This is a genomic window from Collinsella sp. TF07-1 (assembly GCF_003437235.1).
In the GTDB taxonomy this organism is placed as follows: domain Bacteria; phylum Actinomycetota; class Coriobacteriia; order Coriobacteriales; family Coriobacteriaceae; genus Collinsella.
Map to the genome: position 1 here is coordinate 61,219 of NZ_QSRV01000005.1, position 57,671 is coordinate 118,889.

The window sequence follows — 57,671 nt, forward strand, 5'->3', positions numbered from 1 at the left end:
ATTTCCAGCAGGACTGAAGGAAGAAGCCAACCTCTATGTTCTCCCCGACGGGCGCTACCTCCCCTGCGGGGCCTACCGAACCGAAGATGGCGGCTCACTCATTTATGAGCCATCCGGGCTCATAAATGAGTGAGCCATCCGGGCTCAGCTTCTTCGGGCAGATGCTTGCTCAATTCAAAGAGTGCTAGAGGTTTGATTGCCCGTTAGATCGACACTGTTCCAAACCATGGGGTGGGTAGGATGTCTCCCACCGCGGCCTGTGAGGTAAAATCTTGACTGCCGCGGAATCCGCCTGCGGGCAACGCTCCGATCTCCGATTGGGGTGAAGCCTATGAACTTGTTTCTTGAAATCCTGCGCCTCTCGATGTATGTGACCAGCATTGCCCGGAACCTCTACTCGATCTGGCGGGAATATAAGCAGTAACGGATAGCGAAGGGAGTCATAAAAAAGGGCCGGTTGCAGCCGGCCCTTTAGACGAAAATACCTGCGTTGCCCGCGCTTCCAAAGTTGACCGACTGAGGAGCGGGTTCCGCGGCACATCCTGATTTTACCCAGTGGCAAGACTCTTTTACAGCCGTTCCACCGTTTATTTACATCTGCCATCACGGGCATCGCCCGTGCGGGCTCGAGTCCCGCCGCCCCGACCAAAACGGGATCATCCCCGCGCGTGCGGGGAACAGGATTGTTTGCGCTCCACATGTCTTGACGGATTGGTAGGGCGCTTTTCTATGGGCAGAAGATCTGGTTATCGCTACATGATTGAGTTAAGAACCCTCACGAATTCCTCTGCCTGGGAGCGACTGCTCAGCCTATAGCCGTAGCCCGTCCGCAGCCTGTTGTTCAGAATCACCTGCTTGCCCTTGATCCTATAGACACCGGTGACGTCATTCAGGTAGGTCACCTCTATATGCTTGCCGAAGAAGCGGTTCTTCTTGAGCGTGGTAATTCGATTCGGGTAGATACAGATCTCCTTGAATACACCGGCACCCTTATCTCTGAACAGCAGCGTGTCGTTGTCCATTTCTATTCCTCCTTGTTGACGTTGGTTAGATTGCGGTCCGAACTGTCATATTGTTTGATTACCAGTTAGATCGACACTGCTCCAAAACCAACCTCGCGACGCTCCTTATCGGCAATCAGTTTGATTACCAGTTAGATCGACACTGCTCCAAAATGCTCTAGGTCGGTAGTACAGTCCTTAGTAAGTTTGATTACCAGTTAGATCGACACTGCTCCAAAACCAACAGTCCGCATTGCATCAGCGGACTAAAGTTTGATTACCAGTTAGATCGACACTGCTCCAAAACCGACAACAGATATTCAGCATTCATCTTGCCGTTTGATTACCAGTTAGATCGACACTGCTCCAAAACCAGGTCAAACGGGGTATTTCCAAAACTAACGTTTGATTACCAGTTAAATCGACACTGCTCCAAAACAGTGCAATATACCTAATTTTTTTTGCACTGGTTTGATTACCAGTTAAATCGACACTGCTCCAAAACGCTTGGGCACGCTCGCCACGGTGCGGCCGGTTTGATTACCAGTTAAATCGACACTGCTCCAAAACGGAGGCAACAATGGCAATCACTCAGCGCGAGTTTGATTGCCAGTTAAATCGACACTGCTCCAAAACGGGCTTGCGAGAGGTCTTTTTCTTTAGGGGTTTGATTACCAGTTAAATCGACACTGCTCCAAAACTGTTCCCACTTACACCACTCACGCATACCCGTTTGATTACCAGTTAAATCGACACTGCTCCAAAACTCAATGTAGATAAAGCCGACTAAATGCGTTAGTTTGATTACCAGTTAAATCGACACTGCTCCAAAACATTTTGTCGAGCCTAACCGAGCCATGTTGGTTTGATTACCAGTTAAATCGACACTGCTCCAAAACTCTAGACAATGCGTGAGCACTGTCCTATACGTTTGATTACCAGTTAAATCGACACTGCTCCAAAACTGTTGACTCCAAACTGGTTAGGCAGGCGGGGTTTGATTACCAGTTAAATCGACACTGCTCCAAAACATGAGGTCAATTTGATAGAACGTATCAGTAGTTTGATTACCAGTTAAATCGACACTGCTCCAAAACCGGCCTCTGGACGCCATGTGCGCATGAGCGTTTGATTACCAGTTAAATCGACACTGCTCCAAAACGCGAGCTGGGTATATCACTACCAGAGGTAGTTTGATTACCAGTTAAATCGACACTGCTCCAAAACGAGGTATCAGGCAGGCGGTCGGCAACTGTGGTTTGATTACCAGTTAAATCGACACTGCTCCAAAACGGTATACCTATAGGCGCAACCCCCGAAACCGTTTGATTACCAGTTAAATCGACACTGCTCCAAAACAGATTGCCAAGCCTAACCACGCCGACATGGTTTGATTACCAGTTAAATCGACACTGCTCCAAAACCCGTGTAAATGGCTGGTTGCCTATGTTGCGTTTGATTACCAGTTAAATCGACACTGCTCCAAAACCTGCTTCTTATTACGACGCTCCTCTTCCATGTTTGATTACCAGTTAAATCGACACTGCTCCAAAACGTATCTCCTGTTCTATCGATTGACGGATAGTTTGATTACCAGTTAAATCGACACTGCTCCAAAACCAATAGCTACGAATTAGTTAGCTATCGCACGTTTGATTACCAGTTAAATCGACACTGCTCCAAAACTTTGACGATGAAAGCGGCAACGTACACGCGTTTGATTACCAGTTAAATCGACACTGCTCCAAAACCGTTGCATCGCATGAGACAAAAGCAGGGCGGTTTGATTACCAGTTAAATCGACACTGCTCCAAAACGAGACACCTAAACGGGAGGTATATATGGGAGTTTGATTACCAGTTAAATCGACACTGCTCCAAAACCCATGTTCCAGAACGACCTGATCGAGCTCGGTTTGATTACCAGTTAAATCGACACTGCTCCAAAACCAGTCATACCAGGGGACGAGACAGGTGCATGTTTGATTACCAGTTAAATCGACACTGCTCCAAAACTGACAAACGCAAAGAAGGAGCGCGGTCGAAGTTTGATTACCAGTTAAATCGACACTGCTCCAAAACGTACCGTGTTGCATCCACTTAGGATGTCTGGTTTGATTACCAGTTAAATCGACACTGCTCCAAAACAGCACCGTATCACGCCTATACTCGTTGCAAGTTTGATTACCAGTTAAATCGACACTGCTCCAAAACGCAGGCCACAGCCGAGAACCTGACGCTAGCGTTTGATTACCAGTTAAATCGACACTGCTCCAAAACGACAATCGAGGGCCGTACGTACAGCTACGGGTTTGATTACCAGTTAAATCGACACTGCTCCAAAACTCCACCGCCTGAACACCCAGCGCACTATGTGTTTGATTACCAGTTAAATCGACACTGCTCCAAAACAGCATCATCCAGCACGACCTCCTGCTCGAGTTTGATTACCAGTTAAATCGACACTGCTCCAAAACGTGCCACCTATACCGGCAACATGGTCGAGCGTTTGATTACCAGTTAAATCGACACTGCTCCAAAACCGCATTGTCGCGTCCCCTTCCGGCGTGTCGGTTTGATTACCAGTTAAATCGACACTGCTCCAAAACGATTCGACCGCTTGTCGTGTGAAATTCGAGTTTGATTACCAGTTAAATCGACACTGCTCCAAAACAGCACCCTAACCGTGCTATTTTGATAAGGGTTTGATTACCAGTTAAATCGACACTGCTCCAAAACTCTCTTGCTTGGTCTAGTTTCCCGTGATGCGTTTGATTACCAGTTAAATCGACACTGCTCCAAAACTATAGTAGGTGAGTGGACACGTGATCGGCGGTTTGATTACCAGTTAAATCGACACTGCTCCAAAACTTGCGCTTGAGCGTCGCGGCAAGACCGTGGTTTGATTACCAGTTAAATCGACACTGCTCCAAAACCTATTTCTGGTTTTGCTTGTTACAAGTAGTTTGATTACCAGTTAAATCGACACTGCTCCAAAACTCGCACTCGTGGTCGGACGCTGCGAATTCCGTTTGATTACCAGTTAAATCGACACTGCTCCAAAACTTCGAGCCTGAACTTCGCGAGGCGGGAGCTGTTTGATTACCAGTTAAATCGACACTGCTCCAAAACCAATTATCACGCGCATCCACAGCGGAGCGGGTTTGATTACCAGTTAAATCGACACTGCTCCAAAACGCCATCTGTGCTGCTGCTCATGGGGACGTGTTTGATTACCAGTTAAATCGACACTGCTCCAAAACGGACGTGCCGCACGCGAGAAAAAAGAAAAGTTTGATTACCAGTTAAATCGACACTGCTCCAAAACCATTGGAACAAATTCCCTACTGCGACGGGACGTTCAATCTAACCGGTCAGTTCTTTCAATGCTCTAAAAACTGCAGGTCAACCGTTAGTTTATGTTCATGTCCGTAAGCCATGGTATCTTTTTTATTCTCCAGGAGCAACAGGCTCAACTTAAGAAAAAACACGTGGTCATAGAGCGTTTGCAGCTCATTTTCCGTCAAAAACGTTTTGAGATTTACAAATACGATTGTCTTTCTGCAGCCAGCGTCAAGAGCAAATGAAAGGAAATTCAGCAGATTATCAAGGAACGATTTATCTTCTTGAGGCGCTGCACCAAATCCTAAAAACTTGAGGTAGCGCTTCATATCCCATTCTAAACCAAACCCCAAATCGGCATTAAAGCCAAGGTTCAATCCGCCCAAACGCAGCCTTATTGCTCGTTCAGCCTCTTCCACTTGCATGCGCAGGTCTTCGTCTTCTAGAAACTCACGCTCAACCTTCTTGGTGATTGCGGTCATAAATGCGCGGTCATCCCATGGAAGATTCAGCGCATCAGGCACCACCATTAGAGCGCTGCCGGGCTTAATCTCCTCATCGTCTTTCCAAAGGGAGTAAGGTTCCATCGCCTGGCGCCCCAACCCGTTTTGCAAAGAAGTCACAATCCGCGCGAACAGAGCAGAGTTTTCGACTTGCAAAACCGATGTCTCCCCTGCTGTTAGTTCCAGCGAGTTCTCAAGTCCCGAAAACACAAGCCTCATAAAACCAGGAGCTCCTCCATTGTGTCTATCTCCTCATGAGCCTCGCGGTTACCCGCAATGTACTCCATGGTCGAAAACTGAGATTCGGTCACGCGCAAAACCTGTACAAGGCCAGCTGGCGGGCGATGCTTCCTGAGTCTTTGCACCGCGCTTCCTGCCGCCCCATCGTTAACAACAAGCTTTGCATACACGGATTCCTGGAGCATAAGATAGCCATCTTTAAGAAGGAATTTGCGGAACACCCGGTAGTCTTTTCTCTGCGCAGGAGTATCGACGGGCAAATCAAAGAAGACGACAAGCCTCATATATCTGATCCTTTCCCCGACACTCATACGACTTCAAACGACTCGATTTCGTCCACCGACAGCTTCCGGTCAAGAGCCTTGAAACAGTCAGCAACATACAGAGAGATTACGGAGCCCACGCGATACGTGCCGCCTCGATACGCGATTCCCTGATTGAGCATGTCGACCAAAAGCAGCTTTGTCTCCTTAGAGAACTCGCCGTCAAAGTTGTCAAACACGATACGGTCTACAAGAGGCCTAAACGGCTCCATAAAATCACAGCTCAAGTTGAACTGGTTAAACTCATTTCTGTGACAAATCCCCGCCTGCGTAAGGTATCCGCGCGCCGCAATCTCGCGATTGACACTCGATAGCAGAATCGCATACCCGTAATTGAGAGCGGCGTTCAAAGGCGTATCGTCATCCCTCGAGAAGGACGAACCAAACAGAGAGCTGAAATACAATCGGGCTGCATGTCCTTCGCGATTCGTCGTATCACCCGAGCGCACCTCGGGAACAAGGCTCTTAAGCTTCTCACCCTGCTCCTCACGCGCACGAGCGTGGAGAACATCGGATTGATGCTTGATTTTGTCGCGCACGATTCGTTGCCATACGCGCTTTTTGATTGGTTCGCCCCACTCAAGCTGCTCCGCAATACGCTTGCTGGTGTTATGGGCCCCGTATAGCGGCAAATACTGCCCAATGGGGTCGCGCTTCTCGTCAGAGACGACAAACGCGACCTTTGCCTTGGCAAGCTCCGAGAGCAGATAAGCGCTTATGAACACTTGGTTGGTCTGAAGGACGACCGACGAAATCTCCGAAAGGTGGACTTTCGCCGTGTCGTCCTCGCGGCGGACAACCATGTAGCCGCCCTTGTACTGCAATTTGCAGGGGCTTGAAATGACAATGTTCCTAAAGCCCGACACGGGTCCTTCTCTCGAACATACCCGTTACGGACTGGTCAATGATAAAGAACGGGGCCGCTGGTTCGTTGATTAGTTTTGACATATCCGTCACCATAGCGCCCGCTTTTGCAGGCCCGCCAATTCCAGAGAGATCAACGACTCGATCTGCGCCGTTTTCAATACGAATTAGGCCAAATGCAAGCTCACGCTGCTGCAACTCATCGAGCACAGAAACGGAAGACAGCCGAGAGAGCTTAAGCTGCCTGGACAACTTTCCACAAGTTGCATTAGCAGCGTGGTCAATCTTGTGCACCAATCCCTCAAGCAAAGGAAGGACGCTTAGTCTTTCATCCTTTTTAGACATATTTAACAGCAACATCTCATCCTGTGAAAACGCCAGTTGAGAACCCGACCTGACCTCCTTTGCGCCGGTAATAATCAGGCGGTCACCATCCACCTCAATCAACTGTTTCTTGTAGATCTTCGACCTCGTGATACCGACGTATTCCAGACCTTCCTTCTCCGCAAGCTCACGCGCGTACTCGCCGAGCGCCGCCGAGTCGCCCTCAATGCGCGCCGCAAGCCACACGGGAACCTGAGAGAACCGGAACACCGGCTTACCCTTCTTTTTGGCCTCATAGATAAAGAAGTACGCAAACTGCTGGCTCGAAAAACCACCGTATTGCTTAGCATCAAGCCCCTGCTTGGTCGACAACTCAAGCTTTGCGCCCATCTTGGGATCACGCGGCGAGTAAATCGTTGCCTTCCAGAATGCACCCGTATCCTCCTGAGGCATCCTCGAGATGTAGCACTGGCGATAGTTGAGCGCACGGCGAATGCTCTCGACCTCTGCCGCTGCATTCCAGCCGTCCGGAAGATACTTTCCCCTATAGCGCTTGACCTCGTCGTCCTCGGTCCAGGCATCGTCAAAGACCTCGCCCGTCTCGGGGTCAAAACCCGCAGTCATAAAACTATTGACGACAAATCCGGCAGATCCAGGCATGCGATGGGTTTTCTTAAACAGCTCAGACTGCTCGCGCACGTATTTCTTAATCACGTGCGAGTAGCCAATGGGGTTCTCATACATTCCCGGGTGGCGCATCTGAATAAACAGGCCCAAGCGGCATGCCAGATAGGCATCATGCGCATGATGAAAATCGTTGGCTTCGCGGCATTTGACCAAGCCGGCCGCCTCACGAAGGTTGTGCGATACGCTCGCCTTAACGGGAACGATCTTCGTTCCCTCGTCGGCATAACGCGCCTCAAGCAAAGCCTGCGCCATCTTGACCATCTGGCTCGTCTCCACGAGCTGGCGCGCGACGAAGCCCTTCATGGCATTCTCGTTTATGGAAGACCTCAGCAGGTTGCGATACTTTTTATCGCCAATAAGCTTAGCCTGATGCAGCTGCTTCCACGTTTCGCCCATCTTCCAGCGAATGCTCTTATCAATCAAAAGCTGGTCGGTCTTGTGCTGGTTCTCCTCGCGGTACACCAGCGCCTTGTTTTCGAGGCTGTCGTCCTTAATGTAGGCGCGCGGGATGATATGGTCGACCTCATACTCGCCCGAGCCCGCCATAAGCTTATTAAGGTCGATAGCGCGACCAGAATACAAGCACTTTCCGTTCTGCATCAAATAGAGGGTCAAGCGCTCGTCAAGGTCCACATTGGCTGCCTTGAGCTCCTTGAAATCGTCCATAACGACCAGGTCACCGCCCTCGGCCTTAAACGCCTTGAGCGCGTCCTCGATGGCATCCCAGCGCTTCGTGGTCCGCTTACCCTTTTTCTTTTCGTCCTCGTCGCGAGTCACCTCAACAAAAACGTTGGCCGGCGCGTGCCCCGCAATCTTTGCAATTTCGTCAACAATGCGAATCGCTTGATTCAGGCTGCGACGAATCGCCGGAGATCCGGGGAGCTCATTAACGCCTAGTGACTTCTCGTTTTCGGCGTAGTATTTGCGATTGTGTTCATCCACTTTTTCCTGGAAGCCCAGCGTATTGTCGTGGAGAATCTCCATCATCACCATAGTCTCGCCCAAGCGGCGCTCTGAGCTGGGGTTTCCTTCTCGCAGCACGTCCATGATGCTCATAGATCGACCGGCTTGTGTATCAATCCTGATACCCGTCAGGAACTTCTCCGACAGACGTCCCCAACCGGTCAGGCGCTTTTTGCAAATCTTTTTAATCTGCTCGGCATCGAGCATTCCGTTGCCACTGGGGCCAAACTCATCCTGCAGTTTTTCCTTAAGGATCGAACGGTCCTCAAACAACGTGTTCCAAAGAATGATCTTCTCGATAACCGGATACTCGGCACGGCTCAACTCGTCCACACCAAAGATGTCTTTGGCAAAGAAGATGTACGAGCCCATCTTCGATTCAAGACCGCTCTCACCCTGGCCGCCGCGGACAACCGGATTTGTCGCGTCGCCCTCTTTTACAAGCCAGTCGGCAATCATCTTGTAGGTAACGCGACGCTTTTTATGGAAAAGCTCGTGAACAATGCCCTCGCGCTGCGCAGCATCTAAGCGTTGCCAATCGTCACCATCTTCGGACCAGCGAACGCCATTGAGTTCGTTCAGAACGCAGAACTCCTCATAGAGCAGAGACTGCTTGGGAAGCACCTTCTCGCCAGCAAGATACGTGCAGTCACCCGTCATGCGCATGATAAAGTTCTCGGCGCTCTTGTTCTTATCGATCACGGTATCCCAGTTCCAAGGCGTGATCGTCGCATCTTCCATGCCGGGCTTGCGCTCGGACCACTGGAATCGATGGTTGCCATGTTTGTCCTGAGCCGCATTTTTAGGCGTCAGCGGTCCCACATGGTACGGAATACGGAACGTGACCAGACTCTCAATCTTTGCAGCCTCGTCCTTAAGGAACGGATAGAAGCGACCCTGGTTTTTGAGAATGGCCTGCAGCTCCTCAAGATGCAGCTGATAGTAGATGGCACCGTTATCACTCGTCTTAAGACGACGCAAAAAGCGCTGCTTGTCGAATGCGTCCATCATGGCGATATAGCGCTCGTCCGTCTCCGCGCCCGTTCCCGCAAAGAGCTTCTTTACGGATTTAGCGAGGTCATCATAAGACAGTTTATGCAGGTCATATGCGGTGTAACCCTGCGCCTTAGAGGCATCGTAGTCGCGCGAGGGGTCATCGCTATTCGAATCATGATAGGTTGCGCCGCGGAAGAAAGACTCATATGAGCCGGGAGCATATTCGCGGACCAAAGTCTTGAGTCGATCAAGATCATTCGCGTAACAATTATATTTTTCGATCATGTTGACCGAGATAGTCTGGCCCTCAGCATAGGACAAAAGCCCCTGCAGCACGTAAGCAGAGTAAACACCGCAAACGGACTCAAGAAGCTCCACGCAGTCATCGGGGCATGCGGCCTGCAGCGCTTCTAGCTTCTCGTCATCCGAAAGCGCGAGCTTAGTTGCCTCGCATTCAAAATCGCCAAACACGTCTTTGAACTCACACTGAAGGCCAACGACAGCGTTCGACAAAGCCTTTGCCAGCTTTTTGTTCGCAGCCGCATCCGCAGTGCCCACTTTTACAAGCGCCTGAATGTCTTTTGCCTTTTGCGAACGAGAAGATCGCTCGTCAGCGAGAATCTTTGCGACAGCGCTTTTATTGATTTTTGTAACATCGTATTCCCTAGACTCGCACCAAGCCTGCAGGGAATCATTGAGGCGCTCGAGGGCATCGGATGTCTTTGCCGTCTTTGCCGTCAGCTTCTCTCCCTGGCGCAAGAAGTTACCGCGATGCTTAACGATGTTATGGATTGCGAGATACACCAATCGAAGATCGACCTGCTCATCGGTGTCCATAAGGTAAGCACGCAGATGATAGATGGTCGGGAAACGATCGTAGTAATCGGCCTTCGTGAAGTCCTTGGTAAAAATCGGATCGCCCTCAATGGTCCGCGACTGGTTGAGTCGCATGAAAAAGCCCGGATCGACCTCACTCATCGCAGGCTCGAACAGCTTTTGCAGCAAGTCAAGGCGCCAGCGGCGGCGCACGTAACGGCGACGCTGCCCACGATGAACGCGCGCCTCGGACGCCAGCTGCGCACTATCGAACAAACGACTGCCCCACGTCGGTTGCTTCTTAAAATGCAGAAGCTTGCCCTGGTCATCGGTCACCGCCCAACCAACGGAGCCGGTTCCCATGTCGAGGCCGATATTGTAGTCGCCAGAGCAGTTTCTTAAATTCATGTCGACCAGCCCTTCCGCGCTGTGTTACAGTTGCCTTGTCGATTACCAGTTACATCGACACTGCGAGTCAAAATACGGCTTTGCCAAAAATGCCTTCCTTGGAAGGCGTCCCGTAGGGGACAATTTGACTTGCCAGAGGGGTTCCATTTGGGACCCCTCTTTTTTTGATACTACTACCGTGGGCGGACATTTTTTAATAGCTATCGGCAAACGTAATGTTGCTCAACGTTCGCGCTGTGAGCATGTGTGTTTAATGGAGTGCCTACGGGTCCTGCCGCCGCATAAAAACGGGGCAGTCCACATTCCCGTGAGCCGCCCCGTGCCTCTGGCTATCACGCCGTCATGTCAACCGGAGCCACTCCCCTACTTACCAAAGATCGCAGCGAGCAAGCCCTTGCGTTTGGGCTTTTCTTCTCGGTAGGAACCCTCAACGGCGGCTGCAACCTGGCGCGGTTGCTCGCCGCCTCCACGGCGCACGATCTGGTACAGAAACGGCGACTTAACGTATTTGACCTCGATGGGCGTGGCGTGCACGGTGCTCTCGCCGGACAGATGCAGGCTCGGGTTGAGCGACGCCACCACATGCGTCTCGCGCTTGTCGCTAAACACCACCGCTGCCGCGCGGCTCGTCTGGCCGTTTACGGCAATGCGCACCTGCTCGCCATCGCGGCTGTCCGTCGCCGGACGATCGACAAAGTACACCGGCACCATCACCAGGCCGTCCTTATGCTTGCGGGCCTTGCGCGCCCAAGTGCGGATGCTCTTTTTATTGAGCCCCAGCACCGCCTCGGCATCGTTGCCGGCAATGTCGAGCGCCAACTTATCAATGACCACCTGGTCCTTGGTAGACGCATCGACGGAGACAACGCGAAAGTCACCTTCCTGCATGGCCGGGTCAAACGGCCCAACCTTGGCAAAGTCCCACGGCTCCAAAATGCCCATAAGGCGAACATCCAGATAGTTTGCCCGCGGATACGCCCAGTCGAGCACCTCGTAGTACACCAGGGTTTCCTTGCTCAGGCCCTTGCCCGGGAAGCTCGCCATCATACGCAGGTCCGCCAGCGCCATGGGGAAATAGAAGAGCATCATGTCGTTTTGGATCGAGTCTTCCACGTCGTGCCCGGCAAAGGCATCCGGGTACTGGCGCACCAGCTGCAGCGCGTTGGCACGTGCCTGCTGCGGCGAAATTTCGCAGGGAATACCCTGCTCCGGCACATACTCCGCACCCACGCCCATGGTCAGACGTTTGCTAAACGTACCGGGCTTGAGCAAGTCGGCAATGCCGATCTTGTTGCCGCAGGACGGGCACTCAAACACACGCTGCGTTGACTCGCCCTCAAAGGACGCTCCGCAGAAGGGGCAAGGAATGCTCACATGCGTGGCCTCTTGGAACTCCTGCGCCGTGCCGCGATCCTCCCACAGCAGATGTTCCTGGACCGACTGGTTGCGCCAGTGCGAATTGAAGAAATACCAGTCCGGGTCCTCCGGGCGCTCGAGTTGCGACACATGCGTGAGCTTGAGCAGTCCATCCACCACCGTCAACGGCGTATGGCGAATGCCCAAAGCGCTCTTGGGCTCTCCGGCGTCCGCCTGCCACGGAATGACCGTGCCGCAATAGGCGCACTCAAAGCTGCGCTTAGCCTGGTGCGAGTACATAGGGCCGCCGCAGTTTTGACATTTAATGGCAAACATCTCGTCCATGGAAACGTCCTCCTTTGCACAGGGGCTATCGACGTTAAGTATGTCGAGCAAACAGGCACATGCCCATACCCATGTGGCCCAAAATGGACCACCCAGGCAGACGAGAAGGCTCGCTCGTTAGCACCGGCAGACCATTACTGCATTTTCTGAGCATCGGTGCACAGCGCCTCCGCGCGAGCTACACTATCCCCTTAAACATGATTGTGAGGACGACCGCTATGCTATTTGTAAATCGGCTGGTACATACGCTTGTTCCCGGCAGCGAGGGCGAGCCGGTCGATGTATCTTGCCGCACCAACGCGGGCTTTGCCGCAAGCCTCATCTGCATTGGCCTCAACATCACCCTGTGCCTGGCCAAGGGCATCGCAGGCCTGCTCGCCGGCTCCGTCTCGCTTGTCGCCGACGCCTTCAACAACCTCTCCGACGCCTCGAGCAACATCGTGAGCCTGCTCGGGTTCCGCCTTGCCAGCCGCCCGGCAGACGAAGGCCACCCCTATGGCCACGGTCGCTACGAGTACCTAGCCGGTCTGTTCGTCGCCGTCCTGGTTTGCGCCGTCGGCATCAACCTGATCCTCGAGTCGGTCACTAAGATCATCAAGCCTTCCCCCACTGCATATTCGGTGCTCTCCTTAGCCGCCCTCGTCTTGTCCATGCTCGTTAAGCTCTGGATGGCCGCGTTCAACCGCACGTTGGGCGACCGCATCGACTCAGAGACGCTCATCGCCACAGCACAGGACTCCAAAAACGACGTCATCACCTCGGGCTCGGTCCTGGTGGCGGCGCTTATTTCGCAGACGACCGGCTTTGACCTCGATGGCTGGGCAGGCCTGGGTGTGGGCATCTTCATCTGCATCAGCGGCCTGGGCCTGGTGCGCGACGCCATCAGCCCGCTGTTAGGACAAGCGCCCGACCCCAAGCTCGTCCAGGAAATCCGCGACAGGATTATGTCGTACCCCCAGGTCTTGGGCACACACGACCTCATGGTGCACGACTACGGCCCCGGTCGTCAGTTTGCCAGCGCCCACGTGGAGATGCCCGGCGAGGGCGACGCATTTGAGCACCACGAGATTTTGGACACCATCGAGCACGATATCAAACGGCAGATGGGCATCGGTATCACGCTGCACTGCGACCCCATCGCCACCACCGGCGACGACCTACGCGGCTGGGTCAAGCGCGGCGTCATGCAGATCGACCCCGCGCTCTCCATCCACGACCTGCACGAGCACGACGGGTTCGTTTCGTTTGACCTGGTGCGTCCCGACGGCTTTGACATATCCGACGAGGAGCTGCTGGAACGCGTGACACGCATCGTGCACGAGCGCCGACCCAATGCCTCATGCGTCGTTACGTTTGACTCGGGCTTTAGCTCGCCCGACCGTCCGGCCGAGCAGTTGTAGCCCCGCTCCGCTCGTCCGCTAGTTTCCCTGCGCGCCCGAGATGCCGTTTTGTAGGGCGTTCCAGGCATCCGTCGCCATGTCGCCCAAGTTCTGAGCGGTGTCGCCCAGGTTCTGAGCCGTATCACCCAGCTCTTGGGCCTTATCCCCAAGCTCCTGTGCCTTGTTGCTCAAGTCCTCCAGCGTATTGGAGCTCGAGCCGTCGGTACCGCTTTGGCCGTCGGACGAGTTGCCCGAGCTGTTCTTGTGCGTGAGCTGAATTTCGAGGTTGCCGCTGTCGTTATAGTAAGCAGAAGTAACGATCCAGTTGGCATCGACGACGGGCGTTGAGCCATCATCAGTCAGGACCACGGCATTCGAAAGATCGGCGCCGCGCGACTTAAGGAGCTTCTTGGCGTTGGACCAGTACTGCCCCGGGATATCGCTCAGATCGACGGTGCTAGACGAGGCGGACTCGGTTTGCTCAACAGTGGCATCGGCCGTTGAACTCCCTCGCTTGTTAAGCATGCCCGACACGATGGCAAACACAACCGACAGCGCAAAGAAGATCGCCAGTACGATGAGGATCTTCTTGATCACGCTCGACGAACGCGACGGCTTCTTCTCCTCGTCCTCGCCATATTGCGGAATCGACTTGGAGTACTCGCGATACGGCTCGCGCGACTCGTAGCGAGGCTGCGCCGTGCGAGGCATATACGTCGTCTGCTGAGGCTGCGGAATGGGATTCTGCGGCAGGTTGTCATAGGGATTCGGCGTCGAGGCAGCATAAGAATCCTGCGGCGCGTAATCAAACGGATCCGGAGCTGCGTTGCCATAGGGGCCTTGCGAAGATGTAGCGTAAGAATCCTGCGCCGTGTCGCCATAGCCCATAACCCGGGTGGGCTCGGCAGAAGGCTGCGTCGCGGCGGGGTCGGTATAACCGAGGTTGGGAACAACGCGGGTCGCATCGGCGCTATCGCCAGCCTGCGCGGAACCGTAGCCGCCCATCACGGTTGTCTTGTCCTGATCCATGCAACGATTCCTTTCCGTCGCGCGTGAGCATCAAGTTATCCATGCATTCTACCCGCGCAAAAGCCTATGATGGGCAGAGCCCGTCGGTATCTACAAGACATGCGCGGGCCTAAGGATAAAAAAGCCCCGCCGGGCCTTGGGGGCACGGCGGGGCGGGCAGGCAGCTAGGGGCAACAGGCTTAGAACAGGCCGGTGATGTTGCCGTCGCTGTCGACGTCGATGTTCTCAGCCGCGGGGACCTTGGGCAAGCCCGGCATGGTCAGAACACTGCCAGTCAATGCGACCACAAAGTGGGCACCGGCGGAAACCTTGAGCTCGCGCACCGTGATGCGGAAGTTCTCGGGAGCGCCCAGGGCCTTGGCGTTGTCGCTAAAGCTGTACTGCGTCTTGGCCACGCACACCGGCAGGTTGCCAAAGCCGTTCTCGCGCAGCTCGGCGAGCTGGCGCTTGGCGGCCGGCGTAAAGTCGACGCCGTCGGCGCGGTAGACCTTGGTGGCAATGGCCTCAAGAGCGTCGGCCACATCGGCGCCGTCCTCATAGGCAAACTTGAGCTCGCTCGGCTGCTCAATCAGACGCATGACCTCATCGGCAAGCTCGAGCGCGCCCTCGCCGCCCTTGGCCCAGACCTCGGAAAGCTTAACGTTGACGCCGAGCTTCTGGCACTCGGACTCGATGAGCGCAAGCTCGGCCTCGGTGTCCGTCGGGAAGCGGTTGATGGCGACTACGCAGGGCAGACCATAAACGTTCTGGATGTTGTCGACGTGACGCAGCAGGTTGGGCATGCCGGCCTTGAGTGCCTCGAGGTTCTCCTCGTTGAGGTCGGCCTTGGCGACGCCACCGTTGTACTTCAGCGCACGAGCGGTCGCGACGACCACGACGGCGCTGGGGCGAACGCCCGTCATGCGGCACTTGATGTCGAGGAACTTCTCGGCACCCAGATCGGCACCGAAGCCGGCCTCGGTAATGGCGACATCGCCAAAGCGCATCGCCATACGCGTGGCCATGATAGAGTTGCAGCCGTGGGCAATGTTGGCGAAGGGACCGCCGTGGACAAACGCGGGCGTGCCCTCGAGCGTTTGCACCAAGTTGGGCTTGAGCGCGTCCTTAAGCAACGCGGCCATGGCACCCTGGGCCTTAAGGTCGCGGGCACGGACGGGCTCGCCGGCAAAGCTGTAGCCGACGACGATCTCGCCCAGGCGCTCCTTGAGGTCGTTAATGCTCGTAGACAGGCACAGGATTGCCATGACCTCGGAGGCGACGGTGATATCGAAGCCGTCCTCGCGCGGCACGCCCTGGGCCTTACCGCCAATGCCGTCGATGACGTGGCGCAGCTGACGGTCGTTCATATCGACGACGCGCTTCCAAGTGATGCGCTTAACGTCAATACCGAGCTGGTTGCCCTGCTGAATGTGGTTGTCGAGCATGGCGGCCAGCAGGTTGTTGGCAGCACCGATGGCATGGAAGTCACCGGTAAAGTGCAGGTTGATATCCTCCATGGGGATGACCTGAGCCCAGCCGCCGCCGGCAGCACCGCCCTTAACGCCAAAGACGGGGCCAAGCGAAGGCTCGCGCAGGGCCACGGCGCTCTTGACGCCGCGACGGCGCAGGCCGTCGGCCAGACCGATGGTCGTGGTGGTCTTGCCCTCGCCCGCAGGCGTTGGGTTGATAGCGGTCACGAGGACGAGCTTGGCCTGGTGATCAGTCGGCTCGTTGAGCAGGGAATAATCGACCTTAGCCTTGTCGAAGCCGTACGGAATCAGGTGCTTAACGTCGACGCCGGCGTTCTTGGCCACCTCGGTAATAGGCAGCGGCGTGACAGAACGTGCGATTTCGATGTCAGTAGGCATGGGCGGTCCTTTCGTTACCGAATGAGAAAAAGACCAATTCAGCATAGCACGGGCGCGCAATAGTAAAACACCCGTAACCGATGAATGGCGATATGTTTATCCAATGCTCAGCGATAGCTTAACAACCCGCCAAAACAAAGCGCCCTAAACGGTAGGTTCAATCCCCAAGTGCTCAAAGGTGCGAAGCGTTGCCTGGCGGCCCTGGGGCGTGCGAATCATCAACCCGCACTGCAGCAGATACGGCTCATGGACATCCTCGAGCGTGCCCGGGTCCTCGCCCACCGCGCTGGCAAGGGTCGTAAGTCCCACGGCACGACCGGAGAACGTCTTAGCGAGCGTCTCCAAAATGCGAATATCCATCCAGTCCAGACCGAGCTCGTCGATCTCGAAGAACTCGAGCGCCTGGCGACAGATATCGAGCTCGATGGGGCCGTTGCCGCGCACCTGTGCGTAATCGCGCACGCGCTTGAGCAGGCGGTTGGCAAGACGTGGCGTGCCGCGCGAACGCGAGCCGATCTCGAGTGCACTGGGATGGTCGATCGTCACGCTCAGGATAGTCGCCGAGCGCGTCACAATCTGCGCGAGTTCCTCGACCGTGTAGTAATCCAGGCGATATGAAATGCCAAAGCGGTCGCGCAACGGGCCGGTCAACATGCCTGAGCGGGTCGTTGCTGCTACCAGCGTAAACTTGGGGATATCCAGGCGAATCGAGCGCGCCGCCGGACCCTTGCCAATCACGATATCGAGGGCAAAGTCCTCCATCGCGGGGTACAGGACTTCCTCGACCGAACGGTTGAGGCGGTGGATCTCGTCGATAAACAGCACATCACCCGGCTGCAAGTTAGTAAGGATGGCCGCCAGGTCGCCCGTGCGCGCGATGGCGGGGCCACTCGTGGTCTTGATCTGAGCGCCCAGCTCGTTGGCGATAACCGTAGCCAGCGTGGTCTTGCCCAGACCCGGAGGGCCCGAGAAGATCACGTGGTCGAGCGTCTCGCCACGGCTCTGCGCCGCTTCGATCAACACGCGCAGGCTCTGCTTGATATGCTCCTGGCCGCAGTAATCGTCCAGGCGCTGGGGGCGCAAAGTGCGATCGACATCGAGGTCCTCGGCCGTCAGCTCCGAGCCCACCATGCGCTCGCCGTGCGCCATGGATGCCGCCGGCGAGTTGCCGGGCGTCGCCCACAGGTCCTGAGAGTCATCGGCTTCCCACATCACGCATCCATTCCGAGTCGCTTAAGCGCCGCGCCGAGCAAATCCTCGACACGCATATCCTGCCCATCATACCCGCTCAGGGCAACATCGGTCTCCTGCGGGCTAAAGCCCATGGAAAGGAGCGCCGCACGGGCGTCATCGATGGCCGAGGGAGCGGCAGCGGGCACGGGCATCGCAACCTGACCGGGGATCGCATCGACCGGCACAAAGCCCTTGTCCTTGGCAAAGGTGCTCTTGAGCTCCAAGATGAGGCGCTGGGCGGTCTTTTTGCCCACGCCGGGCACCTTGGCCATGCCCTTGTCGTCCTCGGCCATCACCAGGGAATACAGCTGTCCCACGGTATAGGTGGAGAGCACGGCAAGCGCCAGGCGCGGACCGACACCCGAGACGGACACGAGCCGATCGAACATCGTGCGCTCATCCTTTGAGGAAAAACCGAAAAGTGTCATGGCGTCCTCGCGCACCTGCATACGCGTGTAGAGGCGGACCTCGCCGCCGGGCGTCGGCAACGTGGCCGCAGTGCTGCCCGAGATGCCGAGTTCAAAGCCAACGCCCGACACGTCGACGACGGCCGAGCTCATCGTGGCCTCGACAAGCGTTCCATGGAGCTGGGAAATCATCAGTATCCGGTTCCTCTCTGTTGATAGAACTCGCCGCCGGTGAGGGCGCGGGTGCGGCTGAGGTTAACGTGGCAGATGGCGCAGGCCAGGGCATCGGCGGCATGGTCGGGATGCGGGTCGTGATCGAGCTGCGTGAGCATACGAACCATATACGCGACCTGCCGTTTGTCCGCAGCGCCGGTGCCCACAACAGCCTGCTTAATCTGCATAGGCGTATACTCGCCAATCTCGAGCGCGCATTCCGAAAGCGCCACGAGCGCGGCGCCGCGGGCATGCGCCGTAGGGATGGCCGAGCGAACGTTGGCGCCAAAGTAAATGCTCTCGATAGCAGCGGTATCGGGTCGATAGCGCTCCACGACACCCTTGAGGTCGCGGGCGATATGCGACAGGCGCACCGCGAGCGGACTACCCGCGCTGGTCTCGATGCAGCCATAGGCACGGCAGCGAACCTCGCCACGCCGCTCCTCGATAATCCCCCAACCCGTATGAGCCAAACCGGGGTCAATGCCTAAAATAACCAAGCCAACCTCCCCTCGTCTTTTACCAAGCGCAAGGCAAGGCCCCGCGCACTACTCACGAACGTCTGTTCTAGAATAACACAACGGGGTCAAGATGCTTAGTTGAAGTATCGGGGTTGAGAGCGAATCCCATCCCCAGTTTAGTTCTGCGAGAAGAATGGGAACTGTCGGGGATCAACCGGCGGATGCGGCATCGGGCCACCCTGGGGCCCACCCTGCGGGCCACCCTGGCCGCCCATCATCTTATCGATGGCGTCCTGAACCTCGCCCTCGAACTTTTTCATTCCCTCGTGTAAACGACGCTGACCGTCTTCAGAGCGCAACTCCTCCATTTGTTCGGGCGAAATACCCAGTAGCTCGCCCAGCACGCCCATCATCTCGTTTCGCACGCGCTCACTAGTATCCTCGTCAGCAAAACGGCGCACCTCGGCGCGCGCCAGCGAATCGACCGTCATACGCTCCTTGCCGTTAAGCCCCAGGTCGGACCACGCGAGCATGTACGGCCAGGAGCGCTCGGCAAACGAACGGGACGAAACGATCGGCGCCGTCGGCAACATGCGGCGGGCAGCCTCACCCTGTCGAACGAGCATCAGCAGCAGCGAGCAGGCCTCAGGCTTGCCAGCGGCCATCGGGATGTCGTCGAAAGATCGATTGCGGTCCACGTGCGCCTCAAGCGCGCCATCGATCTCACCCGGCTCGACCCCGCCGAGCAGCTGTGCCGCGCGGTCGAGCATATCGACCGGACCGTCGAGCGTCGAGAGCGCCTGCGCCAGCACTCGCTCCATACAATCTTCCACCGCGTTGAGCGTCACGAGCTCTTGGGGCACCACGGCAGACGTGCGGTTGCGCACGCGCGCCACAAACTCAAGCGTCGACAGATACACATCGCCAAAGGGCGCATAATCGCCCTGGTAGCCGCCGCAAAGCGCCGGCGCCGCCAGTGCGTACTCGGTTTTGGACAGCGGGCTCAGCGCCATCGCACCCAACTCGAGCGCCGTGTCCTCCAGCATGAGGCCCAGCGTGCGAGAGCGCAGGCGCTCGGCGTCGCCCGCCGACACATCGCGGTCGAGCACGCGCGCGGCATCCGGCGCATCGCGCTCAACCGTGCGAATATGCAGGCGCTCGGCAATGGCGCGAACGGCGGCACAGCGAGCAGCCTCGGCCTCCTCCTGCGCCGGCGTAAAGATGCGGTTGCGCCCCAGCACCAGGCCAATCACATTACGTGGGCCCAGAGCGTCGACGGCCAGCGCCGCCAGCAGGGACGACGGCAAGTCGCCCTCGAGTGCCACCACGGCGCGCGACGCACCGTGGGCCCGGGCGTTGTCGCGCACGGCGAGCACCAGCGCCTGCCACAGCCACTCCTCGGAACGGAACTCGGGCAGTTCGTGATCTTCCAGGGCATCGAGCATCACGCCGCGCTGAATCTCCTGAACCAGCAGGCTCTCCTCAAAACACGGCGCTTGGGCCACCACGCGACCGCAGTCGTCGAGCACAAACGAACCGCCGGTATACACCGACTCGTCATAGGCACCGACCGGCGCCATACAGGCAAACCACACACTGCGCTTGGATGCGATCTTGCGGTAGGCGCCGCTGCGAACGGCGGCAATGGCGGCAGTCTCGCGGTCGGTCATGTCAAACGCATTGAATTGGAAATACGCAATGAGGTCAACACCGGTCGGCAACATCTCGAGTTCGCGGTCCAAGTCAAAAATCACGGCGATGCGCACGCCGTCCACGTCGAACACCGGCGGCGCCCAACGCGTGTCGTTGTTCTCGCCACGCTGCAGGGCAATGCTCGAACGCGCCGGCACCACATGACCGTCCTTGAGCATCATGTAGTCGAGCAGCGGCTGGCCCTCAAACGAAACCGCCGCGGGCACGATGCAGATCATGTCAAGCTCCTGGATACGCTCGGCGACACCAGTCAAGCCGGCAAGCATGTCGTGCTCAAAGTCGGCAGTGCCCACCAGGCCCCCGGGCATGGCGCCCATAAAGAGCGGAGCCGGAACGCACAGCACGCGCGCCCCGCGCTCGTGGGCCAGACGAGCCTGGTCCTCGATGCGGCCGCAAATGCCCTCAATATCACCCAGGCGCATATCGATCTGTGCAAGCGCGAGCTTCATGGCTCAGCCCTTTCCGTCGTAAACCATCGTTGTCGTAGTAAAAGCGCCGGCCGCATAATGCAGCCGGCGCTCGCATGTGCATATGCTAGCTATGATACCCCGAGCGGGGGCGCGCTCCTAGAACGTCGCGGACCACAGCCCGTGCAGGTTGCAATAGGCATAGACGGTACCGGTCTTGGAGCCGCCCGCGAAAAACGTCGCGGGCTTCATGCCGGGCTCAAGGTAATGGACCTCTAAGCGGCCCTCGGCCTCAAGGGCGATCCACTCAATATAGTGCTCGGGCAGGCTGGGGTGCTCGACCGAGCCAACGCGTGCGCGAATCACGTGACCGTCGCGCTCGGTCTCGACAACAGGCACGTGCTTCTCGTGCGCCGCGTCCTCAGTGTTTGCGGTCAGTTCCGTGCAACCGGCAGGGGTTGCAACGTCGTTGCCAAGGGCGGCAATGAGCTTACCGTCGGGGTCCTTAAAGAATTTCGCCATGATGTTCTCCTTTGCTGACGTGCCAATGTTCTTGATGGTTCTTATGCCCAAAGGCAGACAAACCATCCACGGCATTGCAAATGAACACATAACGGGCGGGGACGATGGGGCAGCGTGCGCTATCCGCCCTGGCGGCCCCACCCGAGCGGGTTAGCGCCCGTCGCCGCCCAGCAGCGCCAGAACATCTTCGCGGGTAAACAGCGCCGACGAGATGCCGTCGCCGCCGAGCACGCTGTTGACCAGGTCGCGCTTGGACTCCTGCATCTGCATGATGCGCTCCTCGATCGTGTCCTTGGCGATGAGCTTGTACACGGTCACGGTATGTTGCTGGCCAATACGATGCGCGCGGTCGGTCGCTTGGTCCTGCGCCGCCACGTTCCACCACGGGTCGTAGTGGATGACCACGTCGGCCGCCGTCAGGTTAAGGCCCACGCCGCCCGCCTTGAGCGAAATCAAAAAGACCGGGACCTCGCCCGCTTGGAACTGCGCGACCATCTTGGCGCGGCTCTCCTTGGACGAAGCGCCCGTGAGCTTAAGGAAGGCGATGTCCTCCTTGGCCAAGCGCTTACCGATGATATCGAGCATACCCGTAAACTGGCTGAACAACAGGATGCGATGCCCGCCGTCGAGTGCGCCGTGCACGAGCTCCATACACGTATCGAGCTTTGCGCTCCCCGCCTTGTAATCCTCGTAGTGTAGACGTGGGTCGCAGCAGATCTGGCGCAGCTTGGTGAGCTCGGCGAGCACCTTGAGCTTGTCCTTCTTAAACTCCCCAGCCTCGCGGTGCTGCACCTGCTGGGCGATGCGGTCCTGGTTGGCCAGGTAGAGCTTGCGTTGTTCGCCGGTAAGCTGTGCCATGACGGTGTCCTCGATCTTCTCGGGCAGGTCGGCCACCACGTCTTCCTTAACACGGCGCAGCACAAACGGCGACACGAGCGCCTGCAGGCGAGCGGCGCTATCGCCCTCGGCATGCTCGACGGAGCTCTCAAAGCGCTTGGCAAACGACTCGCGCGTCCCCAAAAGGCCCGGCATCAAAAAGTCGAAGATGCTCCAGAGCTCGGACAGGCGGTTTTCGATGGGCGTGCCCGTCAGGGCAAAGCGCACGCCGGCAGGCAGGCGCTTGGCAGCGCGCGCCACCTGCGTGAGCGGATTTTTAATGTACTGTGCCTCATCGAGCACCACGCGGGCAAAATCCTGCTCGACGTACTCGTCGATATCGCGCCGCATAAGGTCATACGACGTTACGACCACGTTATGCTCGGCCACGCCGGCAATCTGTACACGACGTTGAGCCTTGGCGCCCACAATGGCGCACACATCGAGCGACGGGGCAAAGCGCTCCAGCTCGGCAGTCCAGTTGTACACGAGTGAGGCCGGGCATACCACGAGCGTGGGCTTGGTGTCCCCCGCCTCCACGCGCGCCAGGATATGCGCGATCATCTGGAGCGTTTTGCCCAGGCCCATGTCGTCGGCCAAGATGCCGCCAAGGCCCAGGTGTTCGAGCGAGCCGAGCCACTGGTATCCGTCGACCTGGTAGCCGCGCATCGTTGCCTTGAGCGATGCCGGCACCGTAAAGTCCATCTTGCCGAGCGTGTCCAGGCGCTCGACGGTGCGGCGGAACGCAGCGTCGCGATCGGCCTCGAGCGCCGGCGTGCGTGCGAGCATGCTATCGACAAAAAGGGTACTCGACGCGGGAAGCGACACGCCGTCGAGCAGGTCGACGGCATCGACGCCTAGGTCCTCGGCAAGACCAAACGCGGCACGCGCTCCCTCATCCAGGCGCACGATGTCGCCGGACGTCAGGCGCGCGAACGTCTGGTGGCGCTTGTACGAATCGAGATAGACGGCAAGGTCCGCGGCCGAAAGCCCGCTCGCGCCCAGCTCGACATCGAGCAAGTTACTCTTGACGGTCGCGCGCACCGAGAGCTTGGGCGCAGGGCGGACCGAAATCTGGCGCAGACGGTCGCTGAGCATGACCTCGCCCAGCTCGGACAGGGCAGACAGGCCCTCGGTCAGCAAGTGGAACAGGCTCTCGTCATCGCGCTCCTCAAACGCCAGGCCGCCCTCGTAGAAATCGAAGTACATGGCAGCCGTGTCCATAACGCGAAACTCCGCCAGCGTATCGCGGGGCGGAACGCCGGGGCGTTGCTCTTCGAAAGGACTGCCCGGAGCACCAAGACTAAAGAGATCAGCCGACCAATCGCCGTAGGTAACCGTAATTTTGCAGGTCACGAGACCATCGTCGACGCCGATTGCCATGGCAAAGCTCGCCTCGGGTGCCACAGTATCGAGCGCGGCGGGCGCGGTGAGGTCGGTATAGTCGCGCAAAATGGGCAGCGCCATACGGCAGAACTCACCCACCTGCTCGGCGGCAATATGGGCGGGCGTGCGGCACGGCAGCAAGCGCGACAAAAAAGGTGCGGCATGCTGAGCAAATGCAGCGTCGGTACGGCGCGCGCGGCGCGTGTCAACCAAGTAGGCGGCATCGCCCGACGCAAAGCAGTACATATCGGCGGGCAGGCGCAGGTCATAGCTACCACCAGCCGCCGGCGCGATTTTGGCGGCAAGAAGTGGTGGGCGCTTAGCGGACGCCTCGTCCTCCCCTTTCGGAGACAGCTCAACCGCCACGTCGTAGGTGCGACGCGTCGTCGTCCCCCGCGACCAGGCGGGCTCAAAGGAGATGGTCTGGCCGCGCAGCAGGTCCAGCACATATACGATGCTATGCTCGGACAGCGGCAACTGACGCTCGGCAACAAAACCGCTGCGGGCAAAGTCGTACGACGCCGAACGCGAGCTTGTGATGTCATCGAGATAGGCAACTGTCGTCACAACAAGGTTGAGCAGCTTTGTCGATGTTTCGTCAAAGGCCTCAGGTGAATGGACAAACGTGAGCTTCTTGCCATAGGAGAACGTGCCGCCGCGCACGTAGGCATCGGCCATGCCGTCGATGTCCTTGACCACGTAGGAGACCGATCCACAGCGAATGCGGAACTCGAGCGCCCAGCTAAAGCGGTCAGCGAACAGCGGATTGTAGTACGGCACCAACGAGGGCTCCAACGCCGCTTTGGGGGCGTCGGGATCAACGGCACCGGCAAGTTTGCGGCGCATGCTCGCCAGCTCATCCATGCGCGCGTCCGAAAGATCGGAAAGCGCCGCCACAAGGCTCGGGCTCGTGGGGACGGGCGCCGGGAAGGGAAAGTTGGGGTTGACGGCCGGCGCGGCGGACGCGGCGCGCGCGGGCTGTTTCGGCTGCGCCGTAAACGTGCGAACCGGCATGCGCAGCCCCTCAACAGGCTCAATGCCGCTGGTGTCCAGGTACGCCAGCGCTGTGGCGATGGCGTGCTTGCACATACCGGGATAGCGGTATGCGGCGGGGCAGTCGCAGTCGTAGTCGATAACCTCGTGCTCGTCCATATCGAGCGCCACGTGCGTCTTGTACAGGTCGCCGCGCGAACCGCGCACCGAGCCCTCAACCGTCACGTTTTTGGAGAAGCGCGAGCCGCTGTCCTCAATCGACAGCACGGCGCCGTTGAGCATGAGCGAGCGGCCCTTCATAAAGGTGCCGCTCAACGCCGCCTCTTTGCGAAGCGCCTGCACAAACGTCCCCTGCGCCATCACTTCCTCCAATCTCACCCGGGGTAGCTTAGATAACCGTCACGCGACCCTGGTTACCCACAATCGCCTTTGCCTCGGCCAGCAGCGGAATCGAGCGCGCGTTGACCTTGGCCGGCACCTCGGCACGTAGCACGCGCCCGTCCACCTGCTCGATAAAGATCTCCACGCGGTCGCCGCCCGGGTTGGCGGTAAGCACCGTGGCAAGACGCGCCATATTGCCCTGGCTAAAGCGGCTGTTGGGCACCATGACCTCAAACACCTTGGGCTTGTTGTTCTCCTCGTTAAGCTCGAGCGGCACGATCTCCTGCGCGATGATCTGGTCGCCGCGGTCCGAGCGCTCGAGCTTGCCCTTAATGCGCACAAAGGCATCGGACAGCTGCGCGCCGGTCTCGGGATCGACCTCGCCGTACAGGTACCCCTCGGCCTCCTTGTAGGTCTTGGGGAACACGACGACGGTGGCCTCGCCTTCCATGTCCTCGAGCTGCACGATGCCCATGGGGTCACCGTTTTTGGTCACGCGCTTGGACACGCTCGAGACCATGCCGGCCCACCACAGCGCCTTGCCCTCGGGAATTTCCTGGTTGATGGTGCCGCCCGTAGGATTCTGAACTTCGTAGCCGGTGTCGATCTGCGAGAACGAGAAGTCACGCGCCTTGGCTAGTGCATACTCAAACGGGCGCAGCGGGTGGTCCGAGACATAGATGCCCAGAACCTCCTTCTCCTGACTCAACTTGAGGTGGCGGTCCCATTCCTGGCCATCCGGATCGGGCACGCTCACCTCAAAGCCCGAGCCCTCAACGTCGCCAAACATATCGAAGAACGACGTCTGCCCGCTCGCGCGATCCTTCTGGCGCTTTACCGCGGCATCGATGATGTTCTCGGGGTTGTTCTTGTCCACAAAGTGCATCATCTGGCGACGCGGATACCCCGTGGAGTCGAAGGCGCCTGCCTTGATGAGCGATTCGATCACGCGGCGGTTGGCCTGGCTCGAGTCCACGCGCTCGACAAAGTCGTGCAGCGTCTTAAACGGGCCGCCCGCCTCGCGCTCGGCGATAATCGCCTGCGCCACGCCGGTGCCCACGCCGCGGATGCCGGCCAGACCAAAGCGCACGCCCTCCTTGGTAGCCGTGAACTCGGTACCGGACTCGTTGACATCTGGCGACAGCACGGGGATGCCGTCGTGACGGCATGCCGAGACGTAGTGCACGATCTTGTCGGTCTTGCCCGTATAGGACGTCAGAACGGCCGCCATGTACTCGTGCGGATAGTGCGCCTTGAGCCACGCCGTCTGCATAACCAGAATGGCGTAGCCGGCGGAGTGCGACTTGTTGAAGGCGTAGGACGCGAACTCGAGAACATCGTCCCAAATCTTCTGGGCGACCTCGCGCGTATAGTTGTTCTTGATGGCGCCGTTCATCCAGTGGTCGTAGGTGGTCTCGTCGGAGCCATCCTCCCAGTGGAGCACCGTCGACGTGAGCAGCTTGATTTTCTTCTTAGCCACGGGCTTACGGATACGCGAGTCCGATTCGCCCTTGGAGAAGCCGCACATCTCGACGGAGATGAGCATAACCTGCTCCTGGTAGACCATGGTGCCGTAGGTTTCGCCCAGGATGTCGTCCAGGCGGTCGTCGTAGGAGACCGCCGGCTCCTTGCCGTTCATACGGTTGATGTAGGACGAAACCATGCCGGCGCCCAGCGGGCCCGGGCGGTACAGGGCGATCAATGCTACGACGTGCTTGTACTCGGTGGGCTTCATGTTCTTGATCGTGGCCGTCATGCCTGCGGACTCGACCTGGAAGACGCCGGCGGTGTGGCCGGAACCCATGAGCTTAAAGATCTCGGGGTCGTCAAAAGGAATCTCTTCCTCTTTGATGTCGATGCCGAAGTTCTTTTTGATGTTTGCCTTGGCCTTGGAGATAACAGTCAGCGTGCGCAGGCCCAAGAAGTCCATCTTGAGCAGGCCCATGTCGGCAACGGTATGGCCCTCGTACTGGGTAATCTCGACGCCGCCCTTGGTGTCGAGCTTGGTGGGCACGTGCTCGTTGACGGGGTCGCGGCAGATCAGAACGGCGCACGCGTGCACGCCCTCGCCACGGGTGAGGCCCTCGATTGAGAGCGCCGTGTCGATGATGCGGCGGGCGTCGTCGTCCTTTTTATATGCCTCGGCAAAATCGGGGTTAAACAGGTCCTCTTTGCCGGGTTGCTTTTCGAGCACCTGCTTGAGCTTGACCTTGGGGTCGCTCGAGACCATCTTGGACAGACGCTGGCCCATGTAGACCGGGTAGTCCAGGACGCGAGCGGCGTCGTTGATGGCCTGCTTGGCCTTAATGGTCGAGTAGGTGATGACGTGGGTGACCTTCTCGGGGCCGTAGAGCTGGCGAACGTGCTCCACGACCTCGAGGCGCCGCTCATCGTCGAAGTCCATATCGATATCGGGCATCTCGGTACGCTGCGGGGACAGGAACCTCTCGAACATCAGGCCGTTCTCGAGCGGATCGAACGCGGTGATGTTCATGGCGTAGGCGACGATAGCGCCGGCAGCCGAGCCACGGCCGGGGCCGACGCCAATGCCGTTGTCCTTGGCCCATTGCACGTACTCAGCGACGATCAAAAAGTAGGCGGCAAAGCCCTTGTCGCAGATGACCTTGTATTCGTACTCAAAGCGCTCTTTGATGTTGACGCCACCGATCTCGCGCGTGGCCCAGTCGTCGCCATAGTGTTGGCGCAGGCCCTTCTCGCACTCGCGGCGGAACTGGCTCTCGTGCGTCTCGCCGGGATCGAGCAACGGGAAGCGCGGCAGGATGATGGAGTCCCAGTCCAGCTCCACGTAGCACTTGTCGGCGATCTCGAGCGTGTTGTCGCAGGCCTCGGGGCAATACGGAAACATCGCCCGCATTTCCTCCTCGGTCTTCATGTAAAACTCCGAGCCGGTCATGCGCATGCGGTTGGGATCGTCGACCTTGGCGTTCATGCCAATGCACATGATGACGTCCTGCACGGGAGCGTCCTCGCGGCGCAGGTAGTGGAAGTCGTTGGTGGCGATGACCTTGACGCCTACCTGCTTGGCGATGTCGATGAGCGTGCGGTCCATCTGCTCATCGGTCAGGCCGTTGTCGGTGGTGATGCCGTGTTCCTGGATCTCGATATAAAAGTCGCCGGGGTCAAAGGTATCACGGAAGGTCTCGGCCCACTTGATGGCGCCCTCCATGTCACCGCGGTCGATGTATTTGGGAATGATGCCCGCGATGCAGGCGCTGGTGCAGATCATGCCCTTGGCGTGGCGGCGCAGGTTGTCGAGCGTCACGCGGGGCTTGTAGTAAAAGCCCTGCACGGCTGCCTCGGAGACCGTCTGCATCAGGTTGACGTAGCCCTCCTGGTCCTTGGCCAGAAGGATCATGTGGTAGAGCTCGGGCTTATGGTCGCGAGCAAGGGTCTCGTCCGGCGTAAAGTAGACCTCGCAGCCAAAGATGGGCTTGATGACCAGAGGCGGCTTGAGCTCGTCGATGTTGCCCTTCTCGTCCCACATGGCCATGTCCTTCACATACTGGGCATGCTCGCGCGGGTTTTCCTCGGGATCGGGCTCCACCAGCTCGTCGCGGCGATCCTTTTCCAAAAAGGCCTTGTCGTGACTCCAGGTTTTGTACTCAGGCGTGTTGTGGTTGACGGCGTCGCAGGCCAGCGCCAGGTCGGGCACGCCATACATGTAGCCGTGGTCGGTAATGGCGACGGCGGGCATGCCCAGCTCTACGGCGCGATTGACCATATCCTGGATACGGGTTGCGCCGTCGAGCATGGAGAAAACGGTGTGGTTGTGCAGATGGACGAATGCCATGTGATGAGCTCCGATGCGGGTTCGTGTTCTGACTGAACGATTTTACCGCACGGCGCGGATAGCACCCGAACCTAGCCAAACCAACACGGGTAGTCAATTTGGGACCTTCAAAAAGGGGAATGAGGGCATCCAGATATATCGAGTATTACTGGAACCCCGGCGATACGCTGAATGATTTGTGACGAATAGTCATGTCCATCAAGAAGGCTCGACGCTTCGGGCAGCTCGTCAATCGATATATCAATTCTTGGAGACATGTATTCCTACCATTTTTAAAGAAACAACGGCGGTAATTGCTATCGCGATTGCGCCAATAACACCGAGCGCTATCTGAATGGGATATAACCCCAACACATATCCAAATATGGAGAAAAACATTGCAGAAAAGAGAGCCCTTACCAGAGACGCGACGGAAAGGATCGTCGCACGGAGATCGTCCGCTATCGCGTCTTGGATTAAGTTTTCCGAAGTGATGTACACCACTTCTGGGAGAAAGCAAAGCGCCATGCTAAGGCCAAACAAACACAGCGGATTTGAAGCGAACCACGGAAGAATCATGAAAAGACCGGCCTCGATTAGCATCGAGCCGAGCATGGTATTTCTTTTCCCGAAACGCGATGAGAAGAAATCTGCTGCAATGTAGGCCGTCGCATTTACTGCATAGGATGCACCGAAAAAGATTCCTATTATGGAGACGGGAGCATCAAATGCGTCGAATACCAACTGATTCAAGTTGTAATAACTCCCATAGAATCCATCGAGCATGCTTGTGCCGATTAGAAGAAGCAACACCGCAAAAGCGGATTCTCCAATGCACCAGGTTTCGCGTCTGAAGATCTTGGCTACGTCAAACCTTTCCTCCCCAGAGTTTTTGGAATGGGTCGTTTCCATCCTCTCAATGGGATACAGAAGGAGAAGCTGCAGGAGATAGAAAACGGAAACGCATACGTAGAGGGCACTCCAAGATACTTGGGCAATGAATGATCCAAGTACGATTGCCGTTCCCGTAGCGATTGATTGCGCGGCAAGCAGCCGAGCGTTGATGGTGAGGAAGCGTTCTCCTTGGTCGGCATTTCGAACAATTTCATATAAAAGTGCTTGTTCGGATCCCGATTGAAGGGAGTAGGCGAGGGCCTCAACAAGGGAAAGCACGACAAGAAAGGGGCCTGAGAGCAACAGCATGCCAGCCGTATGGAAGAAAAGCAGCAGCACGCCCACTTGAATCGAAAACTTCTTTCCAAAGAAATCGCCTACCAGCCCTGTTGGCAGCTCGAGGACGACCGTGGCAATGTTGAATAGGGCTTGATAAAGCGCGATTTCCGTGACAGACATTCCTTTATCCGCAAGGAAAAGTAGAAACACTCCCCGATTTAAAACAAATCCCGCGAGAACGAAAAAGGCGGAATAGATGTGCAGCTGCGCAGTGGCATTCTTATTCATTTGGCACTTCCATCAACTACTTTTGTCGGGCCGCTCGCTACTGACTCGAAGCCTGAAGTGTTCACAGTTGATGTGAAGAGCGGTAAAGCTTTTGCACAGGGTATCAATGGAATACATCCGAAGCGTTTTCGGCAGTATCATCGGCGAAGGCGGGATTAGCCTTTACGCGGCGCTCGCCCTCGATGTATTTGACGATTTGATCAATCGTCTGGTTGGCGTGGCTCTTGAGCTTGCGCTCATAGAAGAAGAGGCCGAGCTTGCCGCGCGTGCCAGACGTGTTGCCACCCACACCCTGAAAATCCTCGGTATAGGTGAGCTCGCAGGCACCATCGCCAGCAGGTGCAGCCTCATAGCGCATAGTATTGATGCCCGCCGCATACTGAAAACGGACCTCATAGAGACACGGGTAGTCAAAGTGCTTGATTTTAACCTTGATCGCCATGCCCTTGGCCTTGCCTTTTGCGGACTGGGCGCGCTTCTCGTACTTATAGCCGTTGAGCTTGTTGCGGCTGGGACGCTTGCCCGTGGCGTTCTCGATATCCTGCATGATGGACCCCGCCAGAGCGTCAAAAAGCTCCTCCGGCGTCACCTTAAGCGTTTTGGCGAGCTGCATGATGGCTCCTTATTCGTTTGAACCGTTCGAGCCATTGTACCGCCCCAGGCTCTCCCATGCGTTGCGGTGAAATGCGGACTGTTTGGCGGCTTTTTTGGCCAAAACAGTCCGTATTCCACCGCAAGTTATTGAGGGCTAGAGGCTGTAGGTGACCACCTGAGGCTCGCACGGGTTGGCGGGGTCGACTTGCTCCACGCGGACGAACTTGACGGTCACGGCCTCAAAGCCCGCCTTGTGCAGAACATCAGCGTAAACGCGCGCCTGCAGGGCGTGCTTCTCCTGCAGCTGTTCCGGCGTCTCGTCCGGTGTGCCGCCCGTCTTGTAGTCGATGACCAGCGCACGTGACGAATCCGCCGGGCTCGTCGCCAAAGCGTCGATGGCGCCCTCGGCATAGGCACCGTAGCGGGCGATGTCCTCATCCTCGCAGCCCAGCGAAAAGAACGGCACCTCGGCACGGATGCACGGCCACGCGAGCAGCTCGGCACGAACCGACGACTTGAGCCAGCGATTCAGAGCGGCATCGAGGCGCTCGCGCTGTTCTGGCGTCAGGTGCCACAGGCGAGCCAGGGCGTCGGCACGCTCAGCGGGCAATGCATCGGCACCCATCTCGATGAGCCACTGGCAGGCGGCGTGGAAGGCCGAACCCAAGGCCATGGGATTGCCGGCAGGCTCGACAGCAGCCACGTCTGCATCGGCCATCTCCGAGCCATCCGACTCTGCATCATCGCCGGACTCGTCCATGGGAACATGTGCCTCGGCGGCACGGTCTTCCGCCTCGGCATGGAGCGCCGCGGCGATTGACGAGTAGCTATACGAATCACGCATCGGATACGGGCAGATGCCCATGCGCACGCCCACTGCCTGGGGATACACGAGCTCAAACGAATCGGGCTCGGGGTCGGCAGGACCGGGCACAGTTGAGTGCGCAACATTATCAGCGACATCGACATCGCCGCGAACAAGCCTGCCCTCGGCATCCAGCGAAGCGTTGGCCTCAAACGCCTGCTCGCCAAACGTAAAGTCCGCCAGCGAGATAAGCTCGTAGTCGCCCGACTGGGAGTTGTCGAACACCAAACGGTCGCTATCGAGCTGCGGCATGTCCAGACTGTCGGTCGGCAGGATGCGGCGCAGCACGTCGTAGGTCAGATCGGTCTCGACGTCGAAGGTCGGCGCACACACCTTGCCGCGGCTCACGCCGGCATCCATCGCCAGAATGACCAACTCGCGCGCTCGCGTCATGGCGACATAGAGCAGACGAGCCCGCTCCTCGAGCGAAAGCTGCAGGTCGTCGTTGCGCAGGCGGGCAAACGCCTCGGCGGGAGAGCCCGTCGCGCAGACGTCCTCCATGAGCTCTGGCGGCAACCACAGTGACGTGCCCTTGCCCTTAAACGCGTGTTCAAACTGCTTTTTGACGTCGTCGCCCTTCACGAAGGTACCGTCGGCGAGCTTAACGCCGTCGAAGCGCGCCGGCAGTGCCACGACCTGCGCTCCGCCATCGACGCGACCCATCTGTGCCGCACCCGAGGACTTACGCACGCCAAAGCACTCCGCAACCGCCACGACCGGATATTCCAGACCCTTGGAGGCGTGCACCGTCATGATGCGTACCGCGCCGTCGCCCTCCTCGTTGAGGGCACCCGGGGCTTCCTTGCCCGCCAGGAAGAGATCGAAGGCAAGCGCGATGGAGCGCGGCGAGTTACCGAACTCGGCCTCCGCCTCGGCCACGGCGTCGAGCGCCTTGAGCACGTTGGCGGCAATGGCCTTGCCCTCGGGGCCGCGCTGCGCCAGACGCACAAACCAGCCCGAAGCGTTGACCACGTCGCGCGCGATCGCCGCGAACGAATCACGTCCCACGCGGCGCAGCGCATAGCGCAGCACCTCGCGGGCGCGCGTCACGAGCGGCAAGCCCTGCAAGCCGGGCACATCGAAATCGCTCATGATGCCCGCATCGATGTTGCGGCGCGACGTCTCCCCCGTCTGCTCGTCCAGCTTGGTCGCCAGCGCCAAGAATTCCTGAGCGCCGAGCGCAAACATCGGTGAGGCCAGCAGCGGCATAAGACCCTGCGCCGTATCGGCCGGGTTAGCAAGCGCGCACACCAGGGCACGCACCGTTTGGACCTCGGCAGCCTGGGCAAAGACCGAGCCGCCTGCGATCACGCAGTCGAGCCCCTGGTCGCGGAAGGCCTGGGCGTAGACATCGGCATTGGTCATGCGGCCCAGTAGCAGCACCATGCCGCCCTGGGGCTGGCCCGCTTTAACGAGCGCTTGGAACCGCTCCGCAATCGCACGAGCTTTCGCCTGCGTTCGCTCCTGGGTGCTGCCGCCGGCAACGAGTAGCGCCTGGCGGCGCGAAGCCTTTGCCTTGAGCTTGTCCTCGCGATCGTCACTCGGCTCAAGATCCAAGAACCCCTGCATCAAACCACCGGTATCGCCGTCAAAGACGCGTGCCACATAGCGCAGCACCTCGTCGTGGCTGCGGAAGTTGCGCACGAGCTTGACGAGCTCGCCGGCAGGGGCATCGGATGCGACGGAGGTCTCGGGCGCAGCAGAAGAGCCCACCTTGCGCTCCTGGCGACGGAACACCTCGACCTCTGCCCCACGAAAGCGATAGATGGACTGCTGCGCATCGCCCACGGTGCACAGCGCGCGCTCCCCCGCACCCGTCAGATAGCGAATCAAATCGACCTGCATCTGGTCGATATCCTGAAACTCATCGATCATGACCATCTTAAAGCGGCCTTCATAGGCCGCTCGAATAGCCGGGTAGTCGCGCAGCGCCTCATACGCCATGCGCAGCAGGTCGTTATTATCGAGGGCGGACTGGGCAGCCTTCAGCGCGCGATACTCTGCCTCCACGGAACGGGCCAGGCCCACCAGCGCATCGAGCGCCGGACCACCGCAGGCGAGCACGATATTGATAAACGCATCGGCGGCCTCGGCCTTGAGCAGCTCAATCTGCTCCTTAGGGAATGCCTTGCTCGCGCGCGGCATGGTACACGACATCATGAGTCGCGCCGCATCAACCATGGTCTTGCCGCTCGCCTCGAACGCGTCGATGGCATCGAGCGCCGTCTGCGCCTTCTCGGTCGCGGCCTTGCTCGCACCCAACGCCGCGCGATAGGCATCGGCGAGTGCCGAGGTGTCGGCCTGGCCACGTGCCACGCGCACATCGTCCATGCCGCCCGGCAGCTGGCTCGATAGCTCCAACAGATCGCGCACCAGGCCTTTGACGGTCGTGCCGGCGCCAAAGGGACCGCCCTCGCCCGCCATGGGATACCAGGCGTAGAGGGCCTTGAGCGATGCCGCGAGCTCGGGGGCGGCATCGGGCGCCGTCGCGCGGGCCAGCACATGCTCAACAGCCTGGTCCATAAGCTCGTCGGTATCGGTGAGCACCGTGAACTCGGGGTCGATGCCCAGCTCCAACGCATGCGCGCGCAGGATGCGCGAACACATGCCGTGAATGGTCGAGATCCAAGCGTCGTCGACGGTCAGGGCCTCCTCGTCCATACCCTCTTCGATAAGCGCGCGACGCACGCGGTCGCGAATCTCGGCCGCGGCATCTTTGGTAAAGGTAATGGCGAGCACCTGATCCAGATGCTCGACAAACGGACCGGATTCGGGCGAGAGCGCATAGACGATGCGGCGCGTGAGGGTAAAGGTCTTGCCCGAGCCGGCACCTGCCGAGACAAACAGCGGGCGGTCGAGCGTTTTGACGACTTGCAGTTGTTGCGGCATCAAAGTCGAAAGATCCATGGTCTACACGTCCCTCCTTACAAACGTTCCTTCGTGGTTATACGAGCAGCGCGCATGCGCGGCCTGAGCCGACGTCGGGTCGACGGCGGCAACGTTGCCTGCCTCGAGCTCGCGCAGACGCTCGGCAATGCCGGTCTCCACGCGATCGAGCAGTGCATCGAAGTCCATGTTGCCGCCCTCGCCGGGAAAGCCCTTCTTAAGGCCTGGGATGCGGCCGTCGCCGCGCTCTTCCTCAAGCAACTCGGCGCTCGCCGCACCGCGCAGCGCGGGCTTGCCGCCCTTGGTCGAAAAATAGAGCGCGGCGCGGGTATCCAGATCCAGCGCCCGACGCATGGCCTGCGCGTAGATGAGTGTCTGGGTATGGGGCGGCAGCCAGCGCGGGTCGTCGATGGGGGCCTCGCCCGACTCCTCGTCGCGCACCGTGGGGTCGGCGAGCTTAAACTCCTCGACACCCGAACGATGCTTATAGTCGATTACCACGGCGCGATTCTCGACATCCACATCAACGCGGTCGATGCGCCCGCCAAGCGGCCAACCGGCATACTCGACCTGGAGCTCGTTGAACGCAAACTCCAGGTAGCGCGGCGCGAAGGGCGCGAGCGCCTCGGACTCGTAGGCAAGCACGCCCTCCAGCTGCGGCAAAATCTCGGCCACCTGGCGCTCCTCCACCGGGGAGAGCGGCACGAGCAGGCCCTCGGTACCGCGCTTGCCCGCATGCTCGGCCAAGGTCTCGTCAAAGACCTCGCGCAGCAGCTCCTTCGCGCGTGGCAGATTCATGGGTGTCACGCGCTCCATGCCCTCCTGGGGCAGACGGGCATGCAAGTGTTCCAGCACGTCGTGGACAAAGTTGCCCTTCTCCATATTGCCAAAGCCAGCGTCGATCGACTGGGGTTTGACGCGATACGAGACGAACCAGCATAGCGGGCAGGTCGAATAGGCCTCGATCTGCGAGGCAGACGTCAGGCGCGGCACCAGCGGCGCATCCTCGCCCTCGCCATCGCGACGACGCAGGACCAGATACGGAATGGCTTCATCGCTCAGATGCTGAGGAGCTTCGCAGGTCACGCGCTCGCGCCTAAGACCTTCGCCTGCCGCGGGATCAAAGTCCCTTACGATATCGCCCTCACCCACACACTTCGCCTTGTCGGCGCCAACGGCCTTAGCGTTGTCAGCGGCCTTGTCGGCGTCAGCGGCCTTAGCATCGTTAGCGGCCTCGGCATGCGCCCGCAACTCGGTCCACACGGCCGCCGGATAGCACTCGCGCGCCTGACGATCGTGGGTCACACGGGCGAGCGTAACCGGACCACGCGACGCTTGTATCGCGCGGCCAAAGCGTGCGCGCAGCAAGGCCGCAGGCTCAAGCGTCACACCGCTGCGATCTAACTCTGCCGTCAGCGTTGCCAGCGGGCCCTCCTCATGTGAGAGCGGATAACTGTCCAGGTCGACGTCGGCAAACAGCACGGCATCGTAGCTGCCGGGGCGCAGGGCCGCCGCATCGGCAAGCGAAGCAAAGCGAACCTGGGCGCGTGGCGCACGGTCAACCTCGTAGGTCTCGTAATCGTAGGCGGCGCTACGCTTGTCCACCTTGGTGCGAATGTCATCGAGCACGGGCACGGTCGCGGCCTGCGACACGTCGAGCGCACGGGCGCCATTCATAAGGATGTCGATGACGTGGCGCAGCAGGGCCACCTCCGCCTGGCGACGGGCCTGACCGTCGAGACCGCCAAGCGCGCGATCGGGCAGTGCCTCGGCAACGGCAAGCATGGCCTTGAGCGCCGTCACGGGTTTGTCGCGCCACAGCGCCTGGAACACGTCCGAGATCACGCACGGCACGTTCTTAAACCAGTTCTCGTCGCTCGCCGCTTTACGCGCGCCCCTCACCTGGCCCTGCACGCTCTGCAGCAGGCTCTTGACGCCCGCAGTGGTCTTGCTGCGCGACAGTCGCATATTCTTGTCGAACGTGCGCGCGCTGGCGGCGTCGGCACCCGAAAGCGGGCTGTAAATCCAGTCGGTAAGCTCCGGAGCGGGCCACCACTCAGTCTTAGAAGCTGCCCCTTCGTCGGCGGCCTTCATACGCTCGATCAGGTTGGCGAGCGCCGTGAACTGCCTGCCCGCAATGGATTGGGAAAACGCCGTGAACTCGGCCGTCTCGGCAGCAACGTGGCGCGCCGCCAAACGAGCGGCAAGCTCGCCGAACAGCTGGGGTGCCCGGGCAGAAACAACGAGCACGCGTACGGGGTCGGCGGGTGTTGCAGCAACTTTATCGTCCTTGGACTCCTTGTGCGCTTTCACCAACTTATCGATGACGTCCGCATAAGCATGGGCACGGGCATGGGGGCCGGCGACCTCAATAAAGGCAGGCTGAGCAGCGGACTTGGAGGCAGTCTGGGGCGCGGCGGCGCCCTCCCCCAGCGGCGCGATCTCAAACAGCACACCGCGGACATCAAATGCCGCGGCAAGCTCCTCGCGCATCGCCGCTTGCTCGCGGGCAAGCAGCACGACAACCTCTCCCCCGTTGTTTGCCACGGCGGACAGCAGCTCGAGCAGGCTATACGTAAATGACGTGACGCCGCGCACGCAAACGGCGCGGGCGCACCCCGGCAGGTTGTCGGCCAAAGCGCCGGCCATAATGTCAGCCGCCTCGCAGGGCTCGACCATATCTCGACGGTCCAAACCGCGCGCATAGGCGCACAAAAGTTCAAACACGCGAGCCTCGGCGTCGCTTTTGGGCTTGGGCTTGCAAACGTTGTCGCAGCAACGCTCGGTGCCTGTCCCTGCCACACCCGGCAGCACATCGCGAGCCATACGCGCGAGCATACGCACCGTGCCCTGGCTGCGCGAAAGCGGCTGCAGGTCGGCGTCGTCGAGGCGCGCTACCATGTCCGAAAACAGCATCTGGCGCTGCAGGTTGTCGACGAAACCGCGCCCGTCGCCCAAAAGCTCCCAAAGCGAGCGAAGCCACGATGTAGGCGTCTTGTAGTCAATACCCAGCGAAACGCCGGCTTCCGCCGCATCATGACGGCACAGGTCGAGCTCGGCAAACGTTGGCGCCAGCAGCACGGCACGCCCGTGGCGGGCAATAAGGTCGGCAAGCAGCGCCGCCTCGGCATCGCTCAAATCCGCGCCGGCGTTGGTGGTATAGATTCGAACAGGCATGGTCCTCCACTCAAACCGTTCGCAATATTCAATGCTTCCATCCTACCCGCCCGCGCGGACAGATTTGCCCCACGCCAACAGATTTGACCCCTTGGAGACAGAGGAAAATGGATCACCGAGGAGGTCAGTCTAACCCAGTGATCCGTTTTCCTCCGTCCCCAAAGGATCAAAAAACCGCCCCCGAAGGGACGGTTCTGCGCAATTCGTTTGTTGCCGCTGGCCTACTCGCCATCCTCCAGCTTGATGAGGATCTTGCGATAGCCGCCGTACTCGCCGTTCAGCGCCTTTGAAACGCGGCTCACCGTAGTGGACGAAGCGCCGGTGCGGGCCTGAACCTCAACATAAGGCTCGCCCTCATCCAGATAGCGCGCAACCTGCAGACGTTGCGAAAGATCGCAGATCTCGCGCGGCGTGCAGATATCGGTCAAAAACGCCTGGATATCCTTCTCGTCATCCAAAAGACTAAATGCGTGGACCAGCTGCTTGACATCAGGCTTGTCAAACATGTTCTCGATATTCATCGATCACCGCCAAACCCGCCATAAGGCATCGAAGTTGATACTGACATCGGGCATCGTTCGCCCGTTCTATGCAATAGGGCAACGCCTGTGGCTTTTGCCCGTAGCAGTTTAGCACACCACCAAACTAAAGCGACAAAACTCTCTGCCAGCGGCGCGTTTTCTAGGACGAACGCCGTTTTGAAACCGAATGCGCACGCAAGCTCCACGAATATCTGAGACAATGGGCGCCCAAACAGAGCCGTGCCCGAGCATCTGTCCGAGTTGCAAAGGCATGTGCCTCTCACGCTCCCTCACCACGCCATGCGCAAGAAAGGATTCACACCATGCGCTTTATGCTCAACTGGCTTTTGACCTCAATCGCCATCGCGATCGCAACGTTTCTCGTCCCCGGCATTCAGCCCTTCGGCATGGCCGACGCCTGGGTCTGCTTTGCCTTCGTGGGACTGTTCCTCAACATCGTCGACTCGCTCGTTAAGCCGTTCCTGACGGTCATCTCGCTGCCACTCACTATTATCACGCTTGGTATTTTTCAGCTTGTGGTCAACAGCTTTATGCTCGAGCTGGCCAGCTACCTGTCGGTCAATCTGCTGGGCGCGGGTATCTCCATCGCCAGCTTTGGATCGGCGTTTATGGGCAGCATCCTGGTATCCATCATGCGCAGCATTCTCGACAGCATCGCCCGGAACTAAAGCGACCGGATACGGACCGCCACAACACGCCAAAACGAAGGCCGTCCATCGCAACGATGGGCGGCCTTGCCATTTGTCGAGCCTCAGAGGGCAGGAAAATCTACCATTTCTACCCCGTCCCCAATAGCAGGTGGGGCTAGATGACGTAGTCGTAGCCCTCGCTGGGGGCGACGAGCGTATCGAGCGTCACGCCATCGAGGTAGTCGTTGATGAGCTTGTCCAGGTTCTTCCACACATCGAGTGTGGGACACTCGTCAGAGCGCGAACAACCCTTGCAGTCGCCGTCCAGGCATGCGACCGGTGCCAGACTACCCTCGGTCAGGCGCAGAATCTCGCCCACCGTGTACTGCTCGGGCGGGCGCGTGAGCACGTAACCACCGCCCTTGCCGCGCATGCCCGAGAGCATATTGGCGCGCACGAGTGTGGCCAAAATGTTCTCCAGATACTTCTCCGAAATCCCCTGACGCGCGGCGATCTCTTTGAGGGGAATGCGGCCTGCCGCCTGGTGCTCGGCCAGGTCGACCATAACGCGCAGGGCATATCTGCCCTTTGTGGAAACCAACATATATATTGCTGCCTTTCGGTCTTTTAATTCGTAGAAATTCTAGCCGAAATATTGGTTTTGAAAATACCTATTCCCGTCAAGATGGTTAATCGACTCGTAATAATCTTCTATTTCCTATTGCATTACTAGGCTTTAGTGCCTACTATGCTCGCCAACAGCAAAACGAACAACCCATAAGGTTTGTGGGTTTCGTTGCTACACACACCGTAAAACCACACGGTATCCAGTCATTTGAACACTTTGGAGGTTCACCATGAGCAATGTTTACACGTCCATCGATCAGCTTATCGGCCACACTCCGCTTCTGGAGCTCACTCACTTCGAGGCCGATGAGGACCTCAAGGCCCGCGTGCTCGTCAAGCTGGAATACTTCAACCCCGCCGGATCCGTTAAAGACCGCGTCGCCAAGAACATGATTGACGAGGCCGAGAAGGCAGGCAAGCTCGTGCGTGGCGGCGACTACACCATCATCGAGCCCACGAGCGGCAACACCGGCGTCGGCATCGCCTCGGTGGCGGCCGCCCGCGGCTACAAGGTGATCATCACCATGCCCGAGACCATGTCCGTCGAGCGCCGCAAGCTGATGCAGGCATACGGTGCGCAGCTCGTGCTCACCGACGGCTCCAAAGGCATGAAGGGCGCTATCGCCAAGGCCGAAGAGTTGCAGAAGGAGACCCCCAACAGCATCATCGCCGGCCAGTTTGTGAACCCCGCGAACCCGGCCATTCACAAGGCCACGACCGGCCCCGAGATCTGGGACGACACCGACGGCAAGGTCGACATCTTCGTCGCCGGCGTCGGCACCGGCGGCACCGTGACCGGCGTGGGCGAGTTCCTCAAGGAGCAAAACCCCGAGATTCAGGTCGTCGCCGTCGAGCCCGCCACCTCCCCGGTGCTCTCTAAGGGCCAGGCCGGCCCGCACAAGATCCAGGGTATCGGTGCCGGCTTTGTGCCCGACGTCCTCGACACCCAGGTCTACGACGAGATCATCCCCGTCGAGAACGACGACGCCTTTGCCACCGGCCGCGCCGTGGGCCACAAGGAGGGCGTGCTCGTGGGCATTTCGTCCGGCGCCGCCGTGTGGGCCGCGCTGCAGCTGGCCAAGCGCCCCGAGAACGAGGGTAAGACCATCGTGGCCCTGCTTGCCGACACCGGCGAGCGCTACCTGTCCACGGCACTGTTCCAGGACTAAGGGCCCGTCACTTGTCGATAGACCCAAGGCACGCCGGTCTGCCCTCTCTTCTGGCTGCCTGAGCCCATCCCAACAGGGTGTCCCACAGGACGCCCGAACTTGCTACAATGTCTGCGGCGCGGAACCAGCCTCCCGCGCCGCTTTTCTTTTTTGGCCACATGCCACCAAGGAGAACCTCCCCATGCACAACAAGCGCGTGCTCGTCGCCATGAGCGGCGGCGTCGATTCCAGCGTGACCGCGTATCTGCTCAAAAGTCAGGGTTACGAATGTGTCGGTGCCACCATGCGCCTCACCTGCCCCGCGCCCGATCCCACCACGGGCATGAGTAAGGTCGACCGCGACATCGCCGATGCAAAGGCCGTCGCCGAGCGCCTGGGGATACCCCATCACGTGCTCGACTTGCAGCAAACCTTCGACCGCAACGTGATCGAACGCTTTGTGAACGCCTACCAAGAGGGGCTGACGCCTAACCCGTGCATCATCTGCAACCGCCATATTAAGTTTGGCGCGCTGCTCGATGCGGCACTCAATATGGGCTGCGATTACATCGCCACAGGTCACTACGCCAAAACGAGTCAGGCGTCCGACGGAACCTGGCAGCTGCACCGCGGCGAGGACCCCAAAAAGGACCAGAGTTACTTTTTGTATTCGCTCACACAAGAGCGCCTGGCGCGCACGATCTTTCCACTGGCGGGCCTGGACAAGGAGCGCGACGTGCGCCGCATAGCCGCCGAACAGGGCTTTGCCAACGCCAAGAAGGCCGAAAGCGAGGACATCTGCTTTATCGCGGACGGTGACTACGCGGGCTATATCGAGCGCCGCTGCGGACATCCCGCTGCACCGGGCAACATCGTATGGCGCGACGGCAGCGTGGTCGGACGCCACAACGGCGCGCTGCGCTATACCATCGGCCAGCGCAAGGGCTTGGGCGTAGCGATGGCGCATCCCGTGTACGTAACGGGTGTCGACGCCGCCAACAACACCGTGCATCTGGGCGAGGCAGAGGACCTGACGGCCACGGCGCTCACGGCCAACGACTGGATTTGGAGCGCCCCTGCCGACCGCATGGAGGCAGAGCTCGATGCCGGCGGCATCCGCGTGGGCGCCAAGTACCGCTACCGACAGAAAGACCAGGCAGCGATCCTTACGCGCGGCGAAGACGGGCAAATGTTGCTGACCTTTGACGAGCCGCAGCGCGCCATCGCCCCCGGCCAGGCTGTCGTTATATACCGCGGCGACATCGTCCTGGGCGGCGGCACCGTGACCGGCGCACTTAAGTAGCCGCGGGTTTATCGCTGCACGTGTCGAAGTACCTCAACAGCGGCACCAACCTCGATTATGCGACGCTCGAGGCCGCGGCGGATGGCCTCGAGTCGACCCTCCGCCGTGGCCCATTCGCTCTGCGAAAGAATCTCGATCGCCTCATCAACAAATCCGTTGAGCCGCGATGAATCGAACCAATCGAGCAAATCCGCAAGCGCCAGCTGGACGGAAGGGTCGGGCCCAAACGGCTTAGCGGAAAACCCAAACTCCCCAGCTGCGAGCACGGCAGTTGGCACGTTGTACCACAGACAGTTGCCGCTATCGAACAGCGGAGCAGGTTTTATCTCCAGGGTGTCGACATTGCGGATGATGCCGAAGTTTCGCCAATGGCGGTCGCTGTTGGCCAAAAGGGCATCGCAGACAATCATCTGCGACATAGACCTTCTCACAGCGGCCTCATCGGCACCATGCTTGCCAAGGCAGCGACAGTATCGATCGTATGTCGAGTTTCCCCGCTGGCCACCAAGTGCGCCCTTAACGTAAACAGCCGGAACGTATTCCTCGCGGCCGTCAAGAAAATCCTCGCACAGGCACGCAGGGCCATCGAACATCCGCTCAACCGTATAAGGAACAAACTCGCCCTCCGACAGCAAGCGACGATGCAGAGCCGTTGCAACCGCCTCGTTAAAGGGCCGTTGGTCGTCCATGCCGCATCCCTTGACCAGAACGCGAACACCGTTGCGAATCATCCACGATTTAGGGAGCTCGCCCTCGGACGTGTTATCAGGATTTTTAAGACCGATGCCTTCCAGCCAACCCGAACGCTCTTCGGGTGCCGATCGCTCAAATTCGTTCTCAAAGTAATTGATGTTTTGCCATTTGAGTTCGGCGCAATCGGCCGGCCGCAGCCAATAGCAATCCGAAAGCGATAGGCCCAGGCACTGAACCGGCACCTCAATGCCACTGGCAATTCCCAGTTCACGATAGCGCGAGACGAGTCCGGGGCGGACGTCAGGCACCGACCGATGGCTCCACCACACATTGAGCTCCCGTTTATTCACCGTAGGAGAAGAACTCGAGCACGTGCCAAACGGCATCCTCTGCGCATCGAGCACCTCGGCGATTTCGAAGGGAAACTCACGTGTCGGATCAAATGAGACATGCGCGACCTCATGGTCGGCCGACATCAGCGTAAACTTGCGTCCCACATCGGCCGCAGGACGGCGTCCTCGCTTGCGGACCTTTTGGTAGGCGGTCGCAGAATTGTACTCGACCATCTTCCGGCCGCCCACAATATCGCACACAAGCGTCCCCGATGCGGCAAGTTGCGATATGCGGGCTTTCGTAACGCCCAACAGGCGGGCGGCATCACCCATAGATAAGTACTCAGATGTATTCATATGCCGCATCACCTCGTTAAGTAATTTACGCGTTTAGTTAATAGATTACTTACATCATAATACTAAACGACCTAAAGCGAAAAAAGGCCCGAGAAATCGGGCCTTAGCGATTGGTCAGCCGAGTCGCAAACTGCTTCCTTAGCGCTGCACGTAGGCGCGGACCAGCTCAAAGGTGTTACGCACACCGTCGATGTGGCTGCGCTCGTAGTTGTGGCTCGCGTACACGCCGGGGCCGATCAGACCATGGCGAATGTCGTAGCCGGCCGAGAGCGTGGCCTCGACGTCGGAGCCGTAGTGCGGATACACATCGATCGCGTAGTCGAGCTCAAGCTCGCGCGCAATATTGGACAGTGTGGTCACCAGATCGTAGTTGTAGGGGCCGCCCGAATCCTTGGCGCAAATCGACACCATGCGCTCGGTGCAGCCCAAGTCGTCGCCCACGCAGCCCATGTCAACGCTGATCATCTCGCGCGTGTCGGCCGGCACAAAGGCACCGCCGTGGCCAACCTCCTCGTACACGGTAAAGAGCAGCGACACCTTGCGCGAAAGCGTCACCTCGCCGCCAGCAACGGCGCGGGCCAGGCCCAGCAGAATCGACGCCGACAGCTTGTCATCCAGGAAGCGGCTCTTGATGTAGCCGCTCTCCGTCACCGTGGTACGCGGATCCATAGCGATGATGTCGCCGGTCTGAATACCCAGCTCGAGCACATCGTCCTTGCTGTCAACGTTCTCGTCGAGCAGGATTTCCATGTTCTTCTCGATGGTCTTGACCGGCTCATCGGCCACATGCGCCGAAGGCTCGGTATTGAGGACCACGCCCGTGTAGACATTGCCATCGCGCGTGTAAACGGTGCAGTTCTCGCCATCGGCCGTAGACCACTGGTGCCCGCCGAGCGTCGTGGGGCGCAGGCGACCATTGTCCTTAATGGAACGCACCATGGCACCCAGGGTATCGACATGGCTCGCCAATACGAGCGGCTCGCCCTCGCCGCCAAGCTCAACCAACACGTTGCCCTTATTGGAGCGCTCGGGGCCAAAGCCCATATCGCGCAACGTTTCCATTAGATAGTCAGTAGCCGCACGGGTATAGCCCGTAGGTGAAGCAATCGAGGTAAGCGCCTTCAACTGGTCAGTAATATAGGAGAGCGTAGAATCCATCTTGGACACCAAAGTCACCCTTTCATATCGAATTAAACCCACAGCAACAATACCACCGCGAGCCATCTTTTTACCTAGCGAGATGACCCATCGAGCTCGCCAGGACTGCGCCCGCCACGATAACGAGCCGGCGGCCCCCTGCCGTTAGCCCCACAATCTTTCCGCAGGACGGAGGAAGCCCCCGCCGCACGAAGTGCGCAGCGGGGGCTTCCGACATGTCCGAGGACGATTGTGGGGCTAACGGGCAGGGGCCCGCCGAACCAAGTTAGGCAGCCGGGCAGATCTTCTTGAAGAGCTCGATGACGTCGTCGAGCGTCGCCTCGCGCGGGTTGCCCGGGAAGCAGGCGTCAGCCATGGCGTCCTTGGCCAGGACCTCGATCTCGTCGGCCTTCATGGCCTCGCAGGCATGCGGAATGTTCACGTCGGCGGAGAGTTGCTTGACGGCGGCGATGGCGGCGTCGGCAGCCTCGTCGGTGCTCATGCCCGTGGTGTCAACACCCATGGCAACGGCAACCTTGGCCAGGCGCTCGGCGCAAACCGGCTTGTTGAACTCCATGGCGATCGGCAGCAGCATGGCGCAAGCGACGCCGTGCGGAGTGTCGTAGTGGGCAGACAGGGTGTGAGCCATGGCATGGTCGATGCCCAGGCCGACGTTGGAGAAGCCCATGCCGGCGACATACTGGCCAAGAGCCATACCCTCGCGGCCGGAGCCGGGCTGACCAGACTTGGCCTCGGCAACGGAGTCGCGCAGGTTCTCGCTGATCAGCTTAATAGCCTCAAAGTGGAACATGTCGGAGAGCTCCCAAGCGCCCTTGGTGGTGTAGCCCTCGATGGCGTGGGTCAGAGCGTCCATGCCAGTGGAAGCGGTCAGGCCGGCGGGCATGGAAGCCATCATGTCGGGGTCGACGACGGCGACCTCAGGGGCGTCGTTGGTGTCGACGCACACGAACTTGCGGACCTTCTCGGGGTCGGTGATGACGTAGTTGATGGTTACCTCGGCAGCGGTACCGGCGGTCGTCGGCACGGCGATGGTGAACACAGCGTGGTTCTTAGTCGGAGCAACGCCCTCGAGGCTGCGGACATCGGCGAACTCGGGGTTGTTGATGATGATGCCGATAGCCTTGGCGGTGTCCATGGAGGAGCCACCACCGATGGTCACGATAGCGTCAGCCTCGGCGGCCTTAAAGGCCTCGACGCCGTCCTTGACGTTCTGGATGGTGGGGTTGGGCTTAATCTCGGAGTAGAGGCTCCAAGCAATACCGGCGGCGTCGAGCTCGTCGGTTACCTTGGCGGTAACGCCAAACTTGACCAGGTCGGGGTCGGAGCAGACGAAGATCTTCTTGTAGCCACGACGCTGGAGCTCGCCGGGGATCTCCTTGATGGCGCCAGAACCATGATAAGAAATGGTGTTGAGAACGAAACGATTAGCCATTGATAGCCTCCCATCGTGTGCGGGGCGCCCATTACGCCCCACGCTATGTGTCCCATCCTAACGCTTTTGAAACAAAAAATGCATGAGAACGTCAAAAGTGTTAAAGCGTTTCAACATAATAACGGAGCCCCAGTCCTTCCCTCCCGACTGCAGCGAAGGCTAGATTATAGGAGCAATTGCCCAAAGAATACGACCAACTCAGTCTATAAATTGTTTCTGTTTTAGCAATATATGTTTGACAATACGTTTATAAAAGGATACTTTATAGTAATTAATATGCATGCAGCAAATAGTGTCATTCATTTTGTTAGAAATTGCCCATGCGGTTATTGCAGCTGCATGTACTGCAACATACAGCGTAATTCTCCGCACGAAGCAGAAGACGGTTCCAATTCGATCGAGGCGATGACGCGTGATGGCTACTGGTCCTAAATCGAGCAAGACGGCTACAAACGAATATCGAATCTCAATTGAAGGTAACCCTTATCCGCATGCTCTGGCTCTCGTCAACCCAGCGGGAGACAACCTCAACATCAAAAGACATGGGTTCACGGGTCCACTAGGACAGCTATTGAGTCTTAAATACACCGTTTATGACGATGCAAATGAAAAGCTCTTTACTGTCGTCGACGGTGGTTTTAGTAACATGCCCAGGGTTGCGCTCATCATCGAACACAAGGAAGTTGCGGTGTTCGATTATGGCCTAAACAGACTTGAGATGAAGTGCGTAACGAACATACCGAATTACACAATAAAAGGTAACTTCCTATTTGAAGATTACGATATATTCAGTCAACGGGAAGTGAAGCTATCTTCAGTTAACGTCCTTCAATGTGATAAACAATCGTGCTTTAACATACAGGTTTTGGATAAAGCCGAATTAGCCGCCGCAATTGGAATACCCACAGCCATTGCCCTTCTGAGGGCTCGGATTGAAGAGCATCTCGAATAAATTGCAAAAAGCAGTTCGTAACAACATTCAGGAGCTAGATAGTTTTTTCTGGCTCCTGAAGCTGTACTACATAGAGATGAAAAATAATGCGGCAAAGGGGCTGTCCCTTTGCCGCATTCGGTTACTTTCGGCAGCCCTCTTTCCAAGCCTCGGCCGCAACCTTCCAGCGAAAACGCAAGTCGCGCTCGCGGTCGATAAACATGATGGCAAACGCGACAAACAGCAGCACGCTCGCCACGACGATGGCGTGCAGGCCCATGCGCTCAATACACCAGTTGCCCAACACAGCGCCAAACACAAAGGTAAAGATCACGCCAAAGTACAGCAGGCCGTTTTCCAAAAAGCCGCGCTTATGGGTAATGATGTAGTCGTCCACGTTTTGCAAGGCATTACGGAGGTTGCCGATACACATGGTCGTGGCGATGCCGTGTCCATGAATCTTGCGGAAACTCTCGACCTGCATACCGCAGGCAAACGAAGTAAGGCAGTTGGCGAGCAGGTTGAAATCGCCGCCCGGGATAAAGCTCACGCCCAGCAAGATAACAGCTTCAAAAAACACCGTCACCTGGCGCCAGTGAATCACGCTGCCAAAACGCTCGTGTACCAGGTCGGCAAGCATAATGCCCACGGCAAACGACACCACGGGGAAGAAATAGCGTCCCGCGAGCGCCCAATTACCCTCCGAGATGCTCACGCCCACCAACAAGATGTTGCCTGTCTGCGCGTTGGCGAAAACATGATCGCGCCCAATGTACGAATACACGTCCATAAAGCCACCGGCGAGCGCCAGAATGATGCCCAGCTCGATGGACTCCGATATCTGCTTGGCACGCTGCATCGTCGTGCGGCCTCCTTGTTGACGACCCTCTCGTGCGTTGGCGGAGACATGGCCGCCGTTCATACTGTAACCCATTGACAACATGGCGTGCGCGCGAGACGGGCTCCCCAACGCGCAGATACACAGTCTGGAAACAAACGGCGGGCGCGGCGCCACACCCGCATCGACACGCCGATCCGCCAGCCCATGTACTCCACCAGTCTTTTTAGCCCCGTCCCAAAAAGACTGGTTACAATTACGTGCAGCATACAAACACCGGGAGGGATCGTGGCAAATAAGCCTCAGCACGCTCAGAACAGCCAACGCGGACAGCAGGGCAAACAGGGCCAGCAGCAAAAGCGCGGCGGCAAGGCGCAGGGCTCGCGACCCACGCATGCCTCAGCAGCGCCCTCACGCCCCTGGCGTCCGGGCCGCGACAAGTTCCTCCCCGTCAGCCGCGCCGACATGGATGCGCGTGGCTGGGACCAGTGCGACTTCGTCTATATCTGCGGCGACGCCTATGTGGATCACCCCAGCTTTGGCATGGCCATCATCAGCCGCGTCCTCGACGCGCACGGCTACAAAGTGGGCATTATCTGCCAGCCCGACTGGACCGACCCCGCCAGCATCACCGTGCTCGGCGAGCCGCGCCTGGGCTTTCTCGTCAGCGCCGGCAACATGGACTCCATGGTCAACCACTATTCGGTGACCAAGCACCGCCGCCATACCGACGCCTATACCCCCGGTGGCGAGGAGGGGCACCGCCCCAATCGTGCCGTCACGGTCTACGGCAACCTCATCCGCCAGACGTTCAAGGACGCTCCCATCATCATCGGCGGCATCGAGGCAAGCCTGCGCCGCCTGGCCCACTACGACTACTGGCAGGACAAGCTCAAGCGCTCGGTACTGCTCGACTCGGGCGCCGACATCCTCATCTACGGCATGGGCGAGCACGCGATTGTCGAGATCGCCGACGCGCTCGACGCGGGACTGCCCGTCGACCAGATCACCTATATCAACGGCACCGTCTACCGCACGGGTTCGCTCGACGAGGTCTACGACTACGACCTGCTGCCCAGCTGGGACGACCTTACCGCCGACAAGCTCAACTACGCGCGCAGCTTTAACGTGCAGCAGCAGAATATGGACCCCATCACCGGCCATCGCCTGGTAGAGCCCTATCCCAACAGCGTCTATGTGGTGCAGAACCCGCCATCGGCGACGCTCACCACCGACGAGATGGACGAGGTGGCCGAGCTTCCCTACGCCCGCGATTGGCATCCCGACTACGACGCGGCGGGCGGCGTACCGGCCTTTGCCGAGATCAAGTTTTCCATTAGCTCCAACCGCGGCTGTTTTGGCGAGTGCTCGTTTTGCGCCCTCACCTTCCACCAGGGCCGCGTACTGCAGATGCGCAGCCACGACTCGATCATGCGCGAGGCCGAGCTGCTCACGCGCGATCCCGAGTTTAAGGGCTACATCAACGACGTGGGCGGACCGACGGCTAACTTTAGCCGCCCGGCCTGTGACAAGCAGCTCAAGCACGGCGTGTGCAAGAACAAGCGCTGCCTGTGGCCGAGCGTATGCAAAAACATGGTGGTCGACGAGAGCGGCTACACGCAGCTGCTGCGCGACCTGCGCCAGCTGCCGGGCGTCAAAAAGGTCTTCGTCCGCAGCGGCATCCGTTTTGACTACACCATGGCCGACGCCTCGGACGAGTTTTTGCGCGAGCTGCTGGAGCACCATGTCTCGGGCCAGCTGCGCGTAGCGCCCGAGCATGTGAGCGACGCGGTGCTCTCCGTGATGGGCAAGCCGAGCCGCGCCGTCTACGACGCGTTCTGCCGTAAATTTGAACGCTTGAACCGCGAATACGGCCTCAAGCAGTACGTGGTGCCGTATCTGATCTCGAGCCACCCCGGCTCGACCATGAAGGAAGCTGTGGACCTTGCCGAGGCCGTGCGCGACATGGGCTACATGCCCGAGCAGGTGCAGGACTTCTACCCCACCCCGTCCACCATGTCGACCTGCATGTACTACACCGGCGTGGACCCACGCACCATGAAGCCGATCTACGTGGCACGCGACCCGCACGAGAAGGCCATGCAGCGTGCGCTCATCCAATACCGCAAGCCCGAGAACTACAAGCTCGTACGCGAGGCACTAGAAAAGGCCGGCCGCCGCGATCTGATTGGCTACACCAAGCATTGCCTGATTCGCCCCGTACCGCCGCGCCCGGGCGAGACATCTGCCAACGGCGGACATGGCACCGGCAAGAAGGGCGGCAAGCCGCACGGTGGCGCCGCCGGCAAGGGACCCAAAGGCAGCAAGGGGCACGGCGGCATGTCGCGCGCACAGAACACTGCCGGTCGCAATCGCGCAGCCCAAGGGCGTCAGGGCGCCAACGGAGGCGGGCGTCGCAACTAGGGCAGCGGTGCGCTCGCTGCGTCCATCCCGCACGCGTGGCGCAGCGAGCGCATTGCCTCAACGAGGATGACGCCGGCGATAGCGACCGTAATTGCCACGTCGAGCGGTGTGTTCACAAACCAGAGCAACGTCATGAAATACGACCAGGCATTAAAGGCAAAGTGCAGCAGAATCGTGTAGCGGAGCTTTCCGGTCGTCACGAGCACCCAACCAAAGACGAGGCCGGCGGCACCCGCGTAGCAACCCTGTACCCAATTCATGTGCATAAAACCGAAGATCGCCGCCTGCAGCACAATCGCCGCGGCGATACCCCACGTGCTTGGGGCCGCCCAGGGCACCATGGCGCCACTCTGCGCGCTCACACGACGCCGGCACTTCCAAAGTGGGCGGCACTGCGGATTAAACGCTCGGAGCGAAAACTCAAAAATGATGCCGCGCACCAGCAACTCCTCGCAAAACGGAGCGCCGAGCACCGTGGTCAGGACGGCAAGAAGGTTGGTATCGCCCAAGCCTGTTTCCTCGACGAGCTCGCTATAATCGGCCGCGGCATCAGGCAACAGCGACAGCACGGCGTCGGTCACGTAGCCAACGACCACCTGCAGGGCCAGGCCAATCACGATAACGCATGCGATGCGTTTCCACGCCCCACGCGCTCCCCCGCCAAGCGGACGCTCGCCCTGCCAGCGCGCCATAAACGAACGCGGCCACAGATAACGCCACCACAGCAGCGCCATTAAAAACGATGCCGTCTGCGCGACGGCCTGAAGCAATTGAATGTCGAGGTCATCGATCGAAAAACCCATGAACTCCGATGCGACGCCAAGGGCGGAGAACAAAACGACGCTCAGGGCAATATCGGCAGCGACGACGCCAAAACAGGCAAGCGCCCAAACCAGCGCATTGAGCATGCCAACCTCCTCAAAACCCGGCACTTAGGGACGTTCCTTAACTGCCGGCAGAAAAGGAACGTCCCTAAGTGCCGGCAGTTTGGGACAGTCATTGTTGATGAGAATCGGGCGAAATGCCAAAGGCCCCGTTGGGCGAGATGTCGAACGGGAAGGTGCCGCAGCGATTGAACGCGGCGATAAACATGCGGATGGCGTTGGACGGCGTGGTGCCCACGAGCTGGGTTGCCGCCGCGAAGGCTGCCTTCTCCTCGGGCAAGACCTTCGCGACTACGGGGGTCATGTGTTCTGCCATGGCGCTTCCTTTTTGAAACGACGGTAGTGCGGATAGGTGCGGGCCACGCGGCTGGGCGACGGGCTGTGAAGGCAACCCGATTGGCCCGCATCCGGAGTTTGTTTCTGCGGCGTTGGTATTACTTGGTATCCCTAAGTATTACCCCTCAGATAGAATACCACACCCGACCCCATGGGGACGGAGGAAAACGAATCATTTTGTTGCTGAGTTAGTATTTAGAGCGTGATGATATCCGAGATATCGAGGGCCTGAGCATCGGCGGTGTCGTGCGTGGCAAGCAGGAGCATGCGGCCGTCGAGCAAGTCGAGCACAGCGTCGGCCGTCACATCGCGCGCGGCGGCATCCAGGCCGGTAAAGGGCTCGTCAAGAATCACCGCGCCGCCCGGGCACAGCAGGGCTCGAGCGATCTCGACGCGACGGCGCTGCCCGCCCGAAAGCTCGGCCACGCGAGCATGCACATCGACCCCCGGCACCAGCAAGCGCAACAGGGCCGCAGCACTCGAGGCGTCCACGCGTGCATCGGCGCACACCAGCACGTTATCCAGGGCAGAAACGTCCTCGACTAGGCTCACATCCTGAAACACCATCGAGCACGGCGCGCACTCCCCCGCTGCCAACGAAAGCAGCATCGACTTGCCCATGCCCGAAGCGCCCATCACACAGATACGCCCACCCGCGGGCACGTTGAGCACCAGACCATCCAGCGCCGGCGCCCAGGGCGCGCGATCGCCCACGGCAAGCGCAAGCTCCGCTGAAGTGCCATCGCTCGCAGCCCCCGCACGCCCGCGCAGCCCATGCCCATGCGCCCGCACGGCCGCACCCCACGCCACGGGTCCCGAAACACGCAGCAGCCACACCAGCACGCGCTCATACGCCCACGAGGCGGCAACGACCAGCACGGTCCACGCCAGCAGATCTGCCGTCTCAATCAAAAGCTTTGCCTGATAGATGCGCTCACCCACGGTGCCCGTCGCCATGCCGATGAGCTCCGCCGCCACACCGGCCTTCCAACTCATGCCGATCACGGCGCGGGCGCACGAAAGCACAAACGGCAGGACTTCGCGCCAGGTGTGAGCGCAAAACAGTCGCCAGCCCCGCACTCCATGCAGACGAAACATCTGCTCCAGTGACTGATCAACCTGCGTCAAACCCTCGACCAGCGAGAAATATACGCCCGGCAGCGCCATCAAAAAGACCGCCGCGATGCTCACACGTGCCGACCCCAACCAAATGAGCAGCAGGACCACCACGCAGGCAACCGGCGTCGCCTTTACAAACGACAGTGCCGGAGCCACCAGGTGCGCAAACGCACGCGACCGCACCGAGACTCCCGCCAGCACGCCGCCGCACACCGCGGCAAGCGCCAGCCCGCCCAGAATCCGCACACCCGAGCCCATCAGAATCGCCCACGTGCTGGCATCGCACACCAGGCGCAGCAACGCCACCGCAACAGCGCCCGGCCCCGGCAAAATCAGCGGCTGCGCCACGAGACCCGCCACCAGCACCCACACGGCAAGCCAAAAGGCGGCGACGGCACCTGCTGCCGCCACCGCCTTCATACGCTCTGTCATTTGTCGAGCAAACGCACGCACGGGCTACTCCATGTAGTAGAAATCGTCAGCCGGGAGCTTGCCGCCCACGGCGCTCGCGTCCGCATCGGCCAGCACCTGCAGGTACCCACCGAGCGCCGCCTTCATATCCTTCCCCGTCTGGCACACGAGCATGCACCCGGGAATCGCCTTTTCGGCAATCGTGGCGTTATCCACGATGCCCGCATCGACCACGGCCTGAGCCCAATCTGCCGGCGCCGCATTGACGGCTTTCACGCTCGCCTCATGGCAGCGCAAGAATTCCGCCACGGCGTCGGGATGCTCCTCGGCAAAGGAACGGCGCACCACGGTCACGCCCGTCAGCAGGCGCGAGCCCGTGTCACCTGCCAGCTCATCCCACACATCGGTCAGACTTACCGGAGCCGACAGCTTGCCTTCGCTCTTGGCGATGGCGGCGGTCTTGAACGGCTCGGGCAGCACGCCCACAGCAGACGGATCGGCAAGCAGGGCCGACAGCACCTCGGTGGGCTCGCTCTTAAACTCGAGCGTCACCTGGCCGGTCAGGCCCGCGCGCTCCAGCAGGTAGTTCATGACGTACTCCGGCGTGGTGCCCTTGCCCGTCATATAGACGGTATGGCCCGCCAGATCGCCAAACGAGGCCACACTCGCATCGCCCGTCACAACGCTCAGCACGCCCAGCGTGTTGATGTCGATGACCTGCACCGCGCCTTCGGTCTTGTTGTAGAGCACGCTCGCCACGTTGGCGGGCACTAGGGCGATATCGACATCGCCCTGAATGACCTTGGGCACGATCTCGTCGGCTGCGGCGCTGATCGCAAAGTCGAACTCGTTATCCGTCTCGCCGCTCGCCGCCTGGTCCATAAACCTCACCAGACCGATCGACGTCGGGCCCTTGAGCGAGGCGACGTGCACCTCAACCGGCTCCGCAGCAGCACCGGCGCCGTCCGTGGCAGCCGAGCCCGCGGCGGACCCGGCACCGACAGCCCCGCCGCCACAGCCCGCGAGCGCAAGCGACAACGCGCCCACGGCGAGCGCCGAGGCAAACCCCCGGCGCGTCATCTCAACATCAAACGCGCGCATCGTTAGCACTTCCCCTCGTTAGGCATCGACCAGGCGTGATGGTCGGTATGCAGCAACTCCTCGGCCAGCGGCGAGAGCGGCGCGCCCAAAAACTCGCGGTAGCACGCCTGAACATCAGGGTTCTCGTGCGAGAAGCGAATGTCCGCAGCGGCATCCAGGCCCCACAGCACCTGGCCGCGCTCGGCCGCCAGCTCGCAGCCGTCGTGGATGGGCTGACCGCCGCCACCGACGCAGCCGCCCGGGCACGCCATGACCTCGACGAAGTCATAGCTCGCACGGCCGTCGCGAATCGCGTCGAGCAGGCGGGCGGCGTTACCCAGCCCGTGCGCCACGGCGACGCGCACCTTGGTGCCATCGATATCGGCGACGGCTTCTTTCCAGCCGTCCAGGCCGCGCACATCGGTAAAGAAGTCCGCATCGGGGTTCTTGCCCGTCACCAGGTAATATGCCGAGCGCACGGCTGCCTCCATCACGCCGCCCGTGGCGCCAAAGATCACGCCCGCGCCCGTGCCAAAGCCCAGCGGCGTATCGAGCGGCTCCTCGACCAGCGTGTCAACGCTCACGTGGCTCGCACGGATCATGCGCACCATCTCGCGCACCGTCAGCGCAACGTCCACATCGGGCGTGCCGTCCTCGCCCACCATGCTCGGCAGCGCGCACTCGGCCTTCTTGGCCGTGCACGGCATAACGGACACCACGAACAGGCGCTCGGACTCCACGCCCAGCACCTTGGCGTAGTAGGTCTTGGCAATAGCGCCGAACATCTGCTGCGGCGACTTGGACGTGGACAGGCTGTCGACAAACTCCGGATAGCGCGCCTTCACAAAGCGCACCCAGCCCGGGCAGCAGCTCGTAAACATGGGCCAGCCGCGGCTGTCGCCCTCGCCCTTGGCGGCGGCGCCCAGGCGCTCGATCAGTTCGGATCCCTCCTCCATAATGGTGAGGTCGGCCGAGAAATCGGTGTCGAACACGTACTCAAAGCCCACGCGGCGCAGCGCGCAGGCCAGGCGCTCAACGGTGGCCTCCTCGCGAGATATGCCGAGTTCCTCGCCCCAGGCGCTGCGCACGGCCGGCGCGATCTGCACCAGCACGATCTTGTCGGGATTAGCGAGCGCGTCAAACACGGTCTCGGTATCGTCGCGCTCGCGCAGGGCGCCCGTCGGACAATGTGTAATGCACTGGCCGCACGCGACGCAATCGGTCTTGCCGATCGGTGCGCGCCCGCGGGTACCCACGGCGGTATGCGTGGCGCGGTTGGTCAGGTCCCAAATCCCTAGGCCCTGCACGCTCTCGCACACCTTGATGCAGCGCATGCATTTAATGCACTTGTCGTTTTCGCGGATGATGGGAAAATCGAAATCCCAGCCCTCGCCCGCCAAATGCCTTTGATACGGCAGATAGAAAATGCCCAGATCGTTGGCGATGGTCTGAAAGTTGCAGTTGCCGCTGCGCACGCAGCTCGTGCACTGCGAATCGTGCTGGGACAGCAGCAGCTGCACGTTGGTGCGACGCGCCTCGCGGGCCTTGGGGCTGTTGGTGTGGACCACCATGCCGTCGAGCACGTAGTTGTTGCAGGCGGCAACCAGCTGGTCGCAGCCCTCAACCTCGACCACGCATACGCGGCAGCCGCCGATCTCGTTTAGATCGCGCAGGTAGCACAGGGTGGGAATCTGGATGCTGACGGACCTGGCCGCATCCAGGATCGTGGTGTGCTCGGGAACCACGACCTCGCAATTATCGATAGTGAGCTTGACCATGTTATGCGCTCCGTTTTCGGTGTTGTCGCTGACGGTGGTGTTGTTGGGCTCTACCATTCCAGGTTCCTCCCTCCGCGGAACGCGCCAAAGCCAAAGTGATCGCAACGCAGGCAGCGGCTCGCCTCCTGGCGCGCCTCCTGCTCGGTGAGACCCTGCTCGACCAGATCCCAATCGTGAATACGCTCGCCGGCCTCGCGCTCGCCCAGCTCGCAGCGGCCGCACTCATGCTTGCCCTTAAACTGGACGGTCGGCAGCTCGACCTCGAGCTTGATCTTGTGGTCAAAGCCCAGGTAGCGGTCGATATTTGCCGAAGCCACGCGGCCGGCGTTGATGGCACGGATGACGGTGGCGGGACCGGTCTGGCAGTCACCGCCGCTAAAGAGGCCATCGAAGTTGGGCACGGCGCCATCCGAATCGGTGACCACGCAGCCCCACTTACAAGCGATGCCCATGTCCTCAAACGGCTTGGAATCGATGTCCTGGCCAATGGCCACAAACACGCGCTCGCAGGGAATGACGCGCTCGGGCGTGGCGGCGGCACGCGGGGCCGGACGCCCACGACGGGGCTCGCCGATAATCTGCGGCTGCACGCGCAGGCCACTCACGCGACCTTCCTCGCCCGTCTCGATAGCGAGCGGGGCGGTCAACTCCAGCACCTCGCAGCCCTCGGCCTGGGCGCCGGCGATCTCGGCGTCCTGGGCCGTCATGTCGCAGATGCGACGGCGGTAGACGATGCTCACCTTTTCGGCACCGCAGCGCACGGCGGAGCGCGCCACGTCCATGGCCACGTTACCGCCGCCGATGACGCACACGCGCTGGCCGCTCAGGTCGGGCAGCTCGTCATCGCCGATGGCGCGCAGCATCTTGACGGCCGACTCCACGCCGGGAGCCTCTTCGCCCGGAAGGCCGAGCTTCTTATCGCTGTGGGCGCCAATGGCCAGGTAGACGGCATCGACCTCGTCGCGCAGACGGGCAAGCTCCTCGCCGTTGACGGAGTGGTCGAGCTCCACGTCGATGCCGGCGCTCAAGATCCAGTCGATCTCGGCCTGCAGGCGCTCGCGCGGCAGACGATAGCTGGGGATGCCGTAGCGCAGCATGCCGCCCAGGTGGTGGCGCTGCTCCAAGATGGTCACCTTGTGGCCCATCACGGCCAGGTAGTAAGCGCAAGAAAGACCGGCCGGGCCGCCGCCGATCACGGCGACGCGCTTCCCGGTGTTGTCCACCACATTCGGCTTGTGGTCGTTGAGGTCGCTATGCTCAACGGCAAAACGCTTGAGGGCGAGGATGTTCATGGGGTCGTCGACCATGCCACGGCGGCAGTGCATCTCGCAGGGATGCTCGCACACCAGGCCGCAGACGAGCGGCAGCGGATTGTTCTTGCGGATGACCTTGACGGCGTCGGCATAGCGGCCGGCCTCGACCAGCGAAATGTACCCGGGAATGTCGACGTGCGCCGGGCAGCCCGAAACGCACGGGACGCGGGCCTCGCGGTCAAAGCCGCAGGAGTGCTCGCGAATGTGGTGCTCAAAATCGTCGCGGAAGCCGCGAATGGCCGTGAGTGCCATGGCGCCAGCTTCGTAGCCGATGGCGCAGTCGCTCGAAAGGTAGATGGTGCGGGCGGTGCGCTCAATCAAGTTGAGCGTGGACTCGTCGGCGCGGCCCTCGAGCACATCGGCGAGCAGGTCGCTCAGCGCGCTCAGGCCCACGCGGCAGGGCGTGCACTTGCCGCAGCTCTGGGTGGAGCACAGATTGACGAGCGCTGCCGTAAACTCAACGGGGCACGGGGCGAGCGAACTCACCGCCAGACGACGTCCGAGCGCATCGTGCAGGTCGTCCATGACGGCCTGAGCGTGGCTGCGTTC

The 57,671-nt window shown here is 59.6% G+C and carries 38 protein-coding genes and 1 CRISPR repeat array (2 of these 39 only partly in view); of the genes, 7 read left to right on the top strand and 31 right to left on the bottom strand.

The features are described from left to right. Window positions 1-133 carry the 3' portion of a hypothetical protein gene (locus tag DXC67_RS03195; RefSeq protein ID WP_117637330.1) on the top strand. Its footprint begins 59 nt before the window's first position, so only the last 133 of its 192 coding nucleotides appear in the window; its start codon lies off the left edge, out of view; the stop codon is at window positions 131-133. Window positions 134-752: 619 nt separating this feature from the next. Here DXC67_RS03195 and DXC67_RS03200 read toward each other — a convergent pair. From DXC67_RS03200 to DXC67_RS03225, 6 genes are all read right to left on the bottom strand, one after another. Continuing rightward, window positions 753-1,022 carry a hypothetical protein gene (locus DXC67_RS03200; protein WP_117637331.1) on the bottom strand — a complete coding sequence of 90 codons (270 nt, stop codon included), beginning with the start codon at window positions 1,020-1,022 and terminating at the stop codon, window positions 753-755. A gap of 52 nt (window positions 1,023-1,074) precedes the next feature. Further along, a CRISPR array of direct repeats spans window positions 1,075-4,328; the repeat unit is 36 nt; unit sequence GTTTGATTACCAGTTAAATCGACACTGCTCCAAAAC. A gap of 55 nt (window positions 4,329-4,383) precedes the next feature. Then, on the bottom strand, window positions 4,384-5,064 hold the full coding sequence (csn2, locus tag DXC67_RS03205) for a type II-A CRISPR-associated protein Csn2 (RefSeq protein ID WP_117637332.1): 681 nt from the start codon (window positions 5,062-5,064) through the stop codon (window positions 4,384-4,386). Further along, window positions 5,061-5,369 carry a CRISPR-associated endonuclease Cas2 gene (gene cas2, locus DXC67_RS03210; RefSeq protein ID WP_117637333.1) on the bottom strand — a complete coding sequence of 103 codons (309 nt, stop codon included), beginning with the start codon at window positions 5,367-5,369 and terminating at the stop codon, window positions 5,061-5,063. Before cas2 ends, csn2 begins: the two co-directional genes overlap by 4 nt. Before the next feature lie 23 nt (window positions 5,370-5,392). After that, window positions 5,393-6,274 (bottom strand): type II CRISPR-associated endonuclease Cas1, encoded by an 882-nt coding sequence (cas1, locus tag DXC67_RS03215; protein ID WP_117637334.1) that lies wholly within the window; start codon window positions 6,272-6,274, stop codon window positions 5,393-5,395. After that, on the bottom strand, window positions 6,261-10,466 hold the full coding sequence (cas9, locus tag DXC67_RS03220; RefSeq protein ID WP_117637335.1) for a type II CRISPR RNA-guided endonuclease Cas9: 4,206 nt from the start codon (window positions 10,464-10,466) through the stop codon (window positions 6,261-6,263). The genes cas1 and cas9 overlap by 14 nt, the downstream gene beginning before the upstream one ends. A gap of 363 nt (window positions 10,467-10,829) precedes the next feature. After that, window positions 10,830-12,167, bottom strand: coding sequence for a hypothetical protein (locus DXC67_RS03225; RefSeq protein WP_117637336.1), 1,338 nt, complete (start codon window positions 12,165-12,167; stop codon window positions 10,830-10,832). Window positions 12,168-12,385: 218 nt separating this feature from the next. On the opposite strand from DXC67_RS03225, the gene DXC67_RS03230 reads away from it, so the two are divergent. After that, window positions 12,386-13,567 (top strand): cation diffusion facilitator family transporter, encoded by a 1,182-nt coding sequence (locus DXC67_RS03230; protein WP_117637337.1) that lies wholly within the window; start codon window positions 12,386-12,388, stop codon window positions 13,565-13,567. 18 nt (window positions 13,568-13,585) lie between these two features. On the opposite strand, the gene DXC67_RS03235 is transcribed toward DXC67_RS03230, so the two are convergent. The 14 genes from DXC67_RS03235 to DXC67_RS03300 all read right to left on the bottom strand — a co-directional run bounded on the left by DXC67_RS03235 (window position 13,586) and on the right by DXC67_RS03300 (window position 38,308). Continuing rightward, window positions 13,586-14,575 (bottom strand): hypothetical protein, encoded by a 990-nt coding sequence (locus tag DXC67_RS03235; RefSeq protein ID WP_117637338.1) that lies wholly within the window; start codon window positions 14,573-14,575, stop codon window positions 13,586-13,588. 179 nt (window positions 14,576-14,754) lie between these two features. Continuing rightward, a complete protein-coding gene (locus DXC67_RS03240; protein WP_117637339.1) occupies window positions 14,755-16,422 on the bottom strand; it encodes a formate--tetrahydrofolate ligase in 1,668 nt (555 codons plus the stop codon). Between the two features lie 144 nt (window positions 16,423-16,566). Then, window positions 16,567-17,634: a Holliday junction branch migration DNA helicase RuvB gene (ruvB, locus tag DXC67_RS03245; RefSeq protein WP_117637340.1), complete on the bottom strand. Its 1,068-nt coding sequence runs from the start codon at window positions 17,632-17,634 to the stop codon at window positions 16,567-16,569. After that, window positions 17,634-18,254, bottom strand: a complete 621-nt coding sequence (gene ruvA, locus DXC67_RS03250) for a Holliday junction branch migration protein RuvA (RefSeq protein WP_117564493.1) — start codon at window positions 18,252-18,254, stop codon at window positions 17,634-17,636. Before ruvA ends, ruvB begins: the two co-directional genes overlap by 1 nt. After that, on the bottom strand, window positions 18,254-18,775 hold the full coding sequence (ruvC, locus tag DXC67_RS03255; RefSeq protein ID WP_117637341.1) for a crossover junction endodeoxyribonuclease RuvC: 522 nt from the start codon (window positions 18,773-18,775) through the stop codon (window positions 18,254-18,256). The genes ruvA and ruvC overlap by 1 nt, the downstream gene beginning before the upstream one ends. A 137-nt stretch (window positions 18,776-18,912) precedes the next feature. After that, window positions 18,913-20,898: a hypothetical protein gene (locus DXC67_RS03260; protein WP_117637342.1), complete on the bottom strand. Its 1,986-nt coding sequence runs from the start codon at window positions 20,896-20,898 to the stop codon at window positions 18,913-18,915. A gap of 117 nt (window positions 20,899-21,015) precedes the next feature. Continuing rightward, window positions 21,016-21,378 (bottom strand): desulfoferrodoxin family protein, encoded by a 363-nt coding sequence (locus tag DXC67_RS03265; protein ID WP_089572163.1) that lies wholly within the window; start codon window positions 21,376-21,378, stop codon window positions 21,016-21,018. 150 nt (window positions 21,379-21,528) lie between these two features. Further along, window positions 21,529-24,993: an SNF2-related protein gene (locus tag DXC67_RS03270; protein WP_117637343.1), complete on the bottom strand. Its 3,465-nt coding sequence runs from the start codon at window positions 24,991-24,993 to the stop codon at window positions 21,529-21,531. A 28-nt stretch (window positions 24,994-25,021) separates the two neighbouring features. After that, window positions 25,022-28,825: a DNA polymerase III subunit alpha gene (gene dnaE / locus DXC67_RS03275; protein ID WP_117637344.1), complete on the bottom strand. Its 3,804-nt coding sequence runs from the start codon at window positions 28,823-28,825 to the stop codon at window positions 25,022-25,024. Window positions 28,826-29,065: 240 nt separating this feature from the next. Continuing rightward, a complete protein-coding gene (locus DXC67_RS03280) occupies window positions 29,066-30,265 on the bottom strand; it encodes an MFS transporter (protein ID WP_117637345.1) in 1,200 nt (399 codons plus the stop codon). A gap of 103 nt (window positions 30,266-30,368) precedes the next feature. Continuing rightward, entirely contained in the window at window positions 30,369-30,878 is a 510-nt protein-coding gene (locus tag DXC67_RS03285) for a DUF3284 domain-containing protein (protein WP_117637346.1), read from the bottom strand. A gap of 135 nt (window positions 30,879-31,013) precedes the next feature. Continuing rightward, window positions 31,014-34,631: a UvrD-helicase domain-containing protein gene (locus tag DXC67_RS03290; RefSeq protein WP_117637347.1), complete on the bottom strand. Its 3,618-nt coding sequence runs from the start codon at window positions 34,629-34,631 to the stop codon at window positions 31,014-31,016. Between the two features lie 3 nt (window positions 34,632-34,634). Further along, the gene (locus DXC67_RS03295; RefSeq protein WP_117637348.1) at window positions 34,635-37,787 is read right to left on the bottom strand and encodes a PD-(D/E)XK nuclease family protein; all 3,153 of its coding nucleotides are present in this window, start codon (window positions 37,785-37,787) and stop codon (window positions 34,635-34,637) included. A gap of 221 nt (window positions 37,788-38,008) precedes the next feature. Continuing rightward, on the bottom strand, window positions 38,009-38,308 hold the full coding sequence (locus DXC67_RS03300; protein ID WP_022094855.1) for a YerC/YecD family TrpR-related protein: 300 nt from the start codon (window positions 38,306-38,308) through the stop codon (window positions 38,009-38,011). A gap of 323 nt (window positions 38,309-38,631) precedes the next feature. Between DXC67_RS03300 and DXC67_RS03305 the strand changes: the two genes are divergently transcribed. Then, on the top strand, window positions 38,632-38,997 hold the full coding sequence (locus DXC67_RS03305) for a phage holin family protein (protein WP_117583967.1): 366 nt from the start codon (window positions 38,632-38,634) through the stop codon (window positions 38,995-38,997). A gap of 136 nt (window positions 38,998-39,133) precedes the next feature. Here DXC67_RS03305 and DXC67_RS03310 read toward each other — a convergent pair whose 3' ends face one another. Then, a complete protein-coding gene (locus DXC67_RS03310) occupies window positions 39,134-39,562 on the bottom strand; it encodes an Rrf2 family transcriptional regulator (RefSeq protein WP_117637349.1) in 429 nt (142 codons plus the stop codon). Between the two features lie 253 nt (window positions 39,563-39,815). Between DXC67_RS03310 and cysK the strand changes: the two genes are divergently transcribed. Both cysK and mnmA read left to right on the top strand, forming a co-directional pair. Beyond that, window positions 39,816-40,754: a cysteine synthase A gene (gene cysK, locus DXC67_RS03315; protein WP_055250951.1), complete on the top strand. Its 939-nt coding sequence runs from the start codon at window positions 39,816-39,818 to the stop codon at window positions 40,752-40,754. Next, entirely contained in the window at window positions 40,705-42,036 is a 1,332-nt protein-coding gene (gene mnmA / locus DXC67_RS03320; RefSeq protein ID WP_255413346.1) for a tRNA 2-thiouridine(34) synthase MnmA, read from the top strand. The genes cysK and mnmA overlap by 50 nt, the downstream gene beginning before the upstream one ends. 8 nt (window positions 42,037-42,044) lie before the next feature. Here the strand turns inward: mnmA and DXC67_RS03325 are convergent, their stop codons facing one another. The 3 genes from DXC67_RS03325 to fucO all read right to left on the bottom strand — a co-directional run bounded on the left by DXC67_RS03325 (window position 42,045) and on the right by fucO (window position 46,008). Beyond that, a complete protein-coding gene (locus DXC67_RS03325) occupies window positions 42,045-43,418 on the bottom strand; it encodes a DNA-binding protein (protein WP_147327738.1) in 1,374 nt (457 codons plus the stop codon). 138 nt (window positions 43,419-43,556) lie between these two features. Continuing rightward, on the bottom strand, window positions 43,557-44,576 hold the full coding sequence (locus tag DXC67_RS03330; RefSeq protein ID WP_117637363.1) for a M42 family metallopeptidase: 1,020 nt from the start codon (window positions 44,574-44,576) through the stop codon (window positions 43,557-43,559). 265 nt (window positions 44,577-44,841) lie between these two features. Beyond that, window positions 44,842-46,008: a lactaldehyde reductase gene (gene fucO, locus DXC67_RS03335; protein WP_117637352.1), complete on the bottom strand. Its 1,167-nt coding sequence runs from the start codon at window positions 46,006-46,008 to the stop codon at window positions 44,842-44,844. A gap of 415 nt (window positions 46,009-46,423) precedes the next feature. On the opposite strand from fucO, the gene DXC67_RS03340 reads away from it, so the two are divergent. Next, window positions 46,424-46,960 (top strand): hypothetical protein, encoded by a 537-nt coding sequence (locus tag DXC67_RS03340; protein WP_147327739.1) that lies wholly within the window; start codon window positions 46,424-46,426, stop codon window positions 46,958-46,960. Window positions 46,961-47,081: 121 nt separating this feature from the next. Here DXC67_RS03340 and DXC67_RS03345 read toward each other — a convergent pair whose 3' ends face one another. Next, complete coding sequence (locus DXC67_RS03345) at window positions 47,082-47,798, bottom strand: YoaK family protein (RefSeq protein ID WP_089572184.1); 717 nt, start codon at window positions 47,796-47,798, stop codon at window positions 47,082-47,084. Between the two features lie 267 nt (window positions 47,799-48,065). Here DXC67_RS03345 and DXC67_RS03350 point away from each other — a divergent pair, with 267 nt between their 5' ends. Next, on the top strand, window positions 48,066-50,201 hold the full coding sequence (locus DXC67_RS03350; protein WP_233503145.1) for a YgiQ family radical SAM protein: 2,136 nt from the start codon (window positions 48,066-48,068) through the stop codon (window positions 50,199-50,201). Here the strand turns inward: DXC67_RS03350 and DXC67_RS03355 are convergent. The 6 genes from DXC67_RS03355 to DXC67_RS03380 all read right to left on the bottom strand — a co-directional run. Further along, a complete protein-coding gene (locus tag DXC67_RS03355; protein ID WP_147327740.1) occupies window positions 50,198-51,109 on the bottom strand; it encodes a CPBP family intramembrane glutamic endopeptidase in 912 nt (303 codons plus the stop codon). The genes DXC67_RS03350 and DXC67_RS03355 overlap by 4 nt on opposite strands. 88 nt (window positions 51,110-51,197) lie before the next feature. After that, on the bottom strand, window positions 51,198-51,401 hold the full coding sequence (locus DXC67_RS03360; protein WP_117637355.1) for a hypothetical protein: 204 nt from the start codon (window positions 51,399-51,401) through the stop codon (window positions 51,198-51,200). Window positions 51,402-51,616: 215 nt separating this feature from the next. Then, on the bottom strand, window positions 51,617-52,993 hold the full coding sequence (locus DXC67_RS03365; RefSeq protein ID WP_147327741.1) for an ATP-binding cassette domain-containing protein: 1,377 nt from the start codon (window positions 52,991-52,993) through the stop codon (window positions 51,617-51,619). Window positions 52,994-52,996: 3 nt separating this feature from the next. Then, the gene (locus tag DXC67_RS03370) at window positions 52,997-54,052 is read right to left on the bottom strand and encodes an ABC transporter substrate-binding protein (RefSeq protein ID WP_117637357.1); all 1,056 of its coding nucleotides are present in this window, start codon (window positions 54,050-54,052) and stop codon (window positions 52,997-52,999) included. A 2-nt stretch (window positions 54,053-54,054) separates the two neighbouring features. Then, window positions 54,055-55,809, bottom strand: a complete 1,755-nt coding sequence (locus DXC67_RS03375) for a [FeFe] hydrogenase, group A (protein ID WP_117637365.1) — start codon at window positions 55,807-55,809, stop codon at window positions 54,055-54,057. Between the two features lie 50 nt (window positions 55,810-55,859). Then, window positions 55,860-57,671: the 3' portion of an NAD(P)-binding protein gene (locus DXC67_RS03380; RefSeq protein WP_117637358.1), read on the bottom strand. The gene runs 21 nt beyond the window's last position; 1,812 of the gene's 1,833 nt are visible here — the last part of the coding sequence; its start codon lies beyond the right edge, outside the window — the gene reads right to left on this strand; it ends in the stop codon at window positions 55,860-55,862.

Excerpts from the sequence above, each read along its gene's own strand:
- dnaE (WP_117637344.1), bottom strand. The coding sequence starts at position 28,825 with ATGGCATTCGTCCATCTGCACAACCACACCGTTTTCTCCATGCTCGAC.
- ruvB (WP_117637340.1), bottom strand. The coding sequence starts at position 17,634 with ATGTGGGAAGCCGATGACTCTCAGGACCTGTGGGCGACGCCCGGCAAC.
- DXC67_RS03305 (WP_117583967.1), top strand. The coding sequence starts at position 38,632 with ATGCGCTTTATGCTCAACTGGCTTTTGACCTCAATCGCCATCGCGATC.
- cas9 (WP_117637335.1), bottom strand. The coding sequence starts at position 10,466 with ATGAATTTAAGAAACTGCTCTGGCGACTACAATATCGGCCTCGACATG.
- DXC67_RS03340 (WP_147327739.1), top strand. The coding sequence starts at position 46,424 with ATGGCTACTGGTCCTAAATCGAGCAAGACGGCTACAAACGAATATCGA.
- DXC67_RS03235 (WP_117637338.1), bottom strand. The coding sequence starts at position 14,575 with ATGGATCAGGACAAGACAACCGTGATGGGCGGCTACGGTTCCGCGCAG.
- DXC67_RS03300 (WP_022094855.1), bottom strand. The coding sequence starts at position 38,308 with ATGAATATCGAGAACATGTTTGACAAGCCTGATGTCAAGCAGCTGGTC.
- DXC67_RS03325 (WP_147327738.1), bottom strand. The coding sequence starts at position 43,418 with ATGAATACATCTGAGTACTTATCTATGGGTGATGCCGCCCGCCTGTTG.
- cas2 (WP_117637333.1), bottom strand. The coding sequence starts at position 5,369 with ATGAGGCTTGTCGTCTTCTTTGATTTGCCCGTCGATACTCCTGCGCAG.
- csn2 (WP_117637332.1), bottom strand. The coding sequence starts at position 5,064 with ATGAGGCTTGTGTTTTCGGGACTTGAGAACTCGCTGGAACTAACAGCA.
- DXC67_RS03280 (WP_117637345.1), bottom strand. The coding sequence starts at position 30,265 with ATGAATAAGAATGCCACTGCGCAGCTGCACATCTATTCCGCCTTTTTC.
- DXC67_RS03265 (WP_089572163.1), bottom strand. The coding sequence starts at position 21,378 with ATGGCGAAATTCTTTAAGGACCCCGACGGTAAGCTCATTGCCGCCCTT.
- cysK (WP_055250951.1), top strand. The coding sequence starts at position 39,816 with ATGAGCAATGTTTACACGTCCATCGATCAGCTTATCGGCCACACTCCG.
- DXC67_RS03360 (WP_117637355.1), bottom strand. The coding sequence starts at position 51,401 with ATGGCAGAACACATGACCCCCGTAGTCGCGAAGGTCTTGCCCGAGGAG.
- DXC67_RS03375 (WP_117637365.1), bottom strand. The coding sequence starts at position 55,809 with ATGGTCAAGCTCACTATCGATAATTGCGAGGTCGTGGTTCCCGAGCAC.
- ruvA (WP_117564493.1), bottom strand. The coding sequence starts at position 18,254 with ATGATTTCCCAGCTCCATGGAACGCTTGTCGAGGCCACGATGAGCTCG.
- DXC67_RS03270 (WP_117637343.1), bottom strand. The coding sequence starts at position 24,993 with ATGGCGCAGGGGACGTTTGTGCAGGCGCTTCGCAAAGAGGCGGCGTTG.
- DXC67_RS03260 (WP_117637342.1), bottom strand. The coding sequence starts at position 20,898 with ATGAAGCTCGCGCTTGCACAGATCGATATGCGCCTGGGTGATATTGAG.
- DXC67_RS03230 (WP_117637337.1), top strand. The coding sequence starts at position 12,386 with ATGCTATTTGTAAATCGGCTGGTACATACGCTTGTTCCCGGCAGCGAG.
- DXC67_RS03200 (WP_117637331.1), bottom strand. The coding sequence starts at position 1,022 with ATGGACAACGACACGCTGCTGTTCAGAGATAAGGGTGCCGGTGTATTC.
- DXC67_RS03290 (WP_117637347.1), bottom strand. The coding sequence starts at position 34,631 with ATGGATCTTTCGACTTTGATGCCGCAACAACTGCAAGTCGTCAAAACG.
- DXC67_RS03225 (WP_117637336.1), bottom strand. The coding sequence starts at position 12,167 with ATGGACGAGATGTTTGCCATTAAATGTCAAAACTGCGGCGGCCCTATG.
- DXC67_RS03295 (WP_117637348.1), bottom strand. The coding sequence starts at position 37,787 with ATGCCTGTTCGAATCTATACCACCAACGCCGGCGCGGATTTGAGCGAT.
- fucO (WP_117637352.1), bottom strand. The coding sequence starts at position 46,008 with ATGGCTAATCGTTTCGTTCTCAACACCATTTCTTATCATGGTTCTGGC.
- DXC67_RS03370 (WP_117637357.1), bottom strand. The coding sequence starts at position 54,052 with ATGCGCGCGTTTGATGTTGAGATGACGCGCCGGGGGTTTGCCTCGGCG.
- DXC67_RS03355 (WP_147327740.1), bottom strand. The coding sequence starts at position 51,109 with ATGCTCAATGCGCTGGTTTGGGCGCTTGCCTGTTTTGGCGTCGTCGCT.
- DXC67_RS03310 (WP_117637349.1), bottom strand. The coding sequence starts at position 39,562 with ATGTTGGTTTCCACAAAGGGCAGATATGCCCTGCGCGTTATGGTCGAC.
- DXC67_RS03285 (WP_117637346.1), bottom strand. The coding sequence starts at position 30,878 with ATGCAGCTCGCCAAAACGCTTAAGGTGACGCCGGAGGAGCTTTTTGAC.
- DXC67_RS03330 (WP_117637363.1), bottom strand. The coding sequence starts at position 44,576 with ATGGATTCTACGCTCTCCTATATTACTGACCAGTTGAAGGCGCTTACC.
- DXC67_RS03345 (WP_089572184.1), bottom strand. The coding sequence starts at position 47,798 with ATGCAGCGTGCCAAGCAGATATCGGAGTCCATCGAGCTGGGCATCATT.
- DXC67_RS03240 (WP_117637339.1), bottom strand. The coding sequence starts at position 16,422 with ATGCCTACTGACATCGAAATCGCACGTTCTGTCACGCCGCTGCCTATT.